This is a genomic window from Pararhizobium capsulatum DSM 1112, assembly GCF_030814475.1.
Lineage (GTDB): Bacteria > Pseudomonadota > Alphaproteobacteria > Rhizobiales > Rhizobiaceae > Pararhizobium > Pararhizobium capsulatum.
In genome coordinates, this window is the sequence record NZ_JAUSVF010000003.1 from 1 (window position 1) to 57,671 (window position 57,671).

Genomic DNA, 57,671 nt, shown 5'->3' on the forward strand with positions numbered 1-57,671 from the left:
GACAACACTTCTGAAGCGAAGTGATATCCTTTGACCCTAATGTAAGGCGTCTTGACCCAAGCAAGACGAGTGATCCAGGTATGTTCGACAGACGTTTGGTGATGACGGCTCGACAGCAGCCTGTCGAATTGCTGGAAACCGGCCCATTCGACAGGCGGGAGCAATCTGTTTGCGCCGCCTTGGCAAAGAGGGGCCGGTCGAAACCTTGTTGATTGCAAGTCGACGGAACGGGCTTTGGGGGATACCAAAGGGGCGCATCGAAGCCGGCGAAGGAACGAGCCAAGCTGCACAACGCGAAGCCTTTGAGGAAGCTGGCGTTCGGGGCTCAGTCGAGAAAGACGTTTTCGGGACTTTCACCTACGACAAACAGGGTGCTGACCTTTATCATGTCAGCGTTCATGTGTTGCATACCCTGCAATTGGTGGATCCTTTCCCCGAAAGACATGTCCGCCGAGCACGATGGGTTCCCGTGAGGACCGCTGTGAGGGAGGTCGGCCGCGCGGAACTCGGAGAGTTGTTCGCACGATTGCTAGCGGAAGATATCCTGAACGACGCCAGACCTCTACAAGGTCGGTGATATTTCGAATTGCGTAGGCCTACAATTGCAGGGGCAAGAGGAGTGGTGCGAGATTTCGCACTGCCGTTTTCAGTTGCTACAAACGCGGTCGGCCGATGCCATGCACTCGCCGCCAGTTAAGAAGCCACACGTCCGCGAAACCGTTATTTTGGATGTATTCCTTTAAACCGTCGCTTTCTGTAGCGCGCGCTGCACATGCAGGGGGACGCACGCCAGGCAAATTCATCAGCCGTAAGGTCTCCTGAAGTTATTCAAGGCTCGATACGAGTTGCGTGCGTGCCAATCCCGCCTCTACCCCAAAAAACCGAAAATACGACGAAGGAACGTTCGTTCAGGGGAGGGTGGTTGAAGCGCCGCCAATGCAGCTTTCAACGACGACAGCCTTTTGGCGATCTGGTGGTGTTCCAAGTTGGTCGCGAAATTTCGGAGCAGCCGATCAATGTCGGCATCTTCTAATTGCGATTGCACCATAGCAAACCGCCTGCTGATCTCTGGCTCGGAGAGTTTGTTCATCTCGGCTTCGAGGTCGAAAAAACGGGAGAAGAAACTTGGATTCTTGAAATCGATGTCCCGAGACAGAAGAATATCTGATGCCAGGAACGTAAGTTTTTGGTCAAGGCGATACTCGAACATACCTTCGGCCTCTTTGAAAATCTGTCTTTGCCGCACAGGCTCCACAATGCTTCCAACCGCCAAAATCATTTCGTGCGTGTCCGCGTCGTTTTAGCCCGGCCGGGAGGCGATCTACTGGGGACAACAGTGGTCACCCATGTCCAGCCCTCACAACCTCATCCATCGCCAATTGCTGTTCGATGAGGTCTCTGGCGGCGAGGAATACTCCGCTGGCATCGTCAGCCTGGCCTTCCTCAAGCATCAGTAACGCATCCTCATAGATTTCACGCTCGGCCGCCCCACTGACAGCGCCTATTCGTCGAAGATGGGCCATCAGAGCGGCGACGGTTGCTGAAAGGGAAAGAGCAACGGCTCCGGCAGAAAGCAAGGCACGGTCATGCTGCATCGTCAGGGCTCCTTGATGCGATTATACGTTGCGTCCGACACCATCTTGAACGTGCTGATCGTGTCGGCTGCATCGAGCAGGGCGTCTTTCGCCTGGTCGGGCGGTAGTCCCCTTGCTCTGGCCGATGCAGTCTGAAGGTAGATAACGACGTCACGGCGTAGGCGGTTCTGCTCGGCGCCGATTTGCTGGCGGATGTCTCGTACGTATCGACCGACCGATCCAGCAATCGGCTTACCTCGGTCGCGCCCAGCGTCTCGACGTCGTTCGCGGCTCTTAAAAGCTCAGCAATGAAGTCGGTGGTGTGGGTCATGCCAATCTGACGCTTCCTACAACGCAAACGGTTCAAGGCCGTGTGATATGAATCGGTTCCGCCTAGAGTGCGTCGGTTAAGCCGCCGTCGGTCAGGATGGTTCGGCCCGTAATCCAGCGGGAATCATCCGACATCAGGAAAACGACGACGTCGGCGATGTCGGCCGGCTCTCCGATACGACCGGCAGGCGTGGCGGCAATCACGGCCTGGCGACGAGCTTCGGGGGTCGCAGCGGCCACGATCGCTTCAATGGCGCTTTGCACCGCAGTCTGATTGGCAACGTCCGCAGCAAACGCAGCGGCCACGCCGCCCGCCCCAGTGATGGCGCCAACCACCGACAGCGCCTCCGCTTCATTGCCTCGGTAAACAACGGCAACGGCGGCGCCGCGCGCGGCGAGTTTCTTTGCAATCGCCGCGCCGATACCGTGTGAGCCGCCCGTAACAACTGCAACTTTGTTCGTTGTCATGTCTACTTACGATCCTCTTGAGCGAATGACTGGAAGCGACTTTCTTGCAGTATCTTGCATCTGATCCCACCAATCATTGGCTGGCGCGGTTCATGCCGGGAAAATATATCCTCGACGATCGTCGGAAAAGATCATATTTTTCGGAAAGAACGTCCGAAAAATTTGGAAGATGGCGATGCTTGATCTGAAGGATTTGTCTTATTTTGTGAATGTAGTGGATCGTGGAGGCTTTTCGGCGGCCGGCCGGAGCTTACGAATTCCGAAGTCGACCCTCAGCCATCGAATCCAGCAATTGGAGGCCTCGCTGGGAGTTCGCCTTGTTAACCGCACATCACGGCGATTCGGCGTAACGGAGATTGGCAGGGATTTTTACCAGAATGCGATTGCGACACTCCTACAGGCCGAACATACGGAGGCATCGATCCGCCAACATCTTTCCGAGCCCAGCGGTGTCGTCAGGATCACGACGCCGGTCACAATCGCGCAGTTCGCACTACGCGATCTTCTGCCAGGGTTTCTCGTGCGCTATCCAAAGGTCAATATCATCCAGCACGCGACGGATGTGCAAATCGATATTGTCGCGGAAGGCATTGACTTGGCACTTCGCGGTCACTCTCAGCCATTGCCCAATTCTACGCTCGTTCAACGAAAGATCGCACGCGTCCCCTGGCTCTTGTTTGCTGGGACAGATTACCTGAATCAGACCGGGGTTCCGATCGAGCCGGCGGATTTGGCTGAGCACACCGCAATAGCGATGGGACAAGGAGCGAAAACGGCATGGCGCCTACAACACCAGCGGGGTCAGGAAGTTGTAATTGAGATCGAGCCTCGGTTCACCAGCAACGACATAGTTGCACTCAAGCACGCCGCCTGCGCGGGGCTTGGAATTGTCGCTCTGCCGGCATACGTCTGTTGGCCTGAAGTAAAAACGGGCCTTCTTAGGCCGCTGCTGCCTGGCTGGGTTGCGGCCGATTCAAGTATTACCGCCCTCATTCCGTATCGCCGAGGCCTATTGCCCGCAGTCCGTGTCCTAATCGACTACTTGGCAGCTGAGTTCCCGCAAGCGGTGGCTATCGATCTGGAATAGGCGACGGGCGTGGTTCCGGAGAGAATCATGGAGGGTACGCCCGTTCAGCGAGGCCCTCCGCATGCGGAAAGCTTGAATGCTGGTTTCGCCCCGTTTCCAACGACCCCCTTGAGGATAGCGGGTTCTTTTGATGGTCTCCAACACGCAGGCCGGCGCTCGACAGGTTGCCAGAGATTTTACGCAAAGATCATCATTTTATTATCCGGCAAAAGATAGTTTGCCATTTTTCATTCTGCGCTGCACAATATTTTCTGCCCGAACATGGAGCGGACATGAGGATTCGTATCTATAAATCTTACGAAATGCCGGACCTCACGCTTTTGCTACGAGAAGGCATCGCAATTCCAGCGACGGCCGAAAAGCAGAAATGGGAGCACTTCAAGTCTGTGATGCAAGCCGAGTTAAAAGCTGACCTCTTATCGAAAATTGAGGCGGGAAATGGCTGTGTTTTTGTCAGGCTGTAGTGGTTCCAATCGAAGCCATTAATCGTCCTCGGTGCTTTTGCGAATTCTCGAATCCAGCCAATGCTAAGTGATATGCCGTGGACGAGAAATGGTCGCCGCCGAAAATTCAGTGCGAGTGAGAACTGCAACCTGCTAACTTGGACGTTCACTTCTGCCTTATAATGTTATCGCGCTGTTGAAGCGCGACGATCGCCGATTCGAATTCACATTGGAACGCAAGACATGGAAAATACATCTCTCTTTCGTTTCCGACATTTGGCTGCGCTGAATCTTGCCCTGGGGTTTCTGATTCTATCCAGTGGCTCGGCGTCTGCTGGTTGGTATCAAATAACGAATTTCGAAGGAACAGTGGGAGGGGCGCCCGTCCATCTCTCAATTCAAAGGTTCGACAAATTAAATGGGAAATCTGACACCCACGTCGTTGGCAGCTACTACTTTGATGACCATCGTGTTCCACTCAGACTAAACGGCGCACAGCTCTCAGACGGGACTTTAACCTTGTGCGAAAGCGATCCCGTGTCGAAGGTCCAAGAAGTGGTGAAGCCCGATTGCACGTTCTCCCTGGTGACATTGGACAGCAGGCTGAGTGGAGCCTGGAAATCTGCAACCAAGGCAGTTGATGTCCAACTGTATGAAGTCGGGCAGCTCGACAACACCGCTGGAGAGGATATCTCGGGTAGAGTGGAAATACCAATGTGGTACGCCACCTCAAAAGTGATGTTTGTCGGCGTGTACAAAAAAAGTGATGCCTGCGAGAAGATTGTTATGACTGAGGTGAAGACCGTGAGCATCCGCGATGGCAAGACCCTCCGCAATACACTTCTAGCCCAGGCCGAAAAGGAAGCCGACGACAACGGTCTAGCCTGCGAAGCCGGGCTTTTAATGACCGAAATCTATTCAAATTTGGACGCCGGGGACACAGCGGCAAGCGTAGCAATCCACTACGGCGGTGGAAAAATGGGTTATGATGCAATCGTGCTTTTGGGAAAAGTTCTTACCGGGCGCGACTAATCTTACTGCGTTACAAGTTTGTTGGTTTTAGCGACATTGTCCTGGCGCAGCGTGGACATCGCTGAAGGTTGCGACTGAGTGCGACGGTCAAGTGCCTTCGGATGGTGGCGATCGAATTTGGCGTGTGTCGCTCGGGTCGGATCGGGGGATCCGCGGGGTCGATAACTTTGGGAAACGGCAGGTTCCGGGCGGTTTTTGGTTTTGATCGGCGCTGAGGGGGGAACCGCCTCCCTTTGGGAGATGAGGAATCCGTATGCGGCGATACAGAGGCTTGCATGATGATGGAAGCCTCGTCCGAAGCAAGTTATAGCATGCTAGAACGTCCGCTAGTTGCTTGATCCACGTGCTTCTTGTGATGCGTCATTTTCCATTGCATGAAAGGAAGCGCGATTGGCCAGGTTCTACATGCCAGCACTACAACGACAGAGGCAGACCGTCGACAGTACAACAAAGTCAAGAGAGCCTGCGAACGCTCTCGAGGCGCTACGGGCTCAATCAGAGGAGGGTCGGCGGGGACGTCGCTGACCAATCCGGTCAAGAATCCGAGATTGTCAAGATTTCGTAGGCCCTCCTGACTATCGCCGATCGCACGTTGCAGACCAATAAAAGCCGTCGCTATAGGAAACGCGCCGTGACAAAATCACCCATCGTGCTCATCGATCACCATCCAGGACGCTCGGCCCAGACCATCGGCATCGCACGCCAGCTCGGCACCGATACAAGCTTTATTCATGAGCCGTCGGTCGGCGTGGTCGGCACCAAGGGCGACAGCCAATGCTACATGGGCGTGATGTCCAAGGTCGACGCGATCCATGCCAGCTTGAAGAGCCGGATCGGCCGTGGCGTGGGTCAGCTGAAGCTGCGCCTGGTGCAGCCGGAATACACCATCGCGACCTCGGACGGCATCCGCAACGGCACGCGCGAGATGCGCTACTCGCTGATCGGCCGCGAAGTAACGCACGACGCCTTGTCCGAACATCTCAGCGCCACCGGGCTTGCCGGCACTATCGCCGTGGTTGCCTGCGATAAGCCGCCGGTCGGCACGCTCGCCGCCTTGCTCGAGCACAACGAGCCGGCGATTATCATGTCGGACGGCTCGATCCATCCCGGAATCGATCCGGTGACAGGCGAGGCGCTCGACATCGTCAGCGCCTATCAGGTCGCTGGCAGCCACGACGTCGCGCACCGCGACCGCGTCGCCTGCCATGCCTGCCCGGGCTTCGGCAGCTGCGGTGGCATTTTCACCTATAACACCATGCAGACCTTCATCGGAGTACTCGGCATGCAGCCGCTGCACATGGTGGCGCCGCCGTCCGACGATCCGCGACGCCTTGCCGAGTTCCCGGACCAACTCGTCGGATATCTCGCCGACATGATGTCCAAAAGTCTGAAGCCTCGCGACATCGTGGTGCGCGACTCGATCCGCAACGCCGTGATCGTCGCGCTGGCCATCGGCGGCTCGACCAACGTCACGCTGCACGCGCCGGAAATCGCGCGCGCCGCTGGCTACGGGGACTTCTGGAGGGACGTCATGACGCCGTCCGAATTCAACTATCTCTCCCAATACGTGGTGCCCGTCCTCACCGATGCCCGCCCCTACGGAAAGTATTCGATGGTCGACATCGACGCGGTCGGCGGCGTGCAGGTGATCGTGCGCGAACTGCTGGACGCCGGCCTGCTCAACGGCGATGTTTTGACCTGCACCGGCGAGACGCTGGCCGAGCAGGTAAAGCGGCTGGGCACGCCCGGCGCTGATGGCAAGGTAATCTACACGGTCGCCAACCCGTACAAGCCGACCGGCGGCCTGCGTGTCCTCGGCGGCAACCTGTCGCCGGAATTCTCGGCGGTTCTCAAATTGGCCGGTGTCGAGGGCGGACTGCGGGACAATTTGTTCCGCGGCAAGGCCCGCGTGTTCGAGGGCGAACAGCATTTGCTGGACGCGCTCGCCGAGACGCCTGAGCTCTTTCAGAACTACGACATGGTGATCGTCCGCTACGAGGGACCGACCGGCGCGCCGGGCATGCCCGAAATGTTGGATCCTACTTCGCGCATCACCACACTGTGCCGTGAAAAGGGCATCGTCATTGCGCTCATGACCGACGCACGGTTTTCCGGCGGCTCGATCGGGCTGGTGATCGGCCATGTCGGTCCCGAGGCCAGTCTCGGCGGCCCCATCGCGCTGGTGGAGAATGGCGACGAGATTGTCGCCGATCTCAACAGCAACGAACTGAACTGCACGCCACTGGCCGATCCTGCGATCCGCAAGCAGCGCATGGACGCGTGGAAAAAAGTGGTTGCGGCCAATGGTGGCCAGCATCCGAACTGCGGCGATGCCGACACCCGCTTGCTGCACCGCGCCCGGCATTCTGCCGTTCCCGCGACCCATGGCGCCGGCCTGCACCCCGACCACGAGGTCTGGGTCCGCATCCCGCGCGAAGCCACGCGATCGGGTTTCATGCCGACCAACAAGCATCGGCCCGAAACCGACAAGGCCTTCTAGCGCCAGAACGGTCTCCTTTCACCGGCGGCTGAATTTATACATATGGGGCTGCCCAAAAAGGGCTTTGCGCACAAGGCTAATGGGGACGTGTACAGGGGGAAGGCTCAGAGTGGAAAAAACGGCCTGCCGAATGAGAAGGACAGCCCGTCTAATCACAACCGTTGCGGATGCGCATCGCCCAATGAAAAGAACCGCACTCCAACCGCAGGTGACGAGGACGTCAACCTTGGGGTGCCCACTTATCGGTCGCTAAACTATCGCGAATGATGTATAAAAATTAAACTCGCCAGGTGGCCAAGTCTTGGGATCTTGTGCCGCTATACCTGGCGTAGTTCGCTCAGCAGCATATCGACGAGTGCGACCTGTATTTCGTTAGATGTTCCGGTCACGGACTGGCCTGACGTAGAACGCAGTAGCCCCTTTCCTAACTGATGGAGGGATAGCATCATGCAAGCCGAGGACAAGCAGCCTGATCGGGACGGGCAAAGTGACAAGCACCCCAATAATGACCGAAGCATTGTCGAACGCATGCTCGAAGAAATGTCCTACCAGACCGATCTTCTCGGCCATGTGCTGGCAGAACAACAACGTGCAAACTGCCAATTGGAACAGATTGCGCGCCAGACCTGTGAGGCCCAAAATGAGCTCCATCGGCAGACGGCGTTCCAGGGCGGCTTACTCAAGCTGCTGTCTTATCAGGTAGACCTTGCCCGTACGCTCCATCCTGGCATCGCCCAACTCCTAGATTGCAAGTACGGCATTGACCGTTGCCTGGATATCGGCTGCTGCGATGGTGAGCCGCCGCCTTGCAAGCATGTGCGGTGTTCCGACGACAAAGGGCTTGAAGAGGGCTCTGAAGAATCAAAACCTGGTCAGGTGAAGCCACGGAAGGTGAAGGACGCCCCCTATCCCCCCGTTAAACGAGAAGACAATCCAAATCGTCAACCCAATACTCGGCCGCAACGTAAAGTTCCTGATGGCCCGTTTCGCGGCATATTGCGGCGAAGCCATGGCTCGAACCTGCGCGACATCCGCTCTGGCAACCCTGGTGGCGCTGGCATAGATTTTCCGGTGTGGACCGACGACTCCTCAGTGGCCAATGCCAGTGCAAACGCGGCCGACATCAGCGGCGCAAAGAGCGGAAATGTCGTGTTGTTGAGCGGGAACTGGTATATCGATTACTCGACTGACAGCGGCACCACGTTCACAACCTTAAATCCGACAACGATATTCCCCCAGACGCTTGTGGGAGGATTTTGCTGCGATCAGATTTTGCAATACGCGCCCCAGATCGATCGCTTTCTATGGCTGCTGCAATATCAATCAGACGCCACAGGGGCGAACGCCTATCGTCTAGCAGCGGCAAGCCCCCAGGATGTCATCAACAGCAATTGCACTGCGTGGACTTACTGGGATCTGACTTCGGGCAGCTTCGGACTCGGAACGCACTGGATGGATTATCCGAACATGTCGCTAGGTGACGGCGAGGTCTATTTCAGTTTTGATGTGCTCGACACAGTTGCCGATACGATTGCTGACAACGGCCTTGTCGTCGTTCGTCTGAGCCTCGCGGAGATCGCAGCGGGAGGGACAATTAACTTTCGCTATACGACCGCCGCCGAGAGTGCGGTCGCCTGGGGCAGCGGGGTATCGCAAAATACCGGGAACGAGGTGTTCTGGGCGGGGCATGTCGACAATAGCACGACGCGCGTTTTCAGTTGGCGTAATGACTCGACGACCTATTTTTGGCGGGATGTCGAGGTGAGCAACTGGCCGAACGGCACGCTTAGCTCAAATGGTCCGAATGGTAACAACTGGTTTGGATGGGGCTTTCCGAATAACGCGGTGATAGGCATAACTCGACGCTTGAACGAATTGTGGCTTGGCTGGACCGCGAGCAACGGCAAGGGTAGCTCGGCCGGCTTCAACTTCCCTCATCCACACGTACAGATTGTAAAGCTCAATATAGCCGACTGGAAGGTGATTGAACAAATGCAGGTCTGGAATCCGGATTTGGCCTTCGGCTATCCAAGCCTGGCTACAAATTCGGATAACGAAGTGGGCATCATCCTTGGGTGGGGTGGGGGCGGCAGTTTCAATGCCAATACGGCAGTCGGTTTTATGGGCGACTATGTGGTTTGGTACCGCAACGGCAGCACCTGGACGCATACACGATTCGGCGACTACGTAACTGTTCGTCGGGCGGCACCGGAATCGCAAATGTTTGCGGGTTTTGGCTTTGTGACTGTCGACACCACCACACCAGCGGGCGCTAGTCACCGCTTTGACCCCTACTACGTCCTTTTCGGGCGCGAAAAGAACGAACCTCGCCCACCCCGCTGATGAATACGGGACATCGACGTATAACCGTGCAGACGGCGAGAGCTAGCGCGCTGGGCGTCTGTCGGCCATCGGCGTCGTAGCAATCCTCGACCGGCGGTTGAGCATCGCCTTCCTATGCGCTCTTAGCCGGATGAACGTAGAGGGAGCTACCCAATAAGGCGATTTCATTGCCGTTCGGAATAGCGATAGTTACATCCACTGGCAGCTAGCGTCGCTGCCGTCGCAGATAGAACCAGATTGCGGCTACAACAAATGGCGCAAGGATCAGGAGCATTTCAAATGAGCCGTTGCCCCCATCCGGCGAAAATCCAAACAATCTCTCTACAAAATCCATAGCCTCTTCCCTTACCCCGTGTGTGGTGTCCAAAAAACCTCGGTAGGTTCATGAAAACTTAGGACATCGGCATCTCGCGTTGTCAGACTTCGCAAATGTCGATTACGTTGGCTTGGCGTACTGCCAGCACTTCAAGACATCGCGCATCCCTTTGCGCCATCGCCAACGCTACGCTCATGGAAAGGCGTGTCAAGTGACCGAAACAGCGGACTTCTATTGGCGCGTTGATTTTGGTTGTTGCCTGATCTCGGTGTGCTGACCGCTGACGCAGTGGGGCACTCCTGTCGGAGCCAAGGCATTGACGCGAGGCAAGCTCATATGGATAAATTCAGCCGCCGGTAGAAGTCGAACGCTCCGGCACTAGGGTCCTTGCGAAGATCAGCTGCAGGGGCCCTTTTTGATGTCCGCATTACGCCCGATCATGTCATGTTTCCTATGGCCCCGAATGAAGGTATGGCTACGCCTACACGCGTCCGCGGGATATAACGTTGGCACCGGTCGCGCTCGGGCTATTCAGCAGAGTGATCCAGCGTGACGGCGGGAAATGTCTTGTTCGTCTTTGTCCCAATCTGCGGGCTTTGGCCTACGTTCGATCTACAAGTCCTTCAACAAGCCTCGTTAAAGATCTACGATGCTTCCAAGAAAGGAGGTATTCAAACCAGTCATGTCGCGATTGGCCCTCCTCCACTCGCTCAAGGAGCCACAAATCATGAACGGAAACCAGCGAATATTGCTCGCATCACGCCCGACTGGTGCTCCGACGATCGCCGACTTCACCATCGACACTGGCCCCGTCGCGGAACCCGCCATAGGTCAAGTCCTGCTCAAGATCCTCTACCTTTCGCTCGATCCGTACATGCGCGGACGCATGAGCGCCGCCAAATCCTATGCCGCGCCGGTCGAGATAGGCGCGGTTATGGAGGGCGGAACTGTCGCCCGGGTTGTAAAAAGCCGAAACCCCGCTTTTGCAGAAGGTGATGTGGTTCTGTCCCATTCTGGATGGCAGAACTACGCGCTTTCAAACGGAAATGAATTGCGTAAGCTCGATCCAGCCGTCGCGCCCGTCACGACCGCGCTCGGCGTGCTCGGCATGCCTGGGTTCACCGCCTGGGCGGGCCTTGCCAATATCGGTCAGCCGAAGCCTGGTGAAACACTCGTCGTCGCAGCGGCCAGCGGCGCGGTCGGCTCGGTCGTCGGGCAGATCGCCCGGCTGAGGGGTGCCCGCGCCGTCGGTATCGCCGGCGGGCCGGAAAAGTGCGCTTACCTGCAAGACGAACTTGGCTTCGACGCAGCCATAGACCACCGCAGCCCCGATCTTAACGAGCGGCTCGCCAAGGCCTGCCCTCAGGGCATCGACGTCTATTTCGAGAATGTCGGCGGCAAGGTCTGGGACGCGGTTTTTCCGCTTCTCAATCCTTTTGCACGGATCCCCGTCTGCGGCCTCATCGCCCAATATAATGCGCGTCCCGGCCAAGCGGCGCAACAGGACCGGTTGCCCGATGTTATGCGCACCGTCCTGACGAAGAGCCTGCTGATCCGCGGCTTCATCCAGCGCGAGTTCGTCCATCAGCGGGAGCAGTTTTACAAGGAAGTGAGCGAGTGGATCGCCTCTGGCGCCTTGCGCTACCGGGAGGACATCGTCGCCGGCCTGGAGCGGGCTCCCGAAGCGTTCATCGGCCTCTTGGAGGGACGGAACTTTGGGAAGCTTATCGTTCGCGTGGGCGAAGACGCTATTTGATAAACTACTGAAGGCAGGACGGCAGGACGTCAGGATAACGGACGGCGCTTGGGTGTCCCTCTAATTCTAGCGTGGACGGATGGGGTGTCAGGGCTCTGGGGGCGCTTGTCTGCGGAGGCCTGTGATCACCCAGCGGATTGCCAACCCGATCAGCAGAAGGACGATGGGAGGCGACAGCGCAACTTTGTTTGCGTCGATGAACCTCTCCCACCGCTTTTCGCTGATCAACTTCAATTGTGCAGCTTCAGCTTGCTCATGATTGGCTTTCATTAGCCCAAATTGGTCGGCCTCCGACATTGCTGTCGGGAAGAAGTAGGTGGTTGACTTAGGCAGGGTCTCGCTCGTGATCTCGTAACCCTGTAGCTCGCCAGCTGACCTCCGGCGTTCAGCTTCATGAAATTCCTGAGAATATTCGAGCATGAAGTTGGGGGGCTGCAAGATGTCTTGGCTGTATAAGTATCCGCCCCAGCTGATGTAAGGGCTCCTTATCGAGTTGTAGAACAACACACCGACGAAGAGGAGCCAAATCGCCGTAACTGCAAGCCACCCACGAAGGAAACCCCGAGACCAACTCACATTTCACCCCCCAAATATATACCGCTGATCTAAGCTCGATACCGAATCGAGAGCAAGGGTGGGTCTTTGGGTCTCCTGTCGGTTATTCTGAAAATATATGCCGAGGTTCCATAGGACCTTAGCCGAGACTAACCACAACGAAATCCGCTCCTAAATCCAATCTTCACCAAAGATGACGATCCCAATGTTCAGTTCCATAGAACGCCTTACGCCCCCGAGTTTCATAATAGAACGAACGCAAAGACCCGACTAGACAGACCATTGTTTTCTGACGAGACCAAGCTACGTGTCATCGGTTCATATCCTTTCAATGCGTGCAACCCTGGAAAAGTGCGGCCGGATGCGGAAATTATTTCCGCTTGGGCAGGTTGCTCACGCATGGATCGTTGCGCTCGGTTTTGTTGCGGGCGATGTTGGCGTAACAGACACCTGATCAGCTTCCGAAACCCAATCGCCAATCATGAGGGCTCGCGGCAAAAAATATCCTGCCGATGGCGATATATCGTGCGGAGCATTTGCGACCTTACCAGTCCCGGAACTCAAGGGAGTAGATAGCCGCGGCATGAGCTCGAGTTGACACTCCAAACTTTCGCAAAATCTCGATGACATGGTGGCCGACATTTCTCCGTGCCGCTCTCGACTTTTGATACGCAAGATGTATACAAGTTGTCTATGTCAAGAAAAGTCGCCACGAATGTGGCCGCCACTTCTCAAGGGGTGGAAGAATTCGCCGCCAGTCCTTGAGCCTGCCGAACATGTTTTCGATCTTGTGCCGCTTTTTGTAGAGCACCGGATCATGAGGGATTGCTACCTTGCGGTTTGCCCTCGAAGGAATACAGGCAATGATTTTGCGCTCCGCCAAGGCATCTCGGAACCAGTCGGCATCATAGCCCTTGTCGGTGAGCAACGTCTTGGCTTTAGGAAAGGCCTCGATCATGCGAGTGGCACCTTTGTAATCGCTCATCTGGCCCTCGCTCAACATCAGGATCAGTGGTCGGCCTTGACCATCGCAAACCGCGTGCAGTTTGGAGTTCAGGCCACCTTTAATGCGTCCGATACGTCTGGGAACATCCCCTTTTTTAGCAGGCTGGCTGCAGTGCGATGTGCTTTCAGATGGGTGGCGTCGATCATCAGTTGCTCCGGCTTGCCGCGTTTGGCCGTCAGTTCGGCCAAAATCCGATTGAACACGCCGAGCCTGCTCCAGCGGATGCAGCGATTATAGATCGTCTTGTGTGGCCCGTATTCCCTGGGCACGTCACGCCACCGCAACCCATTGCGCAAGACAAAGATAATGCCGCTCGAAATCAACCGGTCATCGACACGTGGCACCCCGTGCGACAGCGGGAAATAGGGCTCGATCCGGCGCATCTGCGCCTCCGATAAAAGCATCAAGTCACTCATCAAAGCATCTCCCTTCGATCCCAGTGAATCAAACAGTGGACGACACAGCAAGTCATTTAATAGGTCCTGAGCCTAGGGAACCGGTCACGATTGCTCCGCTTTCTGCCGGGCGCGCGTACTGAAAATCCGTTCGTTCACGACTATTGGGAAGAGGTCTATCTCCTCCAAGGTGATCTCGTCGTCGGCGATCCAAACGCGCATACCCAGTCATTCCCCGCCCATACCTATGCTTGCCGTCCGCCGGGAGTTTTCCACGGACCGTTCAGGTCGGAAACGGGCTGCTTGCTGCTGGAAATTCACTATTTTGACAAATCATCTGATCGGACCACAGAGGTTGACCGCGTTTAACTGCAGCCTTGAGATAGAAAGTCGCCGAGCTTCGTCCGAAAAGCGCTGTCCACAAAGGCATCACCCAACGCGCCTGCAAATCGTTCTGGCCACCTCTCGGGTTGAATGCCCGCGCTGACGAAGTTAATTAACATTCGACCTGTCGCATTGAGCGCATGAAAAAGGCTCGACCTTCATACATGTCATCGACCACTCGTCATCGGTGCCTTCTTCGTGCGCATAGCTGTCGTGAAGCCACTTCGACGCAAAGAAATTTGCCCTGGATTCAGTTGGAAAGATCGTCTATCGGCGTTGGGTTCTGCGAATTATAGGGCAGGACAGGACAACTAATCTAGTCTATCTTACCCGACCGTCTTAAATGTGGCATTGGCTTCCCTGCTGGACTGTCCTTTGGCGTGCAGGCTTATCCGGCACAGCTAGGCTCCTGCCGTTACAAATGAATTCTTAACCTTCGATACTACTGGCCGTCTGTAGCGATTGCGCGCGACAACCGGGGACAAGGATATGAGCTATCTAACTGCAGGACAACAACCGCTAAATATGTATGAGATAGGTTTTCGGCAGTATGATGCCGGGAGCGCGCCGATAGTTGAGTTCGACGACGCTGTGGCGACCATCAGGTGGAGTGCGACCGAATACGTTCGGTTTGAGGCGAACCACGTCGATCCGGACATCGGACCGATCTATAATGATGCCTATGGTTTCACCGATGGAGTTCAGACCTATACACTCCATGGCAACAACACCAACCAATCCTGGTGGTTTTTGCTCGAGGGTAACACCGCGTTGGAGGCCTTGGCACAGAGTGGCGACGGGTTTGCACTCTTTGAACTTTTGATCAACGGATACCCAGACTCTGTGCCCCGATTCACGACGTTGACGGGTGGGGCCGGAAGCGATTTGCTGTTCGGCCTCGAGTACGATGACACTCTCGACGGGAACGGCGGCAACGATGAACTGGTGGGGAACGAAGGCAACGACTTCCTCCTTGGTGACCGCAACGGCGACCAAGGGGACGATGCGCTGGATGGCGGCCCTGGCGCAGATCGCATGGCAGGCGGGCGGGGCAACGACACCTACTACGTCGACGACAGCGCCGACGAGATCGAAGAATATGTTAGCGGCTATGGAGGTCCCCAAGGAGATGACCAAGCCTTCACCAGCGTCAGCTACACCCTTGCCGCGGAGGTATCTGTCGAGACGCTCTCGACCACCGACCAGTCCGGTACGGACGCCATCAATCTAACCGGCAACGAGCTTGACAACTGGCTCGTCGGCAATGCTGGCAACAACAACATTTCTGGCGGCGATGGTGACGATGTCCTGCAGGGATTGGGCGGCGGCGACGTTCTCACAGGCGGCAGCGGAAACGACTTCTTCTGCTTCAGCGATGCGCATGTAACCCAAGTAACCGACTTCACAACGACGGAGGAAGATACGATTGCATTGGACAAAGCGGTGTTCGCCGGATTGACGACCGGCGTTCTGACCAGCGCGGCATTCCGGATCGGCGCTGCCGCGGAGGATGCCGACGACCGGATCATCTATAACGCTGCGACCGGCGCGCTGACCTATGACTACAACGGAGTGGTCGGCGGGGGAGACACCACCTTCGCGATGCTGCCTGTGAATCTGGCCCTCAGCAATACGGACTTTTTGGTGTTCTAATGGCAACGTAGTGCAACGCACGCACAATCCCAAGGCCATGCGGTGATTGTTGGTCCGGGTGCTGAGCCACCTCGCCGCGACCATCGATTGTTAACATGCAGAGGGCGATGATCTGCGGTAGAAAGGTCGAGCATGCTGGCGAAAACGTCCCCAAAACCCCCCCTTAAATCTAGCTAATCCAGGCGGCTTGTGACTTGTGTATGACGTTTTTGTGACAGATAGAAACGCGCGCCAATCAACGAAGGCGGAGTCATCTTGGGGAATACCGAGCTTGTCGAGGGGTTGCTTCGCCGGCAGGTGCGACTGCTCGACGATCCGGATGATCTCCAGTTTCTCGGAGGCAGGGTATCTTTTCCGTCAGATCACGAAAAAGTCCGCATTGGTCAGCGTTGTCCCGGAGGCGAGATTGGCGAACTTTACTGCCCCGCCTGTGGCGCTGCCATTCGAATCGTAGATCAGCGCACCGGTCGACTTGTTGTAGATGATCCGATCACTGGAATCATGGGCGCTGCTTCCAACATGAAATGCAGCGGCGCCGAGTGTGCCTGTCGACGTCAAGGCCGTGAAGATCGCATCTTCCAGGTGGATGGTGTCGGCAACAACTGAAAAATCAGTGATGCTATCAACGTTCATCGTCACGCTTAGTGCCATGTTGAATATAAAGGTGTCGCTACCCGTTCCACCGGTCAGTTTGTCGTTGCCGGCGCCGCCGATCAAAGTATCTGCGCCTGCACCACCATCGAGCTTGTTGGCCGCCGAGTTCCCGGTCAGGGTGTTGGCGAGTGTGTTGCCGACCGCATTGAGGGCGTTGCCGGTCAGCGTCAGGTTCTCCACCTCCGCTGCCAGTGTCAGGCTGATGCCGGACAGGATCGTATCGGTACCGCCGCTGCCCAGTTCAGTGACTATATCGCCAGCATTGTCGACGACGTAGATGTCGTTGCCAGCGCCGCCGACTAGCCTGTCAGCCCCGGCCTTGCCATCGAGCTTGTTGGCCGCCGAGTTCCCGGTCAGGGTGTTGGCGAGTGTGTTGCCGACCGCATTGAGGGCGTTGCCGGTCAGCGTCAGGTTCTCCACCTCCGCTGCCAGTGTCAGGCTGATGCCGGACAGGATCGTATCGGTACCGCCGCTGCCCAGTTCAGTGACTATATCGCCAGCATTGTCGACGACGTAGATGTCGTTGCCAGCGCCGCCGACTAGCCTGTCAACCCCGGCCTTGCCATCGAGCTTGTTGGCCGCCGAGTTCCCGGTCAGGGTGTTGGCGAGTGTGTTGCCGGCCGCATTGAGGGCGTTGCCGGTCAGCGTCAGGTTCTCCACCTCCGCTGCCAGTGTCAGGCTGATGCCGGACAGGATCGTATCGGTACCGCCGCTGCCCAGTTCAGTGACTATATCGCCAGCATTGTCGACGACGTAGATGTCGTTGCCAGCGCCGCCGACTAGCCTGTCAACCCCGGCCTTGCCATCGAGCTTGTTGGCCGCCGAGTTCCCGGTCAGGGTGTTGGCGAGTGTGTTGCCGGCCGCATTGAGGGCGTTGCCGGTCAGCGTCAGGTTCTCCACCTCCGCTGCCAGTGTCAGGCTGATGCCGGACAGGATCGTATCGGTACCGCCGCTGCCCAGTTCAGTGACTATATCGCCAGCATTGTCGACGACGTAGATGTCGTTGCCAGCGCCGCCGACTAGCCTGTCAGCCCCGGCCTTGCCATCGAGCTTGTTGGCCGCCGAGTTCCCGGTCAGGGTGTTGGCGAGTGTGTTGCCGGCCGCATTGAGGGCGTTGCCGGTCAGCGTCAGGTTCTCCACCTCCGCTGCCAGTGTCAGGCTGATGCCGGACAGGATCGTATCGGTACCGCCGCTGCCCAGTTCAGTGACTATATCGCCAGCATTGTCGACGACGTAGATGTCGTTGCCAGCGCCGCCGACTAGCCTGTCAGCCCCGGCCTTGCCATCGAGCTTGTTGGCCGCCGAGTTCCCGGTCAGGGTGTTGGCGAGTGTGTTGCCGGCCGCATTGAGGGCGTTGCCGGTCAGCGTCAGGTTCTCCACCTCCGCTGCCAGTGTCAGGCTGATGCCGGACAGGATCGTATCGGTACCGCCGCTGCCCAGTTCAGTGACTATATCGCCAGCATTGTCGACGACGTAGATGTCGTTGCCAGCGCCGCCGACTAGCCTGTCAACCCCGGCCTTGCCATCGAGCTTGTTGGCCGCCGAGTTCCCGGTCAGGGTGTTGGCGAGTGTGTTGCCGGCCGCATTGAGGGCGTTGCCGGTCAGCGTCAGGTTCTCCACCTCCGCTGCCAGTGTCAGGCTGATGCCGGACAGGATCGTATCGGTACCGCCGCTGCCCAGTTCAGTGACTATATCGCCAGCATTGTCGACGACGTAGATGTCGTTGCCAGCGCCGCCGACTAGCCTGTCAACCCCGGCCTTGCCATCGAGCTTGTTGGCCGCCGAGTTCCCGGTCAGGGTGTTGGCGAGTGTGTTGCCGGCCGCATTGAGGGCGTTGCCGGTCAGCGTCAGGTTCTCCACCTCCGCTGCCAGTGTCAGGCTGATGCCGGACAGGATCGTATCGGTACCGCCGCTGCCCAGTTCAGCGACTATATCGCCAGCATTGTCGACGACGTAGATGTCGTTGCCAGCGCCGCCGATTAGCTTATCGGCACCTGTGCCACCATCGAGCGTGTCATCACCTTCGCCGCCCTGAAGCAGGTCGCCACCCTCGCCTCCGACAAGCACATCCACTCCCCCCTGACCGTTGAGGTCATCGCTACCGGCGTTACCTGAAAGCCGGTTTGCCCGCGAATCTCCCCAGAGACGATCGCCCGCCGACCCGCCTTCGACATTTTCGATGTTGACCAGCGTGTCCTCCTCTCCGGTCGAATCGATTGCCGCCAGCCCTGGTGTCGCGCCGTTGAGCGTTACGTCCACCATTCCGCTCGAAGTGGTATAACGTGCAGTGTCCGAACCGGTCCCGCCGTCGAGTATGTCGTCGCCGAGCCCGCCGTCGATGGTATCGTCCCCACCCCGGGCATCGATAGTGTTGGTGAAAGACGATCCGACGATCAAATCGTTCCCATCCGTGGCGATGACGTTTTCGAAATTGCTGAAACCGGTTCCTGCGATTGTGAACAAGACACCTTCCCCCAGGAAGATGGTGCCGCCCGACGTGTTGCCGGACAGATCAAGCGTATCATTGCCGGTGCCGCCGTCCCAAAATCCGCCTGCTCCCACGGCAATATTGTGCAGGATGTCGTCGCCCGCCCCGCCGATGACGCTATTGGCCGCCCCGTCGGCCCCGCCGTCAGTGATGGTGTCATTGTCGTTGCCGCCGTCGAGCGTATCATTGCCAAGCCCGCCAACCAGAGTGTCATTGCCGTCTTCGCCATTGATAACGTCGTTGCCGTCTTTCCCTTGCAGCAGGTTATCCACGCCATTGCCGCCGATCGCGTCATCGCCTGAGCCGCCTTTGACGTTTTCGATGTTCAGGATGATGTCGGTTTCGGAAGATCCGCTGATCGCCCCGCCCGCCGCCAGCGATACGCCAACTGTTGTGGTGCGATCGGAATAATCGACGGTGTCGATGCCTTCGCCGCCGTCGATTGTATCGTTGCCGAGCCCGCCAGTCAGGATATCGTTTCCGGTGCCGCCCTTGAGCACATCGGCCCCTGCCTGGCCATCAATCACGTCGTCGCCGCCGAACCCCAAAAGAGTGTCGTCACCATTGCCCCCTGCAATTGTGTCGTTGCCTGTGCCCAATACATAGGTTCGGAGCGGATCCTGGGACGTGCTGAAGATGTTGGTGCCTATAGCGACCGGCACCCCGTCGATGATACGGACGGTGAGATCGGTTAGGTAAACACCAACATCAAGGCTGCGGCGGGAAACCAATTCGAGCGATCCGCTCGCTTCAATACGCAGCAGGGTTATCTCGCCGGCAGAACAGGCGGCCACAAAGGTCTCGCCATCGAGGACGAAAGTTTCAACCTCAAGCACTTGTGCTATGTCGGTGAAAGTGGAGACAGGGGTCAGGGTTCCGTCGTCCTCAAGCCTCAAGACCGAGATGGGCATTGGGTCCGCGACCTTGGTCAAGGGATTTGCGGTCAAGACATAGGCCGTGTCGTCTATGACAGCGGTTGCCAGGTCGCTGGGATAAAAGATCTCGGGAGTCGTGGCTGCATTTACGCTGGAAGCGTCGACAATCGTACCATCGGACAGAATCTCGTACACAAAGAGTATCGATGTTCCAGAAAGTAGCTGCGGAAGAGCTTCGATCAAAAATGTGCGTCCCCCGACCGTCAAGGCTGTCGAGTCCTTGGTGAAGAGACTACCCGCCTCGAGGGAGGCCGTCATGGTGAGTAGACCGTCCGATCCAATCCGGAACAGATTGAGGAAGTCTCCGCCGCGCGTATAAAGATATGTCTTGTCCCCGGCCGAAAAGCTATGCATGGCCTCGCCAAGGCCGAATACAGGGCCGGTGAAAATCGTGCCTTCCGCCACTTTCTGGATTAGAGTGAGCGTTCCATCGGCAGCGATGGAAAAAACGTTGAGGGCTTCGAGGTTACCTTCGCCTGTGCCCCCTACGACATAGAGAAAATTCTGGCCATTGATGGCGGCGGCGGTCACCTGCTGGGCGCCGATCAGCGGAATCGCGGCGCTGGTTTCAAAGTTCAGAATGTTCGTGAGCGAACCATCCGATCCGACCCGGAAAGCGCTCAAGCCGTCGTCGTCCTTGCCAACGACATAGGCGAAGGTTCCGAGTGCCGAGGTGACCATCGCGATATCCGATGCCCCATCGAGCTGAAGGGCCGGATCATCGGTATCAAGCACCGTATCACCCGGGGCGAATGCACCCACTACGACAACCATGCCTCAACCCCCGTGTCTGCTAATTTGCACCCGTGTTAGCCGAAATGGCCAATGTGCCGACCTGCCTGTCCAGTTGCCGCACACATCGCCTCGGGGCAACGGGCGACCGCCGGTCAGTGGCGATCGCCCACCAAAAGCAAGGCTGATTGCCTGCTCCCGCGTCCTCTTGCTCTGAGGTGGTCCCCGTGAGCTCGAGGCCGAAGCGAACGTTTAGTGAAGCGTAATTTACCAGCGACTGTAGTACGACCAACCACCTAACGTGCCAACAGCGATACCAAACGCAAGACCCATCATAGGGTCGGCCGTCATAGCCGCCATTATAAACCCAAAGCCAGCACCTATTGCGACATCGATAGCCATGATCATCAACGGTAACTGACGGTTGGGCGGAAGAACAGACAGCCAATTGTGGAGGCTTGCCTTTTCTACCCTGTTCACCATTCGGGGTAGGCGTTTTTTCAGGTTGGCCGGTTGTCCTTAGTTCCGGTCAGTTGTCGAACAGTGTTAAGATGGAAAGATGAGCGCCTTCTATATATTTCAAGAAAACTTGCACGACCCGAGAAGTTCGGAAACTATCGGAAGGTAGTAACGTTGTCGCCGCATACTAACATATTGAAATAGAAATATGTATTCTGTTTTACGTCGGGACCCCGTTCCCCAAAGGTTTCCGACCGCCAGATTTCAACCGGACCTTACGACAATTTCGTTCTCAGACACAATACGTCCCCCATTTCTTTCAGCGTGGTGGCGAATAGTCACGGCCATACAGCATAGCCGTTAGGTGGTCGGGAGGAAGAAGGATGTGCGGAACAACGGCCCGCGTTAGAGACCTGCATCCGATCCCCAACTCTGCGTGATCCGATTTTTTGCACAAGGGGAGGGTGCTGTTCCGTTTTCGGACTGCTCCTCGCGGAGCGACAATGATCGAGAACCGACACGTCAGTCCGTCGGCCTATGAGAGGCCTCCGAAGCCCTCGGGCCGGAGAATGCTGCGGTTGCGATTGCTTGCATTCTCGAGCGGGCAGGGCACATAAATTCGGCCGGCGGCTAGGTGGAAAACTCGCATTGACAGGTTCTTGTCCAATCCCGTGCGACAAGACCCCAGACGCGAAGTTTCTATTCCCGAGCGGGACTGCACGAATCCGTTGAGACTGGAGAAACTGTCTCCTTCGGCTCCGCTGATCGCGTTGGCAGCCGCGCTGCCGTAGAGGGTGTCATTGAAGTTTGAACCGGAAAGGTTCTCAATCGACACGTAGGTGTCGCCTTTCGCGTCGCCAGTATTGATTGACGGAGATGTCACGACGTCGTCCTCAAATAGTTGCGAGACGTGGTTCATATTAGAGTTCTTTACTGCCGGCGACGGTCTATTCATCGCCGGTGTCTCCCGCTAGTTCATCAGCGACGGAGGCGAGCCAGTGGCTGCCCCACGCCACTGGCTCATGAGGACGACAAGATTGCTAAGCTTGACCGCGACCTCGAGAATTCGGTTCTTGTAGGCTGAATCATCGAATTAGGTGTATTTAAGCGGTTCCTTTAACACTTAAATCAACTGTTTAAAGCAACGTGGGTTAAAAGGCCCCGTGGCGGAGCGGTTACGCAGGGGAGTGCAAATCTCTATAGCTTGGTTCGAATCCAAGCGGGGCCTCCATTTTCAGAACGTGGCAAATTCCCGCAAGCAAATTAGGCTGGGCAGCCTTTCAATGCTCCCTGCATAGATTGTAGTCCTCTTTCCTCGCCCGGTTTTCTGTAGACGCTAATTGGTCGTCGCAACGGCCGCCGTGAACCGCGGCCTTGCAAACTGCGTGTTTGAATAGTTAGCAACCTCCATGGGGCGAAAGGTGTTGATGGCCGGAGGCGTGACTTCTGTCTCTACAAGGATCAGCGAGTCTCCGTCTGATAGTAGTGGCAGGTGTTCGATGGGAAAGGCTGCGGTCGTCAGGCTGGCCAGAGGAGAGACCGCATAGGACCACTGCACCGTGAACTTGCCCGCATCCTTTTTGACCCTGCTCACCCGAAACTTTGAGTGCGCGGAATCTCGCGCCGCTATTTTCAGAAACAATTCGTGAGTGGTCTTCAGAAAGGCGTTATCCACCGTTGTTCGCCTCGACACGACATCGGCTACTGTGAAAGTCGCTTTTTCCGCCAGTTTTCAATCGAAAAGCGCGAAGATCGAGACAGTTGCGATCAGGATCGTCAGCAACATCTGGAAGACGAGTGAGAACTCAATGACACTATCACCCTTCCGGGTTTCAGTGCCGCGTTCTGGCAATTGATTTTGGAGGGAGTACCGGAACCGTGCGCGCAGGCGTACACGGGTGGTGGGGTGAGACTGACCATAACGAAGATCATCCGGTGAGCGTTGAGGTGGTCTTTCAAGATATCGACGCCAATCGGTCGCGACGTCGAATTGCCCATCCAGCGTGTTGTCATGACTACGAAAGGCCGGCCATGCAAGAAACGGTTTCCACTTTCAGACGCGGTCAACGTCCATTCACCAACCGACTGTTGTCAAGGTATGTCGAATTCCGGGTCGACGGGGATCTGCATTGCCGTCACCAGATGGTTCGTCTGGGCGGCGAGGCCGATAACTGAAAGCAGTTCGCCATGTTGCGCATCGGTCATGCCGCGCGCCCTGGCGGCAGCCGTGTGCGAATGTACGCAGTAGGAGCAGCCGTTGGCCGTTGAGACAGCGATATAGATCATTTCCCGTGCCAGCGGGTCTAGCGTGCCTTCGACGGCCATCACCGCTTTCAGCCCTTCCCATGTGCGTTTGAGAAGAGCCGGATCATTGGCGAGGCCGCGCCAGAAATTGTTGATGAAGTCGGATTTACGGGTAGTGCGGATGTCGTCGAAGACGAGCTTGATGGCAGGATTGGCTTCGGCTTCCTGATCGCTCAGAAGTTTTACAGTGGTCACGTCTGTCTCCCTTGCCGATTTGCCGTCAATGGACGGCGGCATACATGATCTTTTCTTCCGTCGATTCCGCCGGCGAGAATTCCTCGACGATGCGCCCCTGCCGGCAGACCAGGATGCGGTCCGACAAGTTCATGATTTCGGGCAGATAGGACGAAATAACGACAACTGCCAGCCCTTCATCGGCCAGCCGATTGATGATCTGATGGATTTCGGCGATGGCGCCGACATCGACGCCGCGTGTCGGCTCGTCGAAGATGACGATGCGCGGCTTCTGTATGAGCCCCTTGCCGATGACCACTTTCTGCTGGTTGCCGCCGGAAAGCTCGACCACGCGCGCATTGTCGTTGATGGCGCGGATGTTAAGCATCTCCGTCCATTCGGCCGAAAGCACGTGCATCTCCTTCAAGCTGATTACCTTGCTCCTCTCGTGCCCGGCGGCCAACAGGCCGGAAAAGAGGTTTTCGGCGATCGACATGGTCTCGAAAAAACCCTCGCTCTTGCGGTCCTCGGTGACGTAGACAATACCGTCATTGACCGCCTCACGTGGCACGGTGTAGCGCACAGGCTTGTCGTAGAGTTCGATGGTGCCGCCGCGCTTGAAATCGCGTTTGTAGATGCCGGACACGACCTTGAATGTCTCGGTTCGGCCCGAACCGATGAGGCCGAAGATGCCAGTGATCTGGCCATCGAATATGGAAAAGGAATTGTTTCGCACGATATTGCTCATCGAAATATCCTGCACCGACAACACCTTCCTGCCGGGCTTGCGGAGCTTTGTCTCATCGCGCTGACGGTAAAGCTCCGCCGAAAGTGTGCGGCCCACCATGGCGGCGATGATCTTCTCGCGGTTAAAAGTCGCCGTCTCGCCCGACGCGACTAGCTCACCGTCGCGAAGGATCGTGATGCGGTCGGATATCATCAGAGCCTCTTCGAGCGCGTGACTGATAAAGACAATCGAAACGCCCCGGGTTTTGAGACGCCTGACCAATGCAAAGAAATGCCGCTTCTCCTCCGGCGTCAGCGTCGCTGTCGGTTCGTCGAAGATGATAATCTCCGCGTTGTGATGGACGGCGCGGGCGATTTCCACCATCTGGCGCTTGGCAGCGCCCAGCGTTTCGACCATTGCGGTCGGATCGACTGGAAAGTTGAGGGATTGCAGGAACTGCTGTGCGGAAATGTATATGCCACGCAGCCGGTTTAGGAAACCTACGGAGCCGAGATAGAGATTCTGCGCCACCGTCATTGATGGCACGAGGCTTGTTTCCTGAAACACCATGGCGATGCCAGCCTGAAGGGCTCCATGCGGTGTCTTGTAAGCAATCTCGGTACCATGGTGGAACATCCTGCCGGATGTCATCTCAACGACTCCGGCAATGATTTTGGTCAGTGTCGATTTGCCAGCGCCGTTTTCGCCAAGCAGCGCGTGGATTTCGCCTTTGCGCAGATGGAAGCTGACATTCTTGACGGCCGGAACGCCCCGATAGGTTTTGGTGACGCCTTCGAGCTGGACAATGATCTCTCCATCGGCGGTCTTTCCGGTAACGTTCTGCATCTCAAGGGCCTTCCGCGGTATCGATGGAAAGAATGCAGTCGCCGCCCTTTGAACCGACAAGCAGCGTGCCGCCATGTTCGACGGCACTGCAGGTTCCGTGCCGGGTGCCGTTGGCACGGCTGTGCATGGCAAACACCGGCTGCAAGCGGGCATCAAGCTTGACCACCATGCCGTGGGACCGGCTCGGCGACCAGGGCTTGTGAATGCCCATCGTCTTGATGGCCCCGCATTGCAAGGGTTCGAGAAAGCTGCGGCCGGAGGAAAGTGCTGGTGCAATCCAGTAGTCCTGGGGCACCTGTGCCATCATGTCATGCCGGTAGTGGTTTTCCTGCAGGACGAATTCGATCAGCCGGTTGCGCGGCGCAAAGACTGACAGCCAGGCGCCACCGTCCGCGGCCTTTGAAAGGCGCGCCGGATAGCCGGGCAGGTGATCCACGACGGCGGAACGATTGCCCGCGGAATCAATACGAACCAGCCGGTGCCTCCAGCTCTCGCTGACAACAACGGCGCCGTTGCTCTCGACATGAAGCCCATAGGGGAACGCAAGCCCGCTTGCGATTTCGCGAAATGCAGCCGCGCCTGCATCGCGTTTCCAAATCGCACCGGAGCTTCCCTTTTCCATGAGGTCCGCCGACCAGGATGAGGGCGAATGCCGGACCGACCCGTTGGCGAGCCAAAGGGCGCCCTCCTTATCGAAGGCGAGTGCAGTGATGCAGTTGATGGCGGCGGGCGCTTCGACTGCATGACCGCCGATCGCAAGCCTGCCCGTTTCCAGACCAACGGCGATCTCGCCGGACGGCGACACTGCTAGTGCGGTGATCGGGGCGGGTAAGCTTTGAAGAAGCGCGGGCTCAGAACCGGCATCAACTTGAAAAAGCGCGTTGCCGCTTGTTGCCAGAACCTTGCCGTCGCGAACGGCGAGATTGTCGATCTCGCTCAGCGCTGTCCACACGGCTGCTTCATCAAGCCGCGTATTCGGCCGGAAGGCACCGTCGAGAGGTGGAATGGTGACGGCCTTGCCACGGAAGATGTCGAGGATCGGGTCGAAGATCATTCGCCAAAACCCCAGTAGGAGGAGGGACCGGTCCAGGTTTCGTCTGCGCCGGGGATCCTGTAGCGGCCGACGCGGTTGTTGAGAATACCGCCGACGAAAAGATAGCCCTTGTGCTCGCGCATTGACGTGACCATGGGATGGGAAATACCCGAGAGGTCGCCGAGTGCATCGACGATCCTGCCCGTCTCGTCGAAATTCACGACACCGCCAGTGTTGATGTTCGGGAATAGCCATTCGTCCTGCGGCAGGCGGCGGGTCATGCGCTTGCGCATGGCGGGATGGCGCAGCGACAGATCGAAGCTCGGGGTGCGCATGCCGAGCCAGGCCATCCAGTAGCGGCCGTCAGAGGCGCGGTTGATGTTGTCGGGATAGCCCGGCATATCCTTGATCACACATTCTGCCGTGCCCGCTCGTGGTCCCTCGAGCCAGTAGCGGTGCACGCGGCAGGCCCAGCTTTCGGCGAAGAACAGTGATTTTCCGTCATGCGCCATGCAGACGCCGTTGGTGTAGCGGTAGCCGTCGAGCAGGGTCCTGGTCGAGCCATCCTTCGGATCGTAGACGAGCAGGCGGCCGGTGGCGCGGTTCTCGATCGAATCCAGCGCCCAGTCGTGGGCGTCATAGCGTTTGGTGCTGTCGGTGAAATAGATGCGCCCGTCCGGCGCGATATCGCAGTCGTTCGGATCGCGCAGCCGGGCGTCGTCAACGACCGATGTCCAGGAACGTGCGGTCTCGGCGGAAAGCTTGGTGACCTCCCGATCCGGCGAAATCGAATAGAGCCCCATGGCGCCGACGCAACTAATGAGGTTTTCGCGGCTGTCGAAAGCAAGACCGAGCGGAAAACCGCCAATATGGGCAAAGACTTCCGAGCGCTTGTAGTCCGGTGCGAAGAAGCGGACGATCTCTCCATGGCGCGTGCCGCAATAGAGATTGTCGTTCCGGTCCAGGATAACGTCTTCCGGGCCTTCGAGTTCACCAAGCCCGATGTGGGTCGCCTCAGACAGCCGGTTGTCGAGTTCATAGGGCGTCCCGGAACCGGGCGCAGCCGACTGCGTCTCGCCCATCTTGAGATAGACCGGCGCGACATAGACTTCGTTCAGCACCTTGTGGCGGTTCTTCAGCCATCGGATATCGATGGTGACGGCCACCGCCAACATCAGGCCGAGCACCATCTGGTTTGTTCCGGTACCATAACCGAGGCGGATCAGCCCGTTTGTCATAACGAGCACGATGATCGCCCCCATCAGGCCCTTGACGACCGAGCCTCGCCCGCCACCGAGGCTGTTGCCGCCGACGACTGCGGCAGTCAGCGCCAGGATTTCAAGATTGAGCCCCGTTCCAGGGCCTGCTCCGCTCAGCCGGCAGGCAATCAGGAAGCCCGCCACCGAGGAGCAGAAGCCGGAAAACACATAGGTGAGGAAGACCGTCTTGCGCACCTTGATGCCGGCATTGTGGGCCGATCGCCGCGACCCGCCGACGGCAAGCACATGCCATCCAGGACGTGACCGGGTCAATGCAACATGGGTGATAATCGCAAAAACGATAGCAGTCAGCACCGAGATAGAGACGCCGAGGAAGGTGCCGTCGCCGACGAAATCCCAGACATCCGACGTCGCCAGGGACATCTGGATTTGAGCGGCGTAGTTGACCACCAGAATGTCGAAGATGGCACGGCCGATAATGAAGGTGACGAGCGTCGTCAGAAAGGCCCGCAGCCGCAGATAACCAACCAGATAGCCGTTGATGGAACCGCAAACGATGCCTGTGGCAATAGAGGCGGAAAGGGCGACCCAGACCGGCTGCTCGAAGATGAAGAAGACGGAGACAGCCGAGAAGCAAGACAGCGCGAAGATGGAGCCGACCGATAGATCGATGCCACCGCCGAGCATAACGACCGTCAGCCCCGTGACGACGATCGAAAATTCGCCGAGCTGGCGGGTGGAATCCTGTAGCGAAGTCAGCTTGAAGAAACCGGGAATGGCCGAGCCGAAGCTCGCCACCACGATGACCAAAGCCAGGAACGGAATGGCGTTGTCTGTCCAGCGCTTTGTCAGAATTTCGCCGACCAGATGATCAGGAATGAGATTGTACCGCCAGGACTGAAGGCGTTCGCGAAAATTCATGGGAAGATACCGGGGAGACAAGAAGGATGGACCGGCCGAAATCTTCGGCCGGTCCGCAATGTTTTACTTGGCAGCTGCTTCGGCCTGCAGCGCCTTCAGATCCCAGCAGCTGTTGGCCGTCAGGCCGGCCTTGTCCGTGGCCTTCTCCAAGGTGTAGATATAGGTTTTGGAGGTGCCGGCCGGCTGCCCGCTTTGCAGCAGGAACTTGATGATGGCGTTGATGTCGCGCGACTGGTTATGGAGTTCCGTCATGACGACGGCACCATAGGTGCCGTTTTCAAGGGTGTCGCAATCGGCCGTCTTTTCGCCGCCACCGGTGGTGACGAGGAAGACTTTGTCTTGCAGCTTGGCATCGCGGATCGCCGCTGCAGCACCGCTTGCATCACCATCCCAGAAGTCGATGATGGCGCAGACATCCGGGTGCTGCTGGAGCATGGTGGTCGTCACGTTGCGCGAGGTCGTTGCATCCCAGTTCGAGTCGGGCTTCGCAACGATCTGGAACTCCTTGTTCTTCTCCAGCACCTTCATGATGCCAGCATACTGGTAGAGGCTCGAGGCATTAACCTGGTCGCCCTGGACAAGACCTATCTTCTTGGAGGAGTTTGGGCCGCAGCCCTTGATGGCCGCCTCGGCTTCGAGCTGGCCAAGGCGGTCCCAATCACTGCCCACGAAGGCATCCGCGGCGAAATTCGCCGGATTATCAATCAAGATGACATAGGTGCCGGCCGCCTGCGCCTTTTTCAAAAGTCGTGCATAGGAGTTGAGGTCCGGCGCGTGGACGATGAGCACGTCAGGACGCGCGTCGGAGGAGATCGCTTCGGTGATCGCCTGCGCACCAGCCTCGACGCTCCAGTTCGGATCGCGGGTTTCGAATGTGCCACCGAAGGATTCGACTTCCTTCTGGATGTAGTGGGACCAACCCTGCGCCAGGTCGAAGCCCATCGCCATCGGCACCAGCATGACATGCTTGCCCTTGAGCGCCTGCGAATAGGCGGCTGGACCGGGATCTTCCTGCGCTTGCGATGCTGTCGAGAAAAGCGAAATCGAAAGCACAGCCGCGGCGGCCATAAGCATCTTCACATATTTCATGAGGTTCCCCTGTTGCCGTTGATGAAGGTGTCCGGATGCCGTTCCCGGCGGCCGTATTCTCAGATGTCTCCCTGCTGGCTAGTCTGTTCGTCGCGCGGATTGATCAGCCCGTCGATAATGATGGCCGCGAGAAGGATAGTAGACTTGATGAGGTTCTGGTAGATCAGCGCAATGTCGATAATCGTCATGGCATTCAGCATGATGCCGATCAGGGCCGCACCGAAGAGCACGTTGCGAACACTACCCTTGCCACCCGAGAGCCCGATGCCGCCGATCACGGCGACCAGAACGATGTCGTAAAGCAGGGTCGAGTTAACGATGCGCGTATTGATCGAATGGAGGCTAGCTGCCGTCAGTAACCCGGCGATGAATGAGATCAGGGCCGAAATCACATAGCGTAGCACTAGCATCGGGCGCACCGGCATACCGACATTGCGTGCCGCGATGGGATTGTCGCCGGCGTAATAGACGTACCGTCCCCATTTCGTATATCGCAGCAACAGGAAGATCAGGAAGGCGAGAGCCGCAAAGATGAAGACCTCGACGGGAACGTCGAGGTAGCGCACACCACCGAAAAGCTGCAACCAGTGCCCGTCGGGAACCGGAACCGCATCCTGCGTGATCAGCTGGGAGCGGACGTAGCCGAATACAAACGAGCCGCTTGCCAGTGTCACGAAGATTGCCGGCACCTCAGCATAGGCAACGAGAAAGCCGTTCAGCAGGCCAGTCGCCAACACCCCGGCAAGCACGAGCGCGAGCGCGGTACCGTCAGTTGTTCCATCGTTCAGCAGTTGCAGATACCAGGCGACCGACATGGCCATGATGGCGACGGCGGAAAGGTCAATTCCGCGACCAATGATGACGATGGCCATGCCGAGCGCGAGGATGCCGAGCACCGAGACCGAACGGACGATGGAAACGATATTCTCGGAGGTGAAAAAACCGGGCAAGGCGAATGCCGCGACGGCGAACATCACCACCGTTATCGCTAAGACGATCTTTTCCTGGCTGAGACTTTTGACACTCCCCCAGTTCCCCGATGCCATGCAGCTTGTCCCCTTACGATCGCGTTAGTGTGCAACATTCGCCGGCGCTCAGTCGAAGTTCGTATTTGCGAACGGTAGCCGCGCAACGAACCATTTCAGTCGTCATCTGCCGAAAATCGAAATAGATTTCCATGCAAACTTAAGAGACGAGAAGACAACAAGACGCCGCATAGGCTCGCAGCACCCAGCTCAGGATAATGTCGAAAACGGCTTGGGAATGCCGCGCTTCTCACTGTTCCCCGCAGTCTTTGCTGCGTTGCGCAAAAGTTAAGTACGCTTTCAGACGCCTGTCAACAACTCTTCATGATTGACGAGAATTCATTTGTCTGTAGATTTTTCTTCAGATGATAGACACCGCGCGTTAAAGGGGAATTCGTGAGCCTGAGGGACCAGTTGCTGCAGAGCGGCCTTGCGCTTACGCCGGCGGAAGAGAAAATCGTCCAGGTGCTGCTGGCCGATTATCCGACGGCCGGGCTTGGTACGGCGACCGGCCTTGCCAAGCGGGCCGGCGTCAGCGATCCGACGGTCGGCAGGCTTGCGGTCAAACTCGGATTTAACGGTTATCCTGCCCTGCAATCGCGCCTGCTGGCCGAGGTTGAAGCGCGTCTGCACTCACCGCTTCTCATGATGGAAGCGAAGCTGCAGGGGGGGCATGGCGAACACGACGAGACCGCCGCGAGTTACCTGCGATCGATCGTCGCCTGCATCGAAAAAGCGGTAATGATGACGCCGGCCGCGACCTACGTGCGGGCCGCCAAGCTTGTGAGCGATCCCAAGGCCCCATTGACGCTGCTGGGTGGCCGGTTCAGTCGCCACCTCGCCGGCATGTTGTATGGCTATCTAACGCAGTTGCGACCGGATGTCAGGGACATCGGCGTCCTGTCGCCACAGAGTTTCGACCTTTTGATCGACATGGCTCGGCGCGACGTCGTGGTCATCTTCGACTATCGCCGCTATCAGAATGATGTCGTCAGCTTTGCAAGGCAAGCGGCCGCCCGCGGAGCCCGTATCGTGCTCTTTACCGATCCCTGGCTTTCGCCTATTGCCGAATATGCCGAGGTGACGATCGTCAGTCCCGTCGAAGCTGCCTCGCCCTACGATACGATGGCACCCGCCATGGCCCAGATCGAAGCGCTTACTACCCATATCCTCGCCGGTACGGGGGAAGCCGTCCGCGACCGGATCGAGCGACTGGAGGATGTTCGCCGCGCGAATGCGGTCACGCTCGATCACAAGCGGCAGGCCGAGATGGTGCGCGATTTCCCGGGCCCGAAAAGATCAATCAGGAGCAGAATGGATGATCAATATCCTCAAAACGCGTGACGCGACTTATCAACCCGGCGCAACAGCCCTGCTTCTGGTCGATATGCAGCGCATTTGGCTGGAGCCAGGGCTCGATCCGGATCATCCCGAACGGGGGGCGGACCACTATTTTTACCGGCGGACAGCATCGGTGACGATCCCGAACCACGAGCGCCTGCTTGCCGCAGCCCGCGCCAAGGGCATCGAGATTATTCACACAATCATCCAGAGTTTGACGGAAGACGGTCGTGATCGCTCGCTGGACCACAAGCTGACGCCGATCCATGTCGCACCGAGCCGTGCCGAGGGCCTTCCGCCCAAAAATCTTGCGCCCATCGGCGACGAGATCCTGATCCCGAAAACGTCGTCGGGGGTCTTCAATTCGACGAATATTGACTATGTGCTGAAAAATCTTGGAATACGCTATCTCATCATCGCCGGCATCATGACCGATCAGTGTGTCGACATGGCCGTGCGCGACGCCGCCGATCGCGGCTATTATGTGACCTGTGTCACCGATGCCTGCGCCGCGTCTTCGCAGGAGCGTCATGACGGCGCCCTTAAAGCCTTTGGCGGCTACTGCTGGACTGCCGATACCGATATCGTTGTCGGCCGCCTGTCGCAGATGAGCCGTGCTGCATGAGCAGCCGACACGAGCGACTGACCGGCATCGTTACCACGGATATCGCGGCCGTTACCCGTGGGCGCTTCATTGCAAGCGATCGTCTCGAAAAAACGGCCGCAACCGGCGTTGGCTGGCTCCAGGCGAACCTATCGCTTACACCCTTCAATATCATTGCGGACCCCAATCCGTGGGGATCGTCCGGCGATCTCCGTTTGCTGCCCGACCTCGGTGCCCGTTTCCGCACGGAAAACACCGGGGCAACGACACCATTCGACTTGGTGCCCGGGAATCTCTTCGAGCTGGACGGCTCCCCTTGGTCCTGCTGTACGCGGACCATGCTGATCGATGCACTGAGCGACCTGAGGGCGGAAACGGGCCTTTCACTGCTCTCGGCCTTCGAGCATGAGTTTCAGATTTTCGGCACCGACTTTCCGGCAGAGCATGTCTTGTCCTTTGCCGGCCTGCGCCGGGCCGATGCCTTTACCTCGCAGCTAATGGCCGCGCTGGAGGAGGCCGGCGTCTCGCCTGAAGTCATCATTTCAGAATTCGGCATCGACCAGTTTGAGGTCACACATGCGCCGGCGGATGGCCTTGCCGCTGCCGACCGTGCCGTGGCAATCCGCGAGATCACCCGGGAAATCGCCCGCAGTTTTGGCTGGAAAGCGAGTTTTGCACCAAAGACGGCCCCAACATCTGTCGGCAACGGTGTGCATATCCATTTCAGCCTGATCGATGCCGGCGGCAATCCAGCCACCTATGATGAGGCCGGTCCTTCTGGCCTTTCCAGTGTGGCTGGTTCTTTCTGCGCCGGCATCCTTCGCCGTCTACCGGCAATCACCGTGCTCACCGCATCAAGCCTTTCCTCCTATTACCGGCTGAAACCACATCACTGGAGTTCATCTTACACCTGGCTTGGCGACAAGGAGCGCGAGGCGACGCTGCGCATCTGCCCGGTCGTGACCATGGGGGGACGCAACCCTGCACGCACTTTCAATATTGAGTACCGTGCTGCCGATGCGACGGCCAATCCCTATCTGGCACTTGCGGCACTCGTGCGGGCAGGTCTTGAGGGATTGCGAGAAGGTCTTGCCTGCCCGCCGATCGTCACCGGAGACCCAGGTGTGATGGAGGAAGACGAACGACGGCAGAAGGGGCTCATCCGCTTGCCGGAGACGCTTCCGGCCGCGCTCGCCGCCTTCAAGGCCAACGAGGCCGTCCCACGCTGGTTTTCACCGATTTTCGTCGAGACTTTCGCGGGGATGAAGGAGGCCGAGATGAAGGCGCTGGCGGGGCTCGACGAGGCGGCCATTTGCGAACGTTACAGGGCGGCGTATTGAGCGATTGCGAGCTCAAATCCACGTCTGACTGGCCTCCGGCAATCGAGGTGCTCAACGAACATGGCGCGTCGGATATCGTTCTTATCTGCGAACATGCCTCGAACTATATCCCCGCATCCTTCGACCGGCTCGGATTGTCGCCATCGGAACTCGATCGGCATATCGCCTGGGACCTCGGCGCCAGCGAAGTTGCGCGCGGCCTGTCGAAGCGCCTCAACGCGATCTGCTTTCTCGGAACCTATTCGCGTCTTCTCATCGATCTCAATCGGCCCCTCAATAGTCCGACAAGCATTCCTCAACGATCGGAAGACACCGAAATACCCGGCAACATCGCGATTACCGACGCCGATCGAAGCACGCGGATAGCCCGGATCTTCGAGCCGTTTCAGGCGCGCATTGCAGCGCATCTCGACGCGCGTGCTGAAAGTATGCGAAGCACAATGCTTGTTGCCATCCATTCCTTCACGCCGGTATTCCTTGGCGGGGGACGCCCTTGGCACGCCGGTATCCTGTTTGAGAGGTCGAAAGATCTCGGCGCCCACATGATTACCGATCTTGCGCTTGATCCGGAGCTCATCGTCGGCGCGAATGTTCCCTATGTCATCGACCGAATGGAGGATTACGCCATCCCCGTTCATGGGGATGAACGAGGTCATCCGGCAGTGCTGGTTGAGATTCGGCAAGATCTGATTGCGTCGGAGGCAGGCATTGCGATCTGGGTGGAAAAGCTGGTCTCTGCGCTGGCCGATCCGCCCGAGGCGAGCTTCAACTGCAGGCCTGGCTCGATCCATCACGTTACCTGATCATATCCAGTACGGTGTCATGGCCATTGACGCCGAGTTGGTACAGGTCGAAGACCTGGTTTTTCGCAATTTCGGTGCAACGCGAGACGTCATCTTTTCGAGCCGACCGTACGAAGAGCCGGTCGGCAATGATGCCGATAACGGCGATTGCAAGCCCGGCAACGATGCCCCGGCCGGAATCGCGCGCGTCCGGTTTGAAGTATCGGGCACACTTCATAACTCACGTCGCCAGCAGTCCGGCGATTCGACTCATTTTCGTTTTCGCATGGGTTGCACTTCAGTGTGAATGACACGCGCGAAGTTCCGCGGACGCGCCAGCCTGTTTGGTGGTCGGCTTGCAGAGCCGCCGTCTCGACTCTCAGAACGAACTAGCGGACTGTTGAAAAATTCCATAGCGCGAAAGACTTTGGCCGAGCCACACTCTGTTCAGGGAAAAACGAAATATGAGAAATGTACTTTCGACGAATCGTCATCGTGCTCATGATGGTGTCCGTGCCGGCGTTAGCTGCTTTGTTGGAGCCCATCCCTGGAAGCGGCGAAGTGGATGGCGCCGCCAGCGCCGTTTCCGTTGGTGCCATAGTAGAGCTTGCCAGTGTGTTGCTCGTAGACAATGCGATCGCTGCGGTCCGCGGTAAGTCCGGTCGAGTTGGACGCGAAGGCACCTAATCGCGGGCGGGGGAATGTTTGCGACAAGGCTAATTCGGGGATATTCAGATCATCTGACAAACAAATTTTACTCTGAAAGAGACTATGCTGATTCGCGAAGGCGACCAACGAAACATTGAGATTGATACCCGTTTGGCCTCTCTCTTGGCTGGAGTCGCAGGCGCTTTGAACGCCGCCGGCTTTCAGGCCGTCGGTTTCTTTTCGGCGAATATGACCGGCAACATCTCTGCTATGTCTGACCATCTGGGTCTCGGGCAATTCGGCTCCGCCGCGTATCTGGGGTCGCTAATGGTGGCGTTTATCGCCGGTGCCTTCATCTCTGGTGTTCTTATTGAGGCAGGGCGTAAACGCAAGCTGCGAGCGATTTACGCTTTTAGTATTACGTTTGAAGGACTATTGCTGTTGGTACTTGGTGGCCTCGATATTCTCGTTCAGACATTTGATCGAAGTTCTTTCTTGGTCCCTGCTTTAAGTTTCATCATGGGGCTCCAAAACGCGGCGACCACACGGATATCCAACGCTCGCGTTAGAACGACCCATGTGTCAGGCATGGCCACTGATATCGGGCTGGGACTAGCAGCGCTTTGGGGAGCCGTGGACGATCGTCACGACGCACTTGCCCGCCTTCGACTCTATAGCAAGACGATTGTATCGTTCTTGATTGGCGGTGTTGTGGGTGTCTTCCTCTATATAACTATTGCTGGGTATTTGCTAATTTTCATGGCGGCAATCCTGTTTGCGATAGCATTGCCAGAAATTCGTCGTGCACGTACATTCCCAGACATGTGAGGCGACCACGCCGGAACATTGGCTCGTTGCGCCACCGGGAACTGGAGCGCGGCATTGTCGTATCTTGCGAAATGGTACGTTTATGGAGCCGCAAATTCGGCGACCAGTCCCATAATTCGCCTTTATCGATGTGGAAATACCTGTAGACACATGCTCTGTTGCCGTGGCGGGTTAGCGACACAATTCAAAGCGGTTTTTCGCTCTAGTCAACGGTCTCCGCGGCCACAATTCTCAGTTTGTGTTGGCAGTAGCGTCCGCACTTCAAGTGGCTTTGCCTTCCAGGCGACAAAACTGCCGCGTTATGAAGGTTCAGTCGAAAAAGCTCGCATCCTCTTCCTTGAGATATCTCTTGGCTCCTTCAGCGTCAATATCGAGACCCAGCCCCGGCGCTTCCAGTAGGTCCACCATGCTGTAGTTCACGATCTGCGGCGGCAAGCCGATTACCAGGTCCTCCCACCAAGGGTCGGAGGCGGTCGGGTATTCAAAGGCGATGTAATTTGCCGGCAACGTGGCGCAGACATTGATCAACGCGCCGAGGCCAAGCAGGCCGTTAGCGGTGCCGTGCGGTGCCATCAGGATCGAGTGCATGTAGGCGTGCTCGGCGACCCATTTGAGCTCGGCAATGCCGCCAACGTCGGCTGGATCGGGGCCGATGACGCGTACCGCCTGCGTCTCGATCAGTTCCTTGTAGTTGTGTCGCAGGTAGATCTGCTCACCAGTGTGGATTGGTGTCGACGTGGAGGTTGTCAGTTCCCGATAGGCCTGCGGATTGACCCACGGCACGTAGTCGCCAGTCAGCATGTCCTCGAGCCACATCAAATTGTACTTCTCGACCGCGCGAGCGAACTTGATCGCATCGGGCAGCATCCAGCCCGGGCCGCAGTCGAGCGCCAGGCTGACTTTGTCGCCCAGTACTTCCTTCATCGCGATCACGCAGTCGAGCATGTGATTGAAACCACGCTCGCTGATCACGCCCTGATCCATGGCACCGTGATAGCCGGCCTTCTTCTGCGTCACGCCGTAGTGGAAGTCCTCGATCGTGTCCTTCATGTTGGAGTGGAACGAGATTCCTTGCTTGACCATGAAAAAGTTCTGCGGCTGCTCCATCATCCATTTGACGTCAGCGGCGTAATCCTCCGGCCGGTCACCCGCGCGTTTCTGGCGAATAGAGCCGTTGTAGACGCGCACCTTGTCCCGCACCTTGCCGCCGAGCAGTTTATAGACGGGCACGCCCGCGGCCTTGCCAGCAATATCCCATAGCGCATGCTCAATAGCGCTCACCGCCGCGCCGTACGGCTTGAAAGAGCCGCGTTGGCGGATCTTCAGCATTACTCTCTCGACGTCAGTCGGGTCCTCTCCGATCAGCGCCTCGCGGAAATGCAGCACCCAGGGCTTGAGGTAGGACTTGGTGAATTCGACTTCGCCCATACCATAGAGGCCCTCGTCCGTAACAATGCGGACGATCGGGTGTTTGCCGATAACGGCGCAGCGGAGATCGGTGATCTTCATCTTCGTTCCTTTTCGCCTCAGCTCCAGGTGCGATCCCAGGAATACTCATGGTCCCAATGATGCGTAGGCTGCCAAATGCCGGTGACACCCGGCTGCAGATGCTGCGAGATCACCTCGTCGACGACGTCGTCAATCCCCAAGCCCGGCTTGTCCGGAACAGTGATGAAGCCGTTCTTCACCAGCGGCTTGGGAAGGCCCGTGACGACATCGTCCCACCAGTCAACATCGGCGGAATGGTATTCGAGTGCCATGAAATTTTCGGTCGCGGTCGCGACATGTGCTGCGGCCATTGCGGCGATCGGACTTTCAGCCATGTGGATCGCCATGGCGACGCCATGGTCCTGCGCAATGTCGCCGATCTTCTTGGTCTCGAGGATGCCCCCGCAGGTGAGGAGGTCCGGGTGGACAACGGAGACGCCGCAGGTGTTGAGCAAAGGCTCGAAGCCCTCCTTGAGGTATATATCCTCACCAGTGCAGATCGGCACCGTGGTGGCGTCCTGCAATTGTCGGTATTGGTCGGTATACTGCCATGGGATAACATCCTCGAGCCAGGCTGGCACGAATTTTTCGATTCGCCTGGCAAGGCGAATGCCGTTCTGCATGGAGATATGGCCGATATGGTCGATCGCAAGCGGCACTTCCATACCTATGACCTCACGAACCTCGGCGATGTATTGTTCAAGCAGGTCTAGGCCCTTGTCGGAAAAGTGGAGGCCGGTAAATGGGTGCTGGACGTTATGCAAATCGTAAGCAGCGTTGCGGACACGCCGCTCTTCAATGGTCTTCAGCGGCCCGCGACTGGGACCGTCGCGGTATCCCTCTAGTGAGCCGGCAGGAAACACGACCGCACCGGGCACATCCGCGATCTGCATCAATCCCAAATCCATCTTGAGGAAGGTGAAGCCGAGCTCCATTCGTTGCTTGAGGCGCTTACCGGTCTCGGTACCGCTCGGCACGGTGGCGTCGGTATCACAGTAGACGCGCACTTTCTCCCGAAACCGGCCGCCGAGCATCTGGTAGATAGGGACGCCATAGGCCTTACCGGCAAGATCCCACAACGCGATTTCAACTGCCGATACGCCGCCGCCTTGCCGGCCGTGCCCGCCAAACTGCTTGATCCTGCGAAATAGGCGGTCGATGTCGCAAGGGTTCTCGCCAAGCAACCGGCTCTTCAGCATCAGCGCGTAGGTGGCGCTTGCACCGTCGCGCACCTCGCCAAGCCCGACGATGCCTTGGTTAGTGTAAATCTTAAGCAGCACTGAGGTGAACGGCGCGCCGACAATTTCGGCTACCCGCATGTCGGTTATGCGAAGGTCGGACGGCTTGGAATGCATGTTCACCCGATTAAGCGCCTCGTCGGCTACATCTGCTTTCGGCATGAGTTATCCTCGTTGGTCGGCAGGACTCGTCGCCGCGCACCTCGGCGGCGTAAAGCGTTGCTAGTCCAGCTCTATCTCGTGGCTTTGGAGGTAATTGCGGTTCAGTTCAACGCCGAGACCAGGATTGGGCGTAAGCTTGAGGCTGCCGTTCGAGACATCGAGTGGTCTATCGATGAGGTGATCGTATTTGCCCAGGTTCCACTCCGACGTTTCGAGTTTGTAGAAATTAGGAACGGTCATCATCACCTGCGCTCCCGCAACCACGTTGATCGGCCCTGCAGCGTCATGCGGCGAGACCGGGATGTAGTAGGCTTCGCATAGGGCAGAAATCTTCTTGAGTTCAGTAATGCCCCCGGTCCAAGTGACGTCCGGCATGATGTAGTCAGCCAGCTTGTTCTCGAGCACCGGCACGAAATCCCACTTCGTGTGGCCGCGCTCACCCCACGAGATAGCAGCGCTGACCTTCTCACGGACCTGTCTGAGGGCGTTGAGGCTTTCCGGTGGACAGGGCTCCTCGAACCAGTCGATCTGGCCAGCTTCCTCGAGGCTCCGACAGAGGCGAATGGCGGTAGGAACGTCGAACCGGCCGTGCGCATCGATGAGGATGTCGACATCAGGACCCGCCGTCTCGCGGATAAGAGCCGTGAGTTCGGCGGCTTCGCGTTCGTCCTTGCGGGTCATACTGCCATCGAGGTAGCCGTCCCGCTGTTCGCGAGACTGTCCACCGTCGGTGCGGCCCTGGTAAGGGAAAGGATCGAACTTGAGCGCAGTGTGGCCGGACTCGACGATGTCTCGAATTTCCCGGACCACAGCCTCATTGCCGATAAATTTAGCCTGGTTGGGATGGGTGTAGAGGGCAATTTCATTGCGTACAGGTCCACCCAACAACTCGTAAATCGGCTTACCCAAGACTTTGCCCCGTATGTCCCAAAGGGCTATGTCAATGGCGCTCACGCATTCGACTGCGGCGCCGCGACTGCCCATATACGTAAAGCTGCGGAATATCTTGTGCCACAGATACTCAATACGCGCCGGGTCCTCGCCTGTCACAGCGGTACCGATCTGCCTTAAGATCATGCAGAGGGCGCGATTGGCGAGACTTGTCGTGGTGGTGATCTCCCCCCAGCCGCTCACCCCCTCGTCGGTGGTCACTTCGACGAACAGAAACTCTCCCCAATAAGAAGCATCGGACTTGATCAGCCACGGCCGAACGCTGGTGATTTTCATCTCAACTGCCTTTATCAGAAATGGTCGGGATGACGACATTACAGGGCATGTATTATCCTGCCCGAGCGGCGTTACGCGCCCGCATGTGTTCGAGAATGTGCCGGCCGGAGCCCTCGACATGGCGTGCAATGAGTTCGCCTGCCTCGTTCGCATTTCCCGCTTTCACATATGCGATGAGCTCCCGATGCTCACTAAGGATCGCTGCACGCCGGGCGAGCGTGAAGTTGAAACGGCGGCTCACGGCTCGAAGCACTTCGCGATGCTTCCACCAAAGCTCGGCAGCATGGCGGTTGTAGTGCCTTTGGTACATTACGGTGTGAAAGGCGGTGTCCAGCTCGCTGTGCCTGAACGTGTCGGCGAAGTTGTTCTCTTCGATCAAGCCTTGGATGCGTTCGAGTTTAGCAATATCCTCGACGGTGGCCATATTCACGAACCATCGCGTCAGTGCTGGCTCGATCAAGACGCCTATCTCGTAGATGTCCCGAACAAAATCCTGATCTATGGGCCGGACCCGCGCTCCGCGGTTGGGAACGAAGGTGACGAAACCCTCCCCGCGCAACAGTTGCAGAGCCTCGCGCACGGGGTTGGTCGAGGTGCCGTGGCGCCGGGCGAGATCGGTGACCACAAGCCGGTCGTTGGCAGCGAGCCGCCCTTCGATGATGTCTTCCCTGATCAGTTGATAAAGCGAGGCTCCCTCGCTGGAGGCCCCGTTAGCGTCTATCCCTTCGGGTGGCTGGGCTTTAAAATCGCTTGTCTCGGTCAAGGTCGTCCCCAATTAGTACATACATTGCTCAGATATCACGCAAGATTTCTCTAAACAATGTATGATTTATCCAGTTGACAGGAAATTCACGATCTGAAAGCGTATGATCAGCTCGAAAGAGTACATTGGCCGAAAATGTCACGCGGCCGATGAGCAAAGACCGCTCGCCTGGAAGCAGAGCGGCGTGGGAGAGAACCTGGAGGATACCTATGACGAGGATTTCACTCGGCGGTGCCGTCCTGCGCGGCACTGTCTCGACTGCTTTGATGGTATCGTTGATGTCCGCGCCGACGCTGGGTGCGCCGGTCGATTTGAGCAAGTGGTCGCCGCAATATGTCCGCTCGATTGCCGGTACACAGGATTTTGACACGGCGGCCGACTGCTCCAAGGTCACCCCGCTCGACTACAAGGGGCGACTAACTTTCTGGTATCAGGGCGTGTTCGAGGGCGACCCCGACCTCCTGCGCCAGTATTACAAGGAGTTCTTCGAGACCTTCCGCAAAACCTATCCGAACATCCAGCTTGAGGAACAAGCCCTCACCTATAACGACCTGCTGGATAAGTTCCGGACCGCGCTGCTTGGCAATGCAGCGCCCATGGCTGTCCGCCTGCAAATTCTGGGGGGCACGGAGTTCGCCTCAAAGGGCTATTTGGAGCCGCTAAAACCGGAGGATGTAGGATATTCGACCGAGGATTTCTGGCCCGGCGCATTGAAGGCTGTAACGTGGGAGGGGGTGACCTACGGCATTCCAACCAATAACGAGACGATGGCGTTTATCTGGAACGCTGACATCTTCAAGCGTGCTGGCCTCGATCCGGAGAAGGCTCCGGCAACTTGGGACGACGTCGTCAAGTATTCCAAGCAGATTCACGACAAGCTCGGCATTGCAGGCTACGGCCTCGTGGCCCGCAAGAATGCCGGCAATACGCCGTACCGCTTCATGCCGCAACTGTGGGCCTATGGCGGCGGTGTCTTCGACGAAGCTAACGCCAACCCGACCTATAAGAAGGTCGAGCTCAATAGCCCGCAGAGCAAGGCGGCATTGCAAGCTTCCTACGATATGTATGTCCGCGACAAGTCGGTCCCGGTTTCGGCGCTCACCAACCAGCAGGCCGACAACCAGCCCCTCTTCCTCGCTGGTCAGCTCGGCATGATGATATCGCACCCGTCCGACTACAACGTCATGCTCGACCTGCAGAAACAGGCGACGGACACCGACAAGGACAAAGCGCAGACCGTCATCGACAACATGCGCTATGGCCTAATTCCAACTGGTCCCGACGGCAAGCGTGCCGTCGTGTTTGGCGGATCCAACATTCACATCCTGAAGCCGGAATATGTCGAGGGCGGCAAGGTAGACGAGCCGGCTGCAAAAGCTATCATCTGCATGTGGACAAGCCCCGAATGGTCGCTGAAGATGGCCTATGCCGGCTCGAACCCGGGAAACCTTAACGGCTTCAAGACCAAATGGATGAAGGAACGTCTGGACAATATCAAATTCCTTGATGTCACGACTTCGATGCTGCCATACGGCATCCCGTTCCCGGCGCTGCCACAGTCTCCCGAGATCATGAACATCATCGTCCCGGACATGCTGCAGAATGCCCTGACCGGAGCCATGACGGTCGACCAAGCAGCGGACGACGCAGCCAAGAAGGTAAAAACCCTCACTGACGGCGGACTCTAGTCCAAGCCTGCCGATCTGACCGGCTGCGCGTCAATTGCAGCCGGTTTCTTCATAAAAATAGAGGCAGGGCAAAGTGACGATCTTGACTGGCAAGGCCGAGGCTCGCCCAAGACTGCAACCCAATGGGGCGGGCGTGCTGCGAAAGATTTGGGAGCATCGCGTTGACTACGCGTACGTGCTCCCTGCGATCGCCGTGATGCTAATAGTCATAGCCTACCCTATCTACTACACGATCGAGCTGTCGTTCTTTAATACACCGCCTGGCCTGCAGCTCCGCGACAAGATTTTCATCGGCCTCGACAACTACACAGCCATCCTCAGCAGCCCGGTGTTCTGGAAGGTTACCTCAAACACTCTTATCTGGACACTGGGATCCACGTTCATCGCATTTGTCCTGGGGTTTGCCAGCGCGCTGGCACTGCATCGTGACTTTGTCGGCCGCGGCCTCCTGCGCGCCGTCCTGATCATTCCCTGGGTCATCAGCGCGGTCGCCGCGTCCTATATCTGGAAGTGGATTTACCATTCGGACTTTGGGATCATCGGCGCGGTGCTGGTCGGCCTCGGATTGGCCGATCGGCCGCCGAATTTCATCGACAGCGTCAGCACAGTGCTGCCCTCCTTGATCGTAGTCAATATTTGGCGGGAGTTTCCGTTTGCCATGATCATGATGATGGCTGGCCTGCAGACAGTCCCCGACCAGTTGCTGCGCGCCGCAAAAGTCGACGGAGCCAATGCATGGCAGCGGTTCTGGCACGTCACCTTCCCGCACCTGAGAAACGTTTCGACGGTCACGATCCTTCTGCTGGCAGTGGCCAACTTCAATTCTTTCATTATCCCTTGGATCATGACCGGCGGCGGGCCGTCGAACGCATCGCATATCTGGATCACCCACATCTATGAGCTCGCCTTCGGCCGCCAGCGCTGGGGGGTAGCATCGGCCTATTCGGTGCTGCTCTTCCTGATCCTGATGTCGCTCGGCTACTTTTACGTCCGTGCGCTAAGCGGCAACGAGCGGAAGGATGGGAGCGCATGAGCCCGATTTCCGAGACTGCTCCTGGAGGCCAGGCCCGCCGCCGTATGCGCATTGACGGATGGCGGTGGGGCGGACGCATCTTCCTCGTTTTCATGCTGCTTTACACCGCGTTGCCGATGATCTGGATGCTGATCACCTCGATCAAGTCCGGATTCGCGGCCATGCAATTCCCGCCGCAATGGTGGCCTGACCAACCGACCCTTGCCAGCTACCGGAAGCTGCTCGATCCGCAAAACAGCGTCGGCCGGGATTTCCTCCGCTTCTTCTGGAACAGCCTTTTCGTGTCCACCGCTACGACAATCCTTTCGGTGATCGTGGCGGTTCCTGCGGCCTACGCGTTTTCGCGCTTCACCTTCCCGGGTCGGAACTTTCTGTTCTTCGCCGTCTTGCTTCGCAACATGTTCCCGGCGGTAATCTTTCTCGTGCCGCTCTTCATCCTAATGCGTGCGATCGGACTGGTGAATACGCACGGGTCGCTTATCCTCACCTACCTCACATTCGGCCTGCCGCTGGCAATCTGGCTTCTCAAGGGCTTCTACGACAATATCCCGGTGCAGCTCGAGCAGGCGGCCCGCATCGACGGGGCGACGCGGTTCCAAGCCTTTATCCTGATCGTGATGCCGCTCTCGGCGCCAGGAATCATCGCCACGGCGATCTATTCCTTCATCGGCGCGTGGAACGAGTACATCTACGCCTACACCTTCCTCTCCAAGAACGACCAGTTGACACTGCCGGTCGGCATCCAGCGCTTCTTCTCGGAAAATACGACGGACTTTCCGGGCCTGATGGCGGCCAGCTTTATGATGAGCGTGCCCGTTGTGGTGCTGTTCCTCGTCCTGCAACGATACTTCGTACGCGCCCTCACGGAAGGTGCAGTCAAGCACTAAAGGAGTTGCCGGTGGCCCACGTGGTCTTGAAAGATCTGGTCAAGACCTACGGCAGCTTCAAAGCTGTCAACAATGTTTCACTAACGGTCAACGACGGCGAATTCGTTGCGCTCGTCGGCCCTTCAGGATGCGGCAAGACGACCACACTCAATCTTGTGGCGGGGCTCACTCCCATCACATCTGGCGACATCGTCATCGGCGACCGGCTGGTCAACGACCTCGACCCAAAGGACCGAGACATCGCAATGGTGTTCCAGAACTACGCGCTCTATCCGCAGAAATCGGTCTACAAAAATCTGGCGTTCCCGCTTCAGATGCGCAAACTGCCAAGGGACGAGATCGACAAGAAGGTTAAGGAAGCAGCGCGAGTGCTCGACATGACGCAGTTGCTCGAGCGCAAGCCACGCGAACTTTCGGGCGGACAACAGCAGCGCGTAGCGCTGGGCCGTGCCCTCGTTCGCGATCCGGCGGTATTCCTGATGGATGAACCCCTCTCTAACCTTGACGCAAAGCTGCGCGTGCAGATGCGGTCGGAGATCAAGCGTTTCCACCAGGACCTCAAGGCGACGATCATCTACGTGACACACGACCAGCTCGAAGCGGTAACCATGGCCGACAGGATGGCGGTAATGAACGGCGGTTACCTGCAGCAATATGATTCACCGGCGCAGGTCTTTGCCCATCCGGTGAACATGTTCGTCGCCAGCTTCGTCGGCAGCCCGGCGATGAGCCTTGTTCCGCTGGAGGCATCAACGGCAAGCGGCAACACTGTGTTGACCAGCGCGGAGGGCTGGCACTTCGAGCTCTCGCTAAGCAACGCTCAAAAGGTCGCGAGGGCAACAACCAAGAAAGTCGTGCTCGGCGCACGTCACTCGACGATCAAGCTGCACAAGAGTGCGATGCCTGGAAGCGTCCCTGCAAAGGCCTACACGGTGGAACCAACCGGAGACGTCACCTTCGTACAGGCGTTTCTGTCCGGCGCCATCGTCAATGTCAGCGTACCGCCGACCATTGCCGTTGCGCCCGACGAACAGATTTGGCTCGAGTTCGATCAGGAGCGGATGCATCTGTTCGACGGCGAAACAGAAATGGCCCTCATGGCCAACTGAGACTAAGCGGACGCGTGTGAAACGAGGGAGTGGATGACTACGAAGCTTAAAATCACGGCGATCCAGCCCTATCCAGTATGGATAGGAACGCGCAACCAGATGCTGGTCAAGATCGAGACTGACAACGGCATCTTCGGCTGGGGCGAGAGCGGCTTGAGCGGTCGCGAGAAGGCCGTGACCGGCGCGATCGAGCACTATCGCGAGTTTCTCATCGGCCGCGATCCGATGCAGATTGGTCGGATCTGGCAAGAAGTTTATCGTAGCCAATACTTCGAAGGCGGGCGCGTTCTGCAGGCGGCGATTTCCGCCATCGACATTGCCCTTCACGATATCAAGGGTAAGGCGCTGGGGGTGCCGGCTTACGACCTGCTGGGCGGCAAGCAACGCGACCGCATTCCTACCTTCGCCTCGACCGGTGACGAGGCCGAGGGCGATGTTGCCATCGAACGCGCCCGCGAACTACGCGCACAAGGATGGCAGGCGATCCGCTTCTTCCCCATCGGGCAAAACAGCAAGAACATCTTTGAGCCGCGGGAGTCGATCGGCGCTACCGCAACTATGCTAAACAAGGCGCGTAAGTCTCTGGGCGACGACGTTGTCCTCGGCATCGACTATCATCATCGGCTTTCGGTGGCAGAGGCGGCGAGCTTCTGTAACAAGCTCGGCCGTGGCGTGATTGATTTCCTCGAGGAACCGATACGAGACGAGACACCCGAGGCCTACGAATCTCTGCGCACGATGACCGACATTCCGTTCGCCATCGGCGAGGAATTTGTCAGCAAGTGGCAATTCCTGCCCTACATCGAGCGTGGCATCCATCAGTTCAACCGGCTCGATGTTTGCAATATTGGCGGGCTCACCGAAGCGATGAAGGTCGCTGGTTGGAGCGAGGCGCACTATGTGGACCTGATGCCCCACAATCCCCTTGGGCCAGTCTGCACGGCCGCGACCATCCATCTCGCCGCCGCGGTACCGAATTTTGCTTGGCTCGAGACCAGAGCGCCTGAGACAAGGCTGGGTTTCGACAATTCCGACTTCTTCCCCGTGCAACCCCGGCTCGACGGCCCCGACTATCCGGTCAGCGATCTGCCGGGGCTCGGGGTTGAGGTTAACGAAGAGGCGGTCAAGGCGGAGAGCTTTCGTTTCTGGGAGGCGCCTCACCTGAAGCGCCGCGACGGCTCTGTTACGAACTGGTAGTTTCATCCTCGGAGTCTACAATGACGCATACTTCAGACATTACGCGACCACCCAAAGACCTGATCGACGCACTGAAGGGAATCGGTGCCGCGACGGTTGCCGGCACGCTTGGCCACATGGGCTTCCGCAATCCGCACATGATCGGCCCCATGCCGCAGAACGCCGGGAAGTCGATCGTGGGGGCGGCGCTGACGCTCCAGTTCATGCCGCAGCGGCCGGACCTCTTCACTGAGGGAGAATATGCCGATCCGGAGACGCAGTTACACCGGCACGTGCTCTATCACGCGCAAGAGGGCGATGTGGTAGTGGTCGACGCGCGGGGCGACATGAGCTCGGGCGTCTTCGGCGATATGATGTCGACGTATTTTAAAGGCAGAGGCGGCGCTGGCATCGTAATAGACGGGTGCATGCGCGACCGGCCCAACGTCGAGAAGCTAGATCTCCCCCTATGGCTGCGCGGCTGGACCCCCAACTACCATGTGCAAACCAGCATCTATCCCAATGCCGTCAACGTTCCGATTGCCTGCGGCGGTGTCACGGTAATCCCCGGCGACATCATCGTTGCCGACGACGACGGGGTGGTGGTGCTTCCAGTCGCAATGGCCTCAAAGGTAATCGAAGAGTCGCAGAAGCATCACGATTGGGAGGAGTTTTCGCGAACGAAGCTTATGGAAGGAGGATCGTTGCAGCGCTATTATCCGTTGCATGACGATGCCCGCGACGAATACGAAGAGTGGCGCAAAACAAACCGCGTGGAGAACCGAAGTTAGCTTGTGACTACCCTCTACTTGTGTCTGGCGCTGGCCGGAGCGCTTCATGACTGAGAGCCGGCGATCAACGCCGATGGACGGATGGATTGGCAAGCCGCTACCGACTACGGCAAGCGATCTCTGGTCGAGACCGCGATCCGTCGGTATACGTCGATCATCAGGCACCGGGTTAGGGCACGTTCATTCCCCACGCAACACGCGGACGTCACCGTCGGCTGCACCTCTCCTCAATCGAATGCTGGTATACGCGCCCGAAATCCGTCCGCTGCGTCACAGATACCGCATAGACACAGCATCAAAGACGGAAATCCGTTCATTCGGCTACCGATGAAACCACGCCGGCGCGTAGATGTTGCCGCGTATCAAAACGCGGACATTTGCCATCTTTTCATCGGCGTTGCTATTGTCAGCCCCGGTCCGATTCAACTGTTCCATCTGGACGCAATGGCTTGATACCCTTAGCCATCGTTGACATACTCATCAATCTCCGGATTATGCGCCTAATATCGTTCGGATGTCTGGATCCCACGATGGCTTTCCGGGGGCATTCATGAAGTTAATAATTCAAATCCCTTGCCTCAATGAAGAAGAATCACTCCCTCACGCGCTATCGTTTCTACCAAGAACGGTTCCGGGATTCGATAAGGTGGAGTGGATGGTCATCAACGACGGCAGTACGGATGCGACCGTTGAGGTGGCCCGGCGTTGCGGCGTGGATCACATCGTCGATTTCAAAACTAATCGCGGCCTTGCCAAGGCCTTTGTTGCAGGCATAGAACGTGCACTCCTTGAAGGTGCGGACGTCATCGTCAACACCGATGCGGACAATCAATACAATGCCGCTGATATTCCGGAACTGGTAAGACCGATCGTGGAGCGTCGTGCCGATTTCGTGGTTGGCAGCCGTCCAATTGCCAGCCTCGACCATTTTTCTCCAATAAAAAAACTTTTGCAGCACCTGGGAAGCTGGGTGGTGCGATTTACCTCGGGAGCTGACGTCGTTGATGCGCCAAGCGGGTTTCGCGCCTTTTCGCGCGAGGCGTCGATGCGTCTCAACGTCTTCGATTCATATAGCTATACTTTGGAATCGATCATTCAGGCCGGCCGCTCCGGCGCACGTATCATATCGGTGCCGATCCGCGTTAACGGCGAAACCCGGCCATCGCGTCTCGTGCGCAGCATCCCGCGATACGTCATGCGATCGAGCCTGTCTATAGTACGCTCGATGCTGGTCTACCGACCGGGCCTGTCGTTTTTTCTCTTGGGCCTGCCACCATTTCTGTTGGGTGCAATTCTCAGCGTCCGTTGGGTGGCCATTTATCTTGAGGGAACAACGCGTGCCCATGTCCCCAGCCTCGTTTTTGCGGCCGTGGCGCTGATCGCCGCCTTTCTCTGCTGGCTGTGCGCAATTATTGGTGAGTTGAATGGAATCAATCGAAAACTCAGCGAAGATGTACAGTTTCAGTTGCGATGCATCCGCTTTGGCCTCGGTTTCGGTGAACAGAAAGACAAATATGCAGCCTGACGGTTTAGCCGCATCGATTGGTGCACTTGTTTTACCGGAGATTCCTAAGATATTGACGCTCCTTGACCGGACGGCCGTCAGTCCTACCTATGGCTGCTTCGATCGCAGCTACTGGCATTATCGCATGCTTGATTTCCCATGTGGCATGTCGCAGGAATTCGTGCTGCCGCTCGCGCTCGTCTGGTCGATGCAGGAGCTGCCAGACAATCCCTATCGCGGCGATCCTCAGATTAGGGAGTGGATCGAAGCCGGGTTGCGGTATGCGGCCCGCGCCGCCCATCCGGATGGCTCATGCGACGACTACTATCCGTTCGAGCGAGCTGCCGGGGCCGCCGCTTTTTCACTGTTTGCAATCTTGCGTGCTGCCGAGATTCTCGACATGCCGGCAGACACCGAACTCGACCGTTTCATGATCCTTCGCTCTCGCTGGTTGGCCGAACACGTCGAGAGCGGCCGGTTGTCCAATCACGAAGCCTTAATCGTTTCCTGCCTTGAAAGTGCCCACCGTCGTTTCCCGACGGAGGGATTCGAAGCCGCCATGCACCAAAGGTTGAAGCGACTTCTTTCCTGGCAACATGCTGAGGGATGGTTCGACGAATACGGCGGGGCTGATCTCGGCTACCTGTCGCTGACCATCGGGCTTCTCGCCGATCTGGATCGGCGGCGCCCCGAGCTGTCGCTGCGGGCACCGTTGGCGGCTGCGATCGGCTTCCTAGCACATTTTGTCCACCCGGATGGCACCGTCGGCGGCGAATATTCGAGCCGCTCCACGCTCAACTTCTTTCCTTTCGGCTTCGAAATTGCAGCAGCATGGAGTGCGGAGGCACGCGCCGTCAGCCAAGAGGTGATGCGCCCGCTGATCGAGAATAGGACGCCGTGCTATTCTGACGACAGGATCATCGGCCACCATTTGTGGGCCTGGCTGTTGACGCTGCAGAATGTCTGTGCAGACCCCTGTGCCGCCGCAGAGCTGCCATCGGGGAGGCGCTGGTTTGAAGGTTGTGGCCTACTCGTCGACCGCGAAGGCGAAAACATGCTCGTCGCGGCGCTGGCCCGTGGGGGCGTCTACAAATATTTTTCCGGCGGCAAATTGGCTGTCAGTGACACCGGGGTTACATTGCGCCGGCGCTCGGATGGAAAGACCGCCGTGACGCATCTCGGCGGATCCGTAACGGCGGTCAATGGGTCGTCTTTGGCCAGCAGCGGACCAATGAGTTTTGCAAAGGGAGCGCTCCTCACCCCGCTCAAGAACGTCGTGCTGCGGCTGATCATGCTAAGTCTCGGTCGCTTTTTCCCCGATCTTATCCGACGCATGCTGCAAAGGGTGCTGGTGACAGGCAAGAATGACGCGCCATATCGATATGACCGGCGTTTCGAAAAGACGCAGAGGGGCTGGACGGTGCGCGACGCGATTACCAGCGCTGACGGCTGGAGCGACGTAGGATTGATCGGCATTTCCGGGCATCAGACGTCGATCACAACCATCATGGCACGAGTCTACCAACAGGATCAGTTGGCGTGCTTCATAGCGCTCACTGACGAGCTTGTAGGTCTTGATGCCAATACGCCGCTGATCTTCGAACGTCGATTGTCTGCAACATGAAAAAGCTAATCGGCCTTGTCGTCAGCGCGGCCATTCTCGCATTGCTCTACACCTCCATCGACACAGGCGGCATATGGGCGGCGGCGCAATTGACAAGACCAGCTTGGCTGATTGCAGGACTGTTGTTTGTCATCCCGCTCACGTTGCTCACGGCATGGCGGTTTACAATCCTTGTCGGCGGCTTGCAGGTAGGCTTTCTGGAATCGAACCGTCTGATATTGGCCGCAAGTACCCTCAACATGATACTACCTTCCAAACTGGGTGATCTCGCCAAGGCGCATGTTCTTTCCCGTCGTCACGGGATGAAGGCAAGCTTGTCCTTTTCCGTTGTAGTGTTGGAAAAGGCGGTCGACATGATATCGCTTTTGATCTGGGGCGTATTTGGGATACTTGTCGTCGGTATGAAACAACCAGCGATGCTCTGGCTGCTGCTGCCAGTGGCCGGTGGGCTCGTGCTGATCGCGGTTTTGATATCACCGTCCCGGTTTTTGCCGCGGATCCTCACTCTGCTCGGTGATCTGATGCCTGCGCGACCAAAGCGCGGGCTGGAGGCATTCGCCACAAGCTGGCAGGAAATGCTGGCCTGGTTCTGGGATCACGCGAGAAGAGCCTTGGGCGTTCTTCTTCTGTCGTTCATCATCTGGGGCGCGCATCTCTTTCAGTTCTGGGTATTTTGCCATGCCCTCAACGGCGAGGTGCCCTTGCTGGAGAATGCGGCCTTCGCCACGCTTTCGATACTGGTTGGTCTGCTGCCCTTCACGTTCGCCGGTGTTGGCACGCGAGATGCTGCGATCGTGTTTTTTTACGCGCCCTACCTCCCCCCGCAACAGGCCGCTCTCCTCGGTATTTTGGCGACATTGCGTTATATTATTCCGGCAATTGCTGGCGCTCCTTTTGTCGCCGACTTTGCCGGATTGACGGATCGGGCACGAGGCAGTTCTGAACGCGATGAGGTGAAATCGCGATGACGAACCCGATTGGCCGATCCGTATATGCTACGTCCTTATCGTCCATCGCCGATTATGTCCGCGACCGTCTCGTCGCAAACGACGAGGGTAGGTTCTGGTTCGTGCTGGCTTTTGGTCTCGGATTGATCTCAGCGTTGTCTTTCGAGGTCAGGGCGTTCGCGCTGCCGATCGATACTATCAGCAGCGATGCTCGAATGTTTTTGTCTTGGATGGGACAATGGGACAATCCCGATCTGTTGAATGGCGATTTCGTTGCGGACTATTGGAAAGCCGTTAGCCCTTGGGCGTACACCGGCGTGTTTCGCCTTGCTTGGGAACTGGGCCTTCCGCCCGTTGTATTCGCAAAAATCATTCCAGCCCTTCTTTTGCTACTCGTCCCAGTTTTCACGTTCCGCTTTATCCGCGCCATTAACGGCGAGCCGCTGGTCGCCTTTTTGGCGAGCGCCGCCGTGCTTCACTATCTAGCGCGCGCCATTGTCTCGGGCACACCAAGAGACCTTTGGCCGATTCTGCTATTGGCGATACTTGATGGCCTAGCAAGGGGCCGCATTTTTCAGACAGCACTGGCCCAGCTCCTGCTGACGGGCAGCTATCCTCAAATGGCGATGGCGACCGCGACGATGATTGGCCTTACATTCCTGGATTTCTTTCCCCGCCTTAAAGCGGATCTATCCCGACAAAGGATAGTGCTGATCGCCGTCTGCGCAATGGCGACGATAACAGGTATCCTTCCGTTCTTGGTGAGCAGCGGAGGTTACGCGCCCAGCTTTTCGCTGGCCGAAGCGCTAAAAATCCCAACATTTCAGCCCGGTGGAAGGGGCCAGCTTTTTCCAGCTAACGGCGCCTTCAATGTGTTGTGCGGGTCCCGGCTGAGCTTCCTTGTCAACTGCAACGGGGCAGCAATTCTGAAACCCTCCCTTCTGGTGGGGCTCGTATTGGGTGGATCCATCGTCCTATTTCTGCGCAAGCAACGCGCGGCAAAGGGTATAATGGCTTCGAATATTCCTTTCCTACTCATGATCGCATCGATCCTATGGTTCATTTTGGCCCGAGCCATGTTGTTTCGGCTGCATCTGCCAAACCGTTACACCGCAGCTACTGAGTTGCTGATTTATTTGACCGCATTTCCCCTTGTTGTCGAATGGGTTCGACGACGCCTACAGTCTAACTCGCTTTGGCTCAGCCGATCCGGACGACGCGTTCTGGTTGGGGGTGCGATTATCCTGTTAATTGTTTGCGCCCTCGGCGCGGTCAATGTCCGTGTGGCATTCACACGTCCGAACCTGGAGCTTCTGAACGCCCTGCGGGGGCTGCCCGAAACGTCGGTGGTTGGGGGTTTCGTCGAGGACTTGGACTTCTCCCCCGCGCTGACGAATCGTTCGACTCTATTTAGTCGTGAACTCGCCATCGCTTACCAGAAAGGCTATTTCCTACCGATCATGGCCCGGATGGAAGCGGTCAAAGATATTGTAATGACCCATGATCCCGAAGTTCTCGTTGACCGCATTAGCGCTTTGAAAATTACCCATCTCGTCATTCGACAATCAGACCTCAGCGAAGCACGATTGCCACCAGCGTTTCGCAGCTTCTTCGATGAAGCCCAATTAAAAAGGGATGAAGACGTGGAAAAGCGTGTTGGGTCAATTCTCTCCAAGTTAGCACCTATCTGCACGGCAGGTGTCTATAACGGCGTTTCGCTCATTTCGACAACGTGTCTTGTTGAGGCCGCGAAACGATAACAAAGTCGCCAATGCGCATTCGAAAATGCTTGCCGAACGTGGCAATTGAGCTACCGTCTCTTCCGCAAATTTGTGGCTCTGTCAGTTATGCGCGTCGTGCGGTGCGCATAGAAGGCAGAGCGATCGGCCATCTGATTCTGGATGCCGAAGGCGAGGCGCGGGGCGATTTCCTAACAAACCGCACCGGTTTTGTGGTGCTGCATCCCGCGGAGGCTGCAGATGGCCGGCTAACGATAGTCCACAGCGGTGGACGGTGAGAGAGGAAACCGTGTTCCCCCGGCGCAACGCCATTGATCTGCAGGATTAAGCGGCTCGCGGGCAATGCTCTTGACTTGTTCGGTTCCGAAACAGCCGCGAGAGGTTTGATCTGCGACAGAGTTTATTTTTCCTTTGCCCGTCCGCCCTATTTGCAGATCAATTGTATTGACGCTATATTGCGTCAATAGATTTGGCATTATGTGGATTTTGCACCCCATGAGTATCGCACAATATGCAGACCAAGGCTTATTCTCGCCTCGCAAGTTTGCAGAGGCACTCCGAACCACGAGCGATGAAATCGCTCGCACGGCCGGACTCGGAAAGGACGCGATCCAGCGAAAGGATCGCATTCGCTCGGACAAGACACAGCGGCGTCTGCGTGAAGTGGCGGAAATCATCAACAAGGTGGAACCACGTTTTGGATCAGCACTAATGGCATACGCTTGGTATCGCTCCGAACCCCTGCATGGGTTTTCTGGATTGACGGCAATGCAATTGGTGCGGGACGGGCGGGCCGGCGATGTGCTCGAGTATATTGACGCCATCGACGCAGGTGTTCACGCCTGATATCGTCTATGTATTTTAAAGGAACTCTTTTTCGAGCGCTTAATCCGATCTACGCGCGCGAGCCCCTGTCGGGCCGTGGTGCGCAGCTTTATGGCGGCCGGTTCAATCGACAGGGTACCCCGGCGCTCTACACATCTCTTTCGGTAATGACAGCGCTACGGGAAGCCAATCAGGTCGGGAGCCTGCAGCCAACGACACTCGTTTCCTACGATGTCGACATAGAGAAAGTCTTTGATTGTCGGGACAGCGAGGCGTTGCGACGGGAAGGTATGGCCGCCGCAAGTCTTTCAGATCCCACATGGCGTAATCAGATGGTTGAGAACGGCGAAGCTGTGACACAGTTGTTCGCCCAAAGGCTCAGCGCATCTGGGTACTACGGATTGCTCGTTAGAAGCTTCGCGCACGGCGCAGCTGCCGAAGATCTCAATCTCGTGCTTTGGAAATGGAGCGGCATCTTACCCAGCCGCGTCACTCTCATTGATGATGAGCATCGGTTGTCGCCGCCATTTTGACGCGGCCACATACACGCCGAGGCGCCGCAATCTTGTGAAAAAAAATGGGCCTGCGGAGACCGCGGCCCATGAAGTGTGAAGGTCATACAACCTCCAGAGGGGAACAGCTGCGGCAGTGGGACTGGCAGGAAGCTGCCATCTGCATCAGCTATACGCGTTATGATCATTTTTTGACCATTTGGAAAACATTTAATTTGCATCTCAGCTATGCAAAAGCCCCCCTGCTTGCAGGCCCTCGATGCGTCTTTTCTACGCCGCGTGGGCTGGGTGATTACGGCCCCCCTGCGGCTATGAGGCCTCGGGAACACATGGACGTTCTCAAACAGGACTCCACGCGTCTCCAGATCAGAATAATCGTCGAATACGCACCATGTCGTCCGGCGTCAGCGTTGTGATGATGCGGTACTCCCCGCTGTTGCGCCGGCAAAGAGGGTCGCCGGTTCTGCCACGAGCCAGTATGTGACTTTCGAGGCCAGGCCAGCCCAGACGATCTTCGTTACCCGCGAGGTCAATCGCGTCAAACGGTGGATAAGGTGAACATCTGCGTGCGCCACATAGAGCAGCAATCCTCCGAACGCGCCTGAACCGGCTACGTGATGGCCGTGCGGACAATCTGCACACATCCTCTGCGGCTCGAGGTCACGACTGATCTGGTTGCCCCCCGGATCGAACGAAATGAATTCTATTATTGGTGTCATCAACGAAGCTGCGGCAAGATTGTCAGCACTTTCATTTCTGCGTAATATTGGATGGAGCCTTTTTGAGGAGCTTAGGGAGGAAATCCTGCAGCATGGCTAAGCTCGTGTTCGCCTTGAACCAGTCCCTGGATGGGTATGTCGACCACATGAAATTCGCACCTGATCCGGCGCTTTTTCGTCATTTCATCGAAGACATCAGCAGTGTTGCCGGCTGCGTGTACGGCGGCCGCATGTACGAGGTGATGCGGTATTGGGATGAAGACAATTCCGAGTGGGACGAGGGGGAGCGCGACTACGCAGCGGCCTGGAGGAGCAAGCCAAAATGGGTTGTGTCGCGCTCGCTGAAGTCAGTCGGTCCGAACGCCACTCTTGTCCCGGATGATATCGAGACGACAATACGCAGGCTCAAGGCTCAACAGGATGGGGTGATCGAAGTTGCCGGGCCCGAGCTGGCGCAAAGCCTGACCGATCTTGGCCTTGTTGATGAATATCGACTATACCTCCATCCCGTCGTGCTAGGTTATGGCAAGCCCTTCTTCGCCGGCCCGCGGCCGCCGCTGCGCCTCGTGGCGAGCGATCGAATTGGTGGGAACGTGATCAGGTTGACATACGTTCCCTCATAGTCGCTCGACAAACGCGATAGAGTGCTGAGAATGTCAGTTTCAGGATCAGCAGCAGCTGTCTCCGACGTTGGCATGGGGAACGAAAGACGATATCAGACGCATAGTCTTGCCTTTAGCACCAGCCTGGGCGAACTTTCTTGCAGTGCGTTTTCACGAATGGCATCCAACGAATGAACAACACCATACTCGATACTTTGACCGGAATGTTCTTCACCGTCGACGATCCCGATGGAAGCTATGGCACCGGCCAAGTTATTCGCCTCGCTGCCGAGGGCATCTATTTCGTTCGTTTCGACGGTAACGAGGTGACGCTGCCCTTGGAGCTCGTATCCATCGGTGAGATGTTGCAGACCACCGAGGAGGAATTCAAACTTTGGCGGTTCTTCGATACAATCGAGGAAAGAGATAAGTGGATCGAATGGCTGGATGCACCATCCAAACCCCGGGTCATCTCGCTTGTGAAGCCTATCAAATAGGGCTTGTTGAGCTTGACCTTGCCCGCTGGCGAGTGATCTTCCGGTGTCCCGAGGAAAGTTGCCAGGCGACCGAAGTTGCGGAGATAGTTGCGCTGCGTTTCGCGTGAGAAACGTCGCATGTTCATGTCGTCGATCAGCCTCTGGCGCAGCGGGCTGATGGGTGCATCAAGAACTGATGGGACATCGTCAGGCTCCTTGTTGAAGAAGCCCGTAATGGTCTGCTTGAACGACGCTCAATGCATGTGAGACCGGGTGTGGATCTCTACCTCAACCGCGGGCGCCCTCCCGCGCAGGGGGTTCGTTCACCGGCCCAAACTAGACGGCCATGCGAAGTTGTTGTTCATCGCGCTCGCGTTGAGAGGCTAACGACGACAGGGTCACCCCCAACAGGCGGACGCCCAGTCGAAATGGAAAGGCGGTCTCCAGCAGTGCCGATGCGTGTTGCAGAATTTCGTCTTCGCAAGAAAACGAATGCGATATCGTTCGGCTTCGTGTTGCTTGCTGGAAGTCGGCGTATTTGATCTTCACGGTGACAGTCTTGCCGACAATACCGTGACGTTGACAGTGACCCCACACCTTCGCGGCAAGAGGGGCGAGTTCGGCTTTTGCAGCCTTCAGCGCGAAGATGTCCTCGGTAAACGTATCCTCTGCGCCGATCGACTTCCGCTCCCTGTCGGGGTTGACCTGCCGATTGTCGACGCCGCGGGCGATCCCGTAAAGGTAAGCTCCGGATTTTCCGAAGTGCGCGGCCAAATATTCTAACGTCCGGCTCTTCAGATCCGCTCCGGTTTCGATGCCGAGACGGCGCATCTTCTCGGCTGTCGCCGGGCCGACGCCGTGGAACTTTTTGACCGCAAGCGCCTCAACGAAGGCGGGACCGTTCTTCGGGGAGATCAGGGCCTGACCATTCGGCTTGTTGAGATCCGATGCCATCTTGGCGAGGAACTTGTTGTAGGAAATTCCGGCAGAGGCATTGAGGCCGGTGACAGTTTTGATCCTGTCTCTGATCTCGGCCGCGATCTCGGTGGCGACTGCCATTCCTTTCAAGTTTTCCGTCACATCGAGATAGGCTTCGTCGAGCGATAATGGCTCGATCAAAGGCGTGTACTCGGCAAAGATCTCCCGGATTTGCTGCGACACCGCCTTAT

Annotated in this window: 47 protein-coding genes, 1 tRNA gene and 3 pseudogenes (1 of these 51 running past the window's edge); 32 read left to right on the plus strand and 19 right to left on the minus strand. The window is 57.4% G+C overall.

All coding sequences use genetic code 11. From position 1 onward, the window contains the following. Positions 1 to 163 precede the first annotated feature (163 nt). Positions 164 to 577, plus strand: a complete 414-nt coding sequence (locus QO002_RS25125) for an NUDIX hydrolase (protein ID WP_307236238.1) — start codon at positions 164 to 166, stop codon at positions 575 to 577. A 291-nt stretch (positions 578 to 868) separates the two neighbouring features. Here the strand turns inward: QO002_RS25125 and QO002_RS25130 are convergent, their stop codons facing one another. From QO002_RS25130 to QO002_RS25140, 3 genes are all read right to left on the minus strand, one after another. Next, positions 869 to 1,279, minus strand: coding sequence for a hypothetical protein (locus QO002_RS25130; RefSeq protein ID WP_307235113.1), 411 nt, complete (start codon positions 1,277 to 1,279; stop codon positions 869 to 871). Between the two features lie 61 nt (positions 1,280 to 1,340). Continuing rightward, complete coding sequence (locus QO002_RS25135) at positions 1,341 to 1,595, minus strand: hypothetical protein (protein WP_307235115.1); 255 nt, start codon at positions 1,593 to 1,595, stop codon at positions 1,341 to 1,343. A 372-nt stretch (positions 1,596 to 1,967) separates the two neighbouring features. Continuing rightward, entirely contained in the window at positions 1,968 to 2,372 is a 405-nt protein-coding gene (locus QO002_RS25140) for an SDR family oxidoreductase (protein WP_307235117.1), read from the minus strand. Between the two features lie 175 nt (positions 2,373 to 2,547). Between QO002_RS25140 and QO002_RS25145 the strand changes: the two genes are divergently transcribed. The 6 genes from QO002_RS25145 to curA all read left to right on the plus strand — a co-directional run bounded on the left by QO002_RS25145 (position 2,548) and on the right by curA (position 11,849). Then, positions 2,548 to 3,459, plus strand: coding sequence for a LysR substrate-binding domain-containing protein (locus QO002_RS25145; protein WP_307235119.1), 912 nt, complete (start codon positions 2,548 to 2,550; stop codon positions 3,457 to 3,459). Between the two features lie 272 nt (positions 3,460 to 3,731). Then, entirely contained in the window at positions 3,732 to 3,923 is a 192-nt protein-coding gene (locus QO002_RS25150; RefSeq protein ID WP_307235121.1) for a hypothetical protein, read from the plus strand. A gap of 222 nt (positions 3,924 to 4,145) precedes the next feature. Continuing rightward, entirely contained in the window at positions 4,146 to 4,934 is a 789-nt protein-coding gene (locus tag QO002_RS25155; protein WP_307235123.1) for a hypothetical protein, read from the plus strand. 631 nt (positions 4,935 to 5,565) lie between these two features. Further along, positions 5,566 to 7,434 (plus strand): dihydroxy-acid dehydratase domain-containing protein, encoded by a 1,869-nt coding sequence (locus QO002_RS25160; RefSeq protein WP_307235125.1) that lies wholly within the window; start codon positions 5,566 to 5,568, stop codon positions 7,432 to 7,434. 447 nt (positions 7,435 to 7,881) lie between these two features. Then, positions 7,882 to 9,777 (plus strand): hypothetical protein, encoded by a 1,896-nt coding sequence (locus QO002_RS25165; RefSeq protein WP_307235127.1) that lies wholly within the window; start codon positions 7,882 to 7,884, stop codon positions 9,775 to 9,777. 1,043 nt (positions 9,778 to 10,820) lie between these two features. Beyond that, positions 10,821 to 11,849 carry an NADPH-dependent curcumin/dihydrocurcumin reductase gene (curA, locus tag QO002_RS25170; protein ID WP_307235129.1) on the plus strand — a complete coding sequence of 343 codons (1,029 nt, stop codon included), beginning with the start codon at positions 10,821 to 10,823 and terminating at the stop codon, positions 11,847 to 11,849. Between the two features lie 87 nt (positions 11,850 to 11,936). Here curA and QO002_RS25175 read toward each other — a convergent pair whose 3' ends face one another. Then, a complete protein-coding gene (locus QO002_RS25175; protein WP_307235131.1) occupies positions 11,937 to 12,269 on the minus strand; it encodes a hypothetical protein in 333 nt (110 codons plus the stop codon). Positions 12,270 to 13,149: 880 nt separating this feature from the next. Next, positions 13,150 to 13,826 (minus strand): annotated as a pseudogene (locus QO002_RS25180) (IS5 family transposase); the annotation flags it as partial. 852 nt (positions 13,827 to 14,678) lie between these two features. Here QO002_RS25180 and QO002_RS25185 point away from each other — a divergent pair. Beyond that, positions 14,679 to 15,842, plus strand: coding sequence for a calcium-binding protein (locus QO002_RS25185; RefSeq protein ID WP_307235134.1), 1,164 nt, complete (start codon positions 14,679 to 14,681; stop codon positions 15,840 to 15,842). Positions 15,843 to 16,199: 357 nt separating this feature from the next. On the opposite strand, the gene QO002_RS25190 is transcribed toward QO002_RS25185, so the two are convergent. Beyond that, on the minus strand, positions 16,200 to 20,693 hold the full coding sequence (locus tag QO002_RS25190) for a beta strand repeat-containing protein (protein WP_307235136.1): 4,494 nt from the start codon (positions 20,691 to 20,693) through the stop codon (positions 16,200 to 16,202). A gap of 938 nt (positions 20,694 to 21,631) precedes the next feature. On the opposite strand from QO002_RS25190, the pseudogene repC reads away from it, so the two are divergent. Further along, a pseudogene (gene repC, locus QO002_RS25195) lies at positions 21,632 to 21,741 on the plus strand (replication initiation protein RepC); the annotation flags it as partial. 526 nt (positions 21,742 to 22,267) lie between these two features. After that, a tRNA-Cys gene (locus QO002_RS25200) sits at positions 22,268 to 22,341 on the plus strand. A gap of 105 nt (positions 22,342 to 22,446) precedes the next feature. Here QO002_RS25200 and QO002_RS25205 read toward each other — a convergent pair. From QO002_RS25205 to QO002_RS25235, 7 genes are all read right to left on the minus strand, one after another. Then, entirely contained in the window at positions 22,447 to 22,785 is a 339-nt protein-coding gene (locus tag QO002_RS25205; RefSeq protein ID WP_307235138.1) for a hypothetical protein, read from the minus strand. A gap of 416 nt (positions 22,786 to 23,201) precedes the next feature. Further along, a complete protein-coding gene (locus QO002_RS25210; protein ID WP_307235140.1) occupies positions 23,202 to 23,609 on the minus strand; it encodes a carboxymuconolactone decarboxylase family protein in 408 nt (135 codons plus the stop codon). Between the two features lie 25 nt (positions 23,610 to 23,634). Next, on the minus strand, positions 23,635 to 25,161 hold the full coding sequence (locus tag QO002_RS25215; RefSeq protein ID WP_307235142.1) for a sugar ABC transporter ATP-binding protein: 1,527 nt from the start codon (positions 25,159 to 25,161) through the stop codon (positions 23,635 to 23,637). 1 nt (position 25,162) lies between these two features. Continuing rightward, positions 25,163 to 26,215: an NHL repeat-containing protein gene (locus tag QO002_RS25220; protein ID WP_307235144.1), complete on the minus strand. Its 1,053-nt coding sequence runs from the start codon at positions 26,213 to 26,215 to the stop codon at positions 25,163 to 25,165. Continuing rightward, positions 26,212 to 28,335 (minus strand): ABC transporter permease, encoded by a 2,124-nt coding sequence (locus QO002_RS25225; protein ID WP_307235146.1) that lies wholly within the window; start codon positions 28,333 to 28,335, stop codon positions 26,212 to 26,214. The genes QO002_RS25220 and QO002_RS25225 overlap by 4 nt, the downstream gene beginning before the upstream one ends. A gap of 63 nt (positions 28,336 to 28,398) precedes the next feature. Then, complete coding sequence (locus QO002_RS25230) at positions 28,399 to 29,424, minus strand: sugar ABC transporter substrate-binding protein (protein ID WP_307235148.1); 1,026 nt, start codon at positions 29,422 to 29,424, stop codon at positions 28,399 to 28,401. Positions 29,425 to 29,483: 59 nt separating this feature from the next. Beyond that, positions 29,484 to 30,470 carry an ABC transporter permease gene (locus QO002_RS25235; protein WP_307235150.1) on the minus strand — a complete coding sequence of 329 codons (987 nt, stop codon included), beginning with the start codon at positions 30,468 to 30,470 and terminating at the stop codon, positions 29,484 to 29,486. Positions 30,471 to 30,845: 375 nt separating this feature from the next. Here QO002_RS25235 and QO002_RS25240 point away from each other — a divergent pair, with 375 nt between their 5' ends. Genes QO002_RS25240 through QO002_RS25255 form a run of 4 tightly spaced genes read left to right on the plus strand, consistent with a single transcriptional unit; the run spans position 30,846 to position 34,537 of the window. Beyond that, on the plus strand, positions 30,846 to 31,793 hold the full coding sequence (locus QO002_RS25240) for a MurR/RpiR family transcriptional regulator (protein WP_307235152.1): 948 nt from the start codon (positions 30,846 to 30,848) through the stop codon (positions 31,791 to 31,793). Continuing rightward, positions 31,768 to 32,415 (plus strand): cysteine hydrolase family protein, encoded by a 648-nt coding sequence (locus tag QO002_RS25245; protein WP_307235154.1) that lies wholly within the window; start codon positions 31,768 to 31,770, stop codon positions 32,413 to 32,415. The genes QO002_RS25240 and QO002_RS25245 overlap by 26 nt, the downstream gene beginning before the upstream one ends. Further along, positions 32,412 to 33,734: a type I glutamate--ammonia ligase gene (locus QO002_RS25250; RefSeq protein ID WP_307235156.1), complete on the plus strand. Its 1,323-nt coding sequence runs from the start codon at positions 32,412 to 32,414 to the stop codon at positions 33,732 to 33,734. Before QO002_RS25245 ends, QO002_RS25250 begins: the two co-directional genes overlap by 4 nt. Then, positions 33,731 to 34,537, plus strand: a complete 807-nt coding sequence (locus tag QO002_RS25255) for an N-formylglutamate amidohydrolase (protein WP_307235158.1) — start codon at positions 33,731 to 33,733, stop codon at positions 34,535 to 34,537. The genes QO002_RS25250 and QO002_RS25255 overlap by 4 nt, the downstream gene beginning before the upstream one ends. Here QO002_RS25255 and QO002_RS25260 read toward each other — a convergent pair. Beyond that, positions 34,530 to 34,754 carry a hypothetical protein gene (locus QO002_RS25260; protein WP_307235160.1) on the minus strand — a complete coding sequence of 75 codons (225 nt, stop codon included), beginning with the start codon at positions 34,752 to 34,754 and terminating at the stop codon, positions 34,530 to 34,532. The two genes, QO002_RS25255 and QO002_RS25260, sit on opposite strands and share 8 nt — an antisense overlap. A gap of 233 nt (positions 34,755 to 34,987) precedes the next feature. Here QO002_RS25260 and QO002_RS25265 point away from each other — a divergent pair, with 233 nt between their 5' ends. Together QO002_RS25265 and QO002_RS25270 are read left to right on the plus strand one after the other, a co-directional pair. Then, the gene (locus QO002_RS25265) at positions 34,988 to 35,203 is read left to right on the plus strand and encodes a hypothetical protein (RefSeq protein ID WP_307235163.1); all 216 of its coding nucleotides are present in this window, start codon (positions 34,988 to 34,990) and stop codon (positions 35,201 to 35,203) included. A gap of 84 nt (positions 35,204 to 35,287) precedes the next feature. Next, a complete protein-coding gene (locus tag QO002_RS25270) occupies positions 35,288 to 35,992 on the plus strand; it encodes a YoaK family protein (protein WP_307235165.1) in 705 nt (234 codons plus the stop codon). Between the two features lie 309 nt (positions 35,993 to 36,301). Here the strand turns inward: QO002_RS25270 and QO002_RS25275 are convergent, their stop codons facing one another. Genes QO002_RS25275 through QO002_RS25290 form a run of 4 tightly spaced genes read right to left on the minus strand, consistent with a single transcriptional unit; the run spans position 36,302 to position 40,870 of the window. Then, a complete protein-coding gene (locus QO002_RS25275) occupies positions 36,302 to 37,501 on the minus strand; it encodes a mandelate racemase/muconate lactonizing enzyme family protein (protein ID WP_307235168.1) in 1,200 nt (399 codons plus the stop codon). A gap of 17 nt (positions 37,502 to 37,518) precedes the next feature. After that, a complete protein-coding gene (locus QO002_RS25280; protein ID WP_307235170.1) occupies positions 37,519 to 38,880 on the minus strand; it encodes a mandelate racemase/muconate lactonizing enzyme family protein in 1,362 nt (453 codons plus the stop codon). Between the two features lie 60 nt (positions 38,881 to 38,940). Next, positions 38,941 to 40,107 (minus strand): mandelate racemase/muconate lactonizing enzyme family protein, encoded by a 1,167-nt coding sequence (locus QO002_RS25285; RefSeq protein WP_307235172.1) that lies wholly within the window; start codon positions 40,105 to 40,107, stop codon positions 38,941 to 38,943. A gap of 52 nt (positions 40,108 to 40,159) precedes the next feature. Next, complete coding sequence (locus QO002_RS25290; protein WP_307235175.1) at positions 40,160 to 40,870, minus strand: GntR family transcriptional regulator; 711 nt, start codon at positions 40,868 to 40,870, stop codon at positions 40,160 to 40,162. A gap of 209 nt (positions 40,871 to 41,079) precedes the next feature. Here QO002_RS25290 and QO002_RS25295 point away from each other — a divergent pair, with 209 nt between their 5' ends. The 16 genes and pseudogenes from QO002_RS25295 to QO002_RS25365 all read left to right on the plus strand — a co-directional run bounded on the left by QO002_RS25295 (position 41,080) and on the right by QO002_RS25365 (position 56,523). Further along, positions 41,080 to 42,558, plus strand: a complete 1,479-nt coding sequence (locus QO002_RS25295; RefSeq protein ID WP_307235178.1) for an ABC transporter substrate-binding protein — start codon at positions 41,080 to 41,082, stop codon at positions 42,556 to 42,558. 73 nt (positions 42,559 to 42,631) lie between these two features. Further along, on the plus strand, positions 42,632 to 43,591 hold the full coding sequence (locus tag QO002_RS25300) for a carbohydrate ABC transporter permease (protein WP_307235180.1): 960 nt from the start codon (positions 42,632 to 42,634) through the stop codon (positions 43,589 to 43,591). Further along, positions 43,588 to 44,478: a carbohydrate ABC transporter permease gene (locus QO002_RS25305; protein WP_307235182.1), complete on the plus strand. Its 891-nt coding sequence runs from the start codon at positions 43,588 to 43,590 to the stop codon at positions 44,476 to 44,478. Before QO002_RS25300 ends, QO002_RS25305 begins: the two co-directional genes overlap by 4 nt. A gap of 11 nt (positions 44,479 to 44,489) precedes the next feature. After that, positions 44,490 to 45,587, plus strand: a complete 1,098-nt coding sequence (locus QO002_RS25310) for an ABC transporter ATP-binding protein (RefSeq protein ID WP_307235184.1) — start codon at positions 44,490 to 44,492, stop codon at positions 45,585 to 45,587. Between the two features lie 33 nt (positions 45,588 to 45,620). Further along, complete coding sequence (locus QO002_RS25315; RefSeq protein ID WP_307235186.1) at positions 45,621 to 46,784, plus strand: mandelate racemase/muconate lactonizing enzyme family protein; 1,164 nt, start codon at positions 45,621 to 45,623, stop codon at positions 46,782 to 46,784. Positions 46,785 to 46,804: 20 nt separating this feature from the next. After that, positions 46,805 to 47,554 carry a ribonuclease activity regulator RraA gene (locus QO002_RS25320; protein WP_307235188.1) on the plus strand — a complete coding sequence of 250 codons (750 nt, stop codon included), beginning with the start codon at positions 46,805 to 46,807 and terminating at the stop codon, positions 47,552 to 47,554. 60 nt (positions 47,555 to 47,614) lie between these two features. Next, positions 47,615 to 47,841: pseudogene (locus tag QO002_RS25325) on the plus strand (IS5/IS1182 family transposase); the annotation flags it as partial. A gap of 263 nt (positions 47,842 to 48,104) precedes the next feature. Further along, positions 48,105 to 49,079 carry a glycosyltransferase family 2 protein gene (locus tag QO002_RS25330; RefSeq protein ID WP_307235190.1) on the plus strand — a complete coding sequence of 325 codons (975 nt, stop codon included), beginning with the start codon at positions 48,105 to 48,107 and terminating at the stop codon, positions 49,077 to 49,079. A 52-nt stretch (positions 49,080 to 49,131) separates the two neighbouring features. Then, a complete protein-coding gene (locus QO002_RS25335; protein ID WP_307235192.1) occupies positions 49,132 to 50,682 on the plus strand; it encodes a hypothetical protein in 1,551 nt (516 codons plus the stop codon). After that, the gene (locus QO002_RS25340) at positions 50,679 to 51,650 is read left to right on the plus strand and encodes a lysylphosphatidylglycerol synthase transmembrane domain-containing protein (RefSeq protein ID WP_307235194.1); all 972 of its coding nucleotides are present in this window, start codon (positions 50,679 to 50,681) and stop codon (positions 51,648 to 51,650) included. The genes QO002_RS25335 and QO002_RS25340 overlap by 4 nt, the downstream gene beginning before the upstream one ends. Next, positions 51,647 to 53,389 (plus strand): hypothetical protein, encoded by a 1,743-nt coding sequence (locus QO002_RS25345; RefSeq protein ID WP_307235196.1) that lies wholly within the window; start codon positions 51,647 to 51,649, stop codon positions 53,387 to 53,389. Before QO002_RS25340 ends, QO002_RS25345 begins: the two co-directional genes overlap by 4 nt. 11 nt (positions 53,390 to 53,400) lie before the next feature. Further along, complete coding sequence (locus QO002_RS31195; RefSeq protein ID WP_503128903.1) at positions 53,401 to 53,646, plus strand: D-apionate lactonase family protein; 246 nt, start codon at positions 53,401 to 53,403, stop codon at positions 53,644 to 53,646. Positions 53,647 to 53,863: 217 nt separating this feature from the next. Then, positions 53,864 to 54,214, plus strand: coding sequence for an antitoxin Xre/MbcA/ParS toxin-binding domain-containing protein (locus QO002_RS25350; protein ID WP_307235199.1), 351 nt, complete (start codon positions 53,864 to 53,866; stop codon positions 54,212 to 54,214). Positions 54,215 to 54,222: 8 nt separating this feature from the next. Continuing rightward, complete coding sequence (locus QO002_RS25355) at positions 54,223 to 54,726, plus strand: RES family NAD+ phosphorylase (protein WP_307235201.1); 504 nt, start codon at positions 54,223 to 54,225, stop codon at positions 54,724 to 54,726. Between the two features lie 790 nt (positions 54,727 to 55,516). Then, positions 55,517 to 56,047 carry a dihydrofolate reductase family protein gene (locus tag QO002_RS25360; protein ID WP_307235203.1) on the plus strand — a complete coding sequence of 177 codons (531 nt, stop codon included), beginning with the start codon at positions 55,517 to 55,519 and terminating at the stop codon, positions 56,045 to 56,047. A gap of 170 nt (positions 56,048 to 56,217) precedes the next feature. Next, positions 56,218 to 56,523 carry a hypothetical protein gene (locus QO002_RS25365; protein ID WP_307235205.1) on the plus strand — a complete coding sequence of 102 codons (306 nt, stop codon included), beginning with the start codon at positions 56,218 to 56,220 and terminating at the stop codon, positions 56,521 to 56,523. A gap of 315 nt (positions 56,524 to 56,838) precedes the next feature. Here the strand turns inward: QO002_RS25365 and dinB are convergent, their stop codons facing one another. Then, a protein-coding gene (dinB, locus tag QO002_RS25370) for a DNA polymerase IV (protein ID WP_307235207.1) crosses the window boundary here: on the minus strand, positions 56,839 to 57,671 show its 3' portion. Its footprint extends 256 nt past the window's final position; the window shows 833 of its 1,089 coding nt (coding positions 257-1,089); the start codon falls outside the window, past its right edge; it ends in the stop codon at positions 56,839 to 56,841.

What these genes read in the sequence shown, in the direction of transcription:
- QO002_RS25215 (WP_307235142.1), bottom strand. Translation starts at nt 25,161, where the DNA reads ATGCAGAACGTTACCGGAAAGACCGCCGATGGAGAGATCATTGTCCAG.
- QO002_RS25280 (WP_307235170.1), bottom strand. Translation starts at nt 38,880, where the DNA reads ATGCCGAAAGCAGATGTAGCCGACGAGGCGCTTAATCGGGTGAACATG.
- QO002_RS25185 (WP_307235134.1), top strand. Translation starts at nt 14,679, where the DNA reads ATGAGCTATCTAACTGCAGGACAACAACCGCTAAATATGTATGAGATA.
- QO002_RS25315 (WP_307235186.1), top strand. Translation starts at nt 45,621, where the DNA reads ATGACTACGAAGCTTAAAATCACGGCGATCCAGCCCTATCCAGTATGG.
- QO002_RS25355 (WP_307235201.1), top strand. Translation starts at nt 54,223, where the DNA reads ATGTATTTTAAAGGAACTCTTTTTCGAGCGCTTAATCCGATCTACGCG.
- QO002_RS25265 (WP_307235163.1), top strand. Translation starts at nt 34,988, where the DNA reads ATGTACTTTCGACGAATCGTCATCGTGCTCATGATGGTGTCCGTGCCG.
- QO002_RS25130 (WP_307235113.1), bottom strand. Translation starts at nt 1,279, where the DNA reads ATGATTTTGGCGGTTGGAAGCATTGTGGAGCCTGTGCGGCAAAGACAG.
- QO002_RS25250 (WP_307235156.1), top strand. Translation starts at nt 32,412, where the DNA reads ATGAGCAGCCGACACGAGCGACTGACCGGCATCGTTACCACGGATATC.
- QO002_RS25285 (WP_307235172.1), bottom strand. Translation starts at nt 40,107, where the DNA reads ATGAAAATCACCAGCGTTCGGCCGTGGCTGATCAAGTCCGATGCTTCT.
- QO002_RS25190 (WP_307235136.1), bottom strand. Translation starts at nt 20,693, where the DNA reads ATGGTTGTCGTAGTGGGTGCATTCGCCCCGGGTGATACGGTGCTTGAT.
- QO002_RS25270 (WP_307235165.1), top strand. Translation starts at nt 35,288, where the DNA reads ATGCTGATTCGCGAAGGCGACCAACGAAACATTGAGATTGATACCCGT.
- QO002_RS25345 (WP_307235196.1), top strand. Translation starts at nt 51,647, where the DNA reads ATGACGAACCCGATTGGCCGATCCGTATATGCTACGTCCTTATCGTCC.
- QO002_RS25295 (WP_307235178.1), top strand. Translation starts at nt 41,080, where the DNA reads ATGACGAGGATTTCACTCGGCGGTGCCGTCCTGCGCGGCACTGTCTCG.
- QO002_RS25150 (WP_307235121.1), top strand. Translation starts at nt 3,732, where the DNA reads ATGAGGATTCGTATCTATAAATCTTACGAAATGCCGGACCTCACGCTT.
- QO002_RS25245 (WP_307235154.1), top strand. Translation starts at nt 31,768, where the DNA reads ATGATCAATATCCTCAAAACGCGTGACGCGACTTATCAACCCGGCGCA.
- QO002_RS25135 (WP_307235115.1), bottom strand. Translation starts at nt 1,595, where the DNA reads ATGCAGCATGACCGTGCCTTGCTTTCTGCCGGAGCCGTTGCTCTTTCC.
- QO002_RS25275 (WP_307235168.1), bottom strand. Translation starts at nt 37,501, where the DNA reads ATGAAGATCACCGATCTCCGCTGCGCCGTTATCGGCAAACACCCGATC.
- curA (WP_307235129.1), top strand. Translation starts at nt 10,821, where the DNA reads ATGAACGGAAACCAGCGAATATTGCTCGCATCACGCCCGACTGGTGCT.
- QO002_RS25350 (WP_307235199.1), top strand. Translation starts at nt 53,864, where the DNA reads ATGAGTATCGCACAATATGCAGACCAAGGCTTATTCTCGCCTCGCAAG.
- QO002_RS25365 (WP_307235205.1), top strand. Translation starts at nt 56,218, where the DNA reads ATGAACAACACCATACTCGATACTTTGACCGGAATGTTCTTCACCGTC.
- QO002_RS25260 (WP_307235160.1), bottom strand. Translation starts at nt 34,754, where the DNA reads ATGAAGTGTGCCCGATACTTCAAACCGGACGCGCGCGATTCCGGCCGG.
- QO002_RS25320 (WP_307235188.1), top strand. Translation starts at nt 46,805, where the DNA reads ATGACGCATACTTCAGACATTACGCGACCACCCAAAGACCTGATCGAC.
- QO002_RS25305 (WP_307235182.1), top strand. Translation starts at nt 43,588, where the DNA reads ATGAGCCCGATTTCCGAGACTGCTCCTGGAGGCCAGGCCCGCCGCCGT.
- QO002_RS25360 (WP_307235203.1), top strand. Translation starts at nt 55,517, where the DNA reads ATGGCTAAGCTCGTGTTCGCCTTGAACCAGTCCCTGGATGGGTATGTC.
- QO002_RS25140 (WP_307235117.1), bottom strand. Translation starts at nt 2,372, where the DNA reads ATGACAACGAACAAAGTTGCAGTTGTTACGGGCGGCTCACACGGTATC.
- QO002_RS25235 (WP_307235150.1), bottom strand. Translation starts at nt 30,470, where the DNA reads ATGGCATCGGGGAACTGGGGGAGTGTCAAAAGTCTCAGCCAGGAAAAG.
- QO002_RS25145 (WP_307235119.1), top strand. Translation starts at nt 2,548, where the DNA reads ATGCTTGATCTGAAGGATTTGTCTTATTTTGTGAATGTAGTGGATCGT.
- QO002_RS25230 (WP_307235148.1), bottom strand. Translation starts at nt 29,424, where the DNA reads ATGAAATATGTGAAGATGCTTATGGCCGCCGCGGCTGTGCTTTCGATT.
- QO002_RS25220 (WP_307235144.1), bottom strand. Translation starts at nt 26,215, where the DNA reads ATGATCTTCGACCCGATCCTCGACATCTTCCGTGGCAAGGCCGTCACC.
- QO002_RS25225 (WP_307235146.1), bottom strand. Translation starts at nt 28,335, where the DNA reads ATGAATTTTCGCGAACGCCTTCAGTCCTGGCGGTACAATCTCATTCCT.
- QO002_RS25340 (WP_307235194.1), top strand. Translation starts at nt 50,679, where the DNA reads ATGAAAAAGCTAATCGGCCTTGTCGTCAGCGCGGCCATTCTCGCATTG.
- QO002_RS31195 (WP_503128903.1), top strand. Translation starts at nt 53,401, where the DNA reads ATGCGCATTCGAAAATGCTTGCCGAACGTGGCAATTGAGCTACCGTCT.
- QO002_RS25165 (WP_307235127.1), top strand. Translation starts at nt 7,882, where the DNA reads ATGCAAGCCGAGGACAAGCAGCCTGATCGGGACGGGCAAAGTGACAAG.
- QO002_RS25330 (WP_307235190.1), top strand. Translation starts at nt 48,105, where the DNA reads ATGAAGTTAATAATTCAAATCCCTTGCCTCAATGAAGAAGAATCACTC.
- QO002_RS25175 (WP_307235131.1), bottom strand. Translation starts at nt 12,269, where the DNA reads ATGCTCGAATATTCTCAGGAATTTCATGAAGCTGAACGCCGGAGGTCA.
- QO002_RS25155 (WP_307235123.1), top strand. Translation starts at nt 4,146, where the DNA reads ATGGAAAATACATCTCTCTTTCGTTTCCGACATTTGGCTGCGCTGAAT.